This window comes from Trichocoleus sp. FACHB-40 (assembly GCF_014695915.1).
Classification (GTDB): Bacteria; Cyanobacteriota; Cyanobacteriia; order Cyanobacteriales; family FACHB-T130; genus Funiculus; species Funiculus sociatus.
In genome coordinates, this window is sequence record NZ_JACJPF010000121.1 from 1 (window position 1) to 42,369 (window position 42,369).

Below are 42,369 nucleotides of genomic sequence, written 5' to 3' on the forward strand. Positions count from 1 at the left end.
GGTTCAACACGGGCATCAGTTGCTACGAGTCTAAACTCAGCATTGTTCGTGAGGCGGTGCGATCTTACTTAGCTGCTCCTTGGTTGTCCCTCTCACCAACTGCGTAACTCCTGTCCCAATAGCTAAATAATTTTGTAACGCTGCCCTATGCCCTATTCTCACGTCGATGCCACGCAACCAAGTTGTTGACCTTGGTTTTGGCACCAAGGGATGAAGGGCAGTCCTCCCCTACTGCGTGTTATGCCGCAGGAGAGAGTGGTTCACAAATCCCAGGCGCGATCGCTACCACTCAAGACTAGGCGCGATCGCCTTCTGAAAGCCCCTAAATGAGGATAAATGTTAAAAAGTATTAAGAACAGACTTGGAATGTGAACGTAATGCCGCAGAATTATTTGCGGAAGGTAGCTGAGTCTGAGGCGGTGTGTACCGACGGTTACGCTGAAAAATGCTAGAGATACTGAATCGCACACTTTAAGCGTAAAGTACATCTAATAGCAGCGATAAACTCAGACATTCCTTGCAGAATGCCAGTTTCAGCCTATCTGAATTAAAAACTTCTTTTGATTGGAGGAATCCAGAAATGAGTATCGTCACGAAATCTATCGTGAATGCCGATGCCGAGGCTCGCTATCTCAGCCCAGGCGAATTAGACCGGATCAAGAACTTCGTCACCTCCGGCGAGAAGCGTCTGCGGATTGCCCAAATGTTGACCGATTCCCGTGAGCGCATCGTTAAGCAAGCAGGCGACCAGCTGTTCCAAAAGCGTCCTGATGTTGTTTCCCCCGGTGGCAATGCCTACGGCGAAGAAATGACCGCTACTTGCCTGCGCGACCTAGACTACTACCTGCGTCTAGTAACCTACGGAATCGTTTCCGGCGACGTTACTCCGATTGAAGAAATCGGTCTGGTTGGCGTTCGCGAAATGTACAAGTCTCTGGGTACCCCCATTGAAGCAGTCGCCGAAGGCATTCGCGCTATGAAGAATGCTGCTTCCTCAATGATGTCTGGAGAAGAAGCTGCTGAAGCAGGTTCTTACTTCGACTACGTGATTGGTGCCATGCAGTAGGGTGTTTCCCCTTCCCTGCTCTTGATTTAGATCTGACTACGTGAGATAAGGAAACAAAAAAATGCAAGACGCAATTACTGCTGTTATCAATTCCTCCGACGTTCAAGGCAAATACCTGGACACTGGTGCGTTAGAAAAGCTCAAGGGCTACTTCCAAACAGGCGAACTGCGGGTTCGTGCAGCAAGCACAATCAGCGCTAACGCCGCCACCATTGTTAAAGAAGCTGTTGCTAAGTCTCTGCTGTACTCGGACATCACCCGTCCCGGCGGCAATATGTACACCACCCGTCGCTATGCTGCTTGCATCCGCGACCTGGACTACTACCTCCGCTATTCCACCTATGCCATGTTGGCTGGCGACCCATCCATTCTGGATGAGCGCGTGTTGAATGGTCTAAAAGAAACCTACAACTCTCTAGGCGTTCCCGTTGCTGCCACTGTGCAGTCTATCCAAGCCATGAAAGAAGTTACCGCCAGCTTGGTTGGTGCTGACGCTGGTAAGGAAATGGGCGTCTATTTTGACTACATCTGCTCTGGTTTGAGCTAAGCGATTTTCGATTAATCGCTGAAGTTCAACAGGCGAGCATTTTGTCTGGCGAAGTCTGGGAAGTTTGGAGTGAGTGCTAGCCCGTCAAAGGCTTGTTTAATTCAGTTAATGAGTTTTAACGGTCTAGCATTGACTCTTGACTCCCAGCCTTCTATATGATAGGGATGCGTAAATCCCTAGAGCGTTTCAAATCAAAAATTTACTCAGCTTAATAGGAGAAATACACCCATGCGGATGTTTAAAATTACTGCCTGTGTCCCCAGCCAGACCCGTATTCGGACTCAGCGGGAGTTGCAAAACACTTATTTCACGAAACTGGTTCCCTACGAAAACTGGTTTCGCGAACAGCAGCGGATTATGAAAATGGGTGGAAAAATTGTTAAGGTTGAGTTAGCTACTGGTAAGCCTGGGGTCAATACTGGACTGCTTTAATTCCTTCTTTCGCAGGCTAATTTACAGAATTTTTAACAAAGGCGGCAGGAGTTTCCCTTTTAAACCCATAGGGTAAAAGTGAGACTCCTGCCGCACAGTGTTTAGAGGTTAAATAAATACGGTTCACTTAGACTTAAAAATCAAAGACCTGCTACAACTCTGTATCTGGGTTTAAAGGGGTTTGCTTTTGCGCCTTAAATTGCTATCATGCAGCGATTGAATGTCACTTCAAAAGCCACGTCCTTTGTGAATTTACGTCAGCTAGTTCCCTTTTTTAATCCCGCCGTCCAAGATTGGGCAATAGATGCCCGGTTGTTGAGGTGGCTGACCTTCCTCTGGCTATTTATCGGCTTAGTGGTTCTGTTCTCAGCATCTTATCCCAGTGGGGATGCTGAGTATGGGGATGGACTGTACTACTTCAAGCGACAAATTATCTCGGTGATGCTGGGGCTATTGGTATTTAACGTGGTGGTAAATTTCCCCCTGCGTCATTTACTGGGAATAGCCAATTGGTGTGTGATACTGCTGCTGGGGGTAATTTTCGTCACTCTAATTCCGGGAGTAGGAACCACAACTAATGGTGCAACGCGCTGGATTGCCTTGGGGCCGTTTCCCCTGCAACCTTCTGAGTTGATTAAGCCGTTTTTGGTGTTGCAAAGCGCTCGCATTTTTGGAAACTGGGATAGGCTGACTTGGAGGGTGCGATTGACGTGGCTGTTTATTTTTTGCTGCGTACTTTTGGGAATTATCCTACAGCCGAACTTGAGTACAACTGCGCTGTGCGGAATGACTTTGTGGCTGATTGCGCTTGCGGCTGGGTTGCCTTTTTCCTATTTAGGGGGAACGGCGCTGGGCGGGTTGCTTTTGGCAACAATTAGTATCAGCGTGAAGGAATATCAGCGGCGGCGGGTGATGTCGTTTCTCAATCCTTGGGCTGATCCGATGCAAGATGGATACCAGCTGGTTCAAAGTTTACTGGCGGTAGGGTCTGGCGGTACTTGGGGGTCTGGTTTTGGGTTGTCGCAACAGAAGCTGTTTTATTTGCCGATTCAGTACACGGATTTTATTTTTGCGGTGTATGCAGAGGAGTTCGGCTTTGCAGGCAGTTTGCTGTTGATAGTGTTGCTGATGGCTTATGCGACGCTGGCGCTGATGGTGGCAATGAGGGCTAAAACTCCCATTCATCGGTTGGTGGCAATTGGAACAATGGTTTTGATGGTGGGGCAGTCGCTGCTGAATATTGGTGTTGCTACAGGCGTTTTGCCTACAACTGGTTTGCCGTTGCCGTTGTTTAGCTATGGTGGCAATTCGATGATTGCGAGTTTGATGGCGGCGGGGCTGTTGATTCGAGTGGCGAGAGAAAGTAGTGAGGCTGAGGTTGTGCCTTTGCAGGGGCGGAGGTTTGTTCAGGGGCGATCGCGTCGGGTTATCCAAAAGCCCAATGCTTAGATGAGGTCTTGGGGTTGCCCACAAAAATCACCAGTCTAAGTGAGCTAAAATTCAAGCAGAGCAAGCATTTTACACGCCAACTGCCCCATGTTTGAAACTCTCTCTACTAGACTTTATGAATTAGAACAATTTGCTAATCACCTCGTCTCTACTCAGCTGACACATTTGGGCTTTCTCAGCATCGCAGTAATTTTTGCAGCAGGGTTATTTACCAGCCTGACACCCTGTATGCTTTCGATGTTGCCAATTACCATTGGCTACATTGGGGGATATGAAACTAAAAGTCGCCTGCAAGCCGCGGCCCAATCGACTTGGTTTTCACTCGGATTGGCAACGACGCTGGCGGGTTTGGGAATCTTGGCAGGTTTAGTAGGACGAGTTTACGGTCAGGTAGGATTCGGTTTGCCGATAATTGTCAGTCTTTTGGCAATCCTGATGGGGTTAAATTTACTCGAAGCATTGCCTTTACAGTTGCCTGCTTGGGGTGGTTTTGAATGGATTTCTAAAGACTTACCAGAGGGTGTCCGTTCTTATCTAATTGGCTTAACTTTTGGGGTGATAGCTTCCCCTTGCAGTACCCCTGTTTTGGCAACTTTGTTGGGTTGGGTTGCCACGACGCAGGATTTTGTGTTAGGTGGAGTTTTGCTGCTATCCTATACGGCGGGATACGTCGCACCTTTGATTTTGGCGGGGACTTTTACTGCTTCTATTAAAAAGTTGCTGGAGTTGCGTCAATGGTCTGGTTGGATAAACCCGGTTAGCGGCGCTTTGTTGGTGGGATTTGGTGTGTTTTCACTGCTATCTCGGCTTCCTGTAGGTTAATAGCTAATGGTAATAAAAACAATTAGCTATTAGCTATTACCTATTAGCAATTATCAAAAAATGACTGGAAAAGATTCTTTTTTATCAAATTTGGTGTCAACTCCCAAAAATTTCTTTCAGCGCGAGTTGTTACCGTTGCTCTCCGATTTGCGGTTAGCGATCGCGCTGCTACTAGCGATCGCATTCTTCAGCATCTCTGGTACGGTGATCGAACAAGGTCAATCTCCCGCTTTCTACCAAGCTAACTATCCAGAACATCCCGCCCTGTTCGGTTTCCTGACTTGGAAGGTAATTCAGGTAATCGGATTGGATCATGTATATCGTACTTGGTGGTTTTTGTCAATAATGATTTTGTTCGGCAGCAGCTTAACCGCCTGTACCTTTACTCGCCAGTTTCCAGCTTTGAAAGCTGCGCGGCGGTGGAAGTTTTACGACCAACCCCGACAGTTTGAGAAACTTGCCTTAAGTGCGGAACTAGATAGAGGTTCGCTGAGTACACTTACCCAGTTGTTGCAGCAACGACGCTACAAAGTTTTTCAAGAAGGAGATACACTTTACGCCCGTAAGGGAATTGTTGGTCGCATTGGCCCAATTGTGGTTCATGCCAGTATGTTACTGATTCTGGCGGGGGCGATTTGGGGGTCAATCACCGGATTTGTGGCACAGGAAATGGTGCCAAGCGGTGAAACTTTTCAGGTGAAAAATATTATTGAAGCTGGTTCCTGGGCGCTGCCACAAGTTCCCAAAGATTGGTCGGTGCGGGTGAATCGCTTCTGGATTGACTATACACCAGAAGGTAGAATTGACCAGTTTTACTCGGATTTGTCGGTGCTGGACAATAGAGGGCAAGAAGTTGACCATAAGACGATTCACGTCAATCAGCCGTTGCGCTACAAAGGCGTGACGTTCTATCAAACTGATTGGGGAGTCGCAGCTATCCAGGTAAAGTTGAACAATAGCCCGGTTTTACAGTTACCAATGTCTTTATTAGATACTGGTGGTAGGGGTAGAATTTGGGGAACTTGGATTCCTACTAAACCAGATTTGAGTGAGGGAGTTTCCCTGCTGGCGAAAGATTTACAGGGAACGCTGCTACTTTATGATGCTAAAGGTCAGCTGATTAACACGGTTCGCTCTGGGATGTCGGTAGACGTTAATAAGGTGAAGCTGACTATTACTGATGTTGTTGGTAGCACTGGCTTACAAATCAAAGCAGATCCAGGTATTCCGATGGTTTATGCTGGCTTTGGCTTGCTGATGTTGGGTGTGGTGATGAGTTACTTTTCCCACTCGCAAATTTGGGCTTTGCAAGAAGGCGATCGCTTCTATGTTGGTGGCAGAACCAATCGGGCGCAAGTTGCCTTTGAGCGAGAATTAATTGATATTCTCGATAAACTGGCGCACTCAAAGGCAGAAGTTCCAGTTGTTAAGGCTCAAGCGATCGCTTAATCCGGTTCACCTATTTCTAGCTGGGAAGGAAGCAGAGTCTCCTTCCCAGCTTTCCCAGACTCAGCCTGAGAACGAGGAAATGGGCTTTTATAATACTCAGGACTCAGCACTTTTCTTTGGCAGGTGCTTTTTGAGGACTTGCAGAACTTGCTTGCTTTCAAAAGGTTTGGTTAAAAAATCATTTGCACCGACAAACTTTGAGCGTACCCGGTTAATCAAACCATCGCAACTGGTGAGAATAACTACGGGAGTCTGGCGAAAAGCAGAACTGTTCCGCAGAAAACTACAAACATTATAACCATCAGTTCTTGGCATCACTAAATCCAAAAAAATCAGGTCTGGTTTGTGCTTGGCGAGGGTAGCAACCCCTTGAATGGGATCTTGAATGTACACTACTCGGTAGCCAGCCGGGATAAGAATCTCTTTTAAATATTCTCCCACCATAGGAGAGTCGTCCACACAAGCGATCGTAGACTCACTTTTCCTAATGGCATCAATTAGATAACTGGGTGCTAAGGGGGGAGGAAAATCTGGCACTGTTTGCAGTTCCACTACCCCTTGTTGGTAGAAGTGATGCAACAGACGAGCTACTCTGGTAAGCGGTTGCTTCATCTTCAAAGCCAGATCCCAAATGGTGTATCGACCATTGAATAAGGCAGTTAAATTAAGAAAAGTATCTACAGAACATTGGGTCACATCAGACGGAGACTGCTTAAGGACAGGTGCCATTTCTGGATCGAGATAGCTGACTCCGAAACCTTGCCATTGCTGATAAAGGTGTTGGCTTTGCTGGATAAGGTGCTGAATTTCCAAGAAACACAAGGTGAGGTAAAAAGGAAGTCGCGGCTCCTGATATTCGCGATCGCGCCAACACCCTGACAAACTCGGCTAGCGGATCATGGAGAACAAGACTTCTTGCGTACTCTCACACATCACTGCTTTAACTTGAGCCGCACTCAAGTGACCTTGAGCGATCCCTTGATGCAGCAGCTGGCATTCTCAAAGTTGGGTGATAGCTAGTTGGTCGTTTTCAACTTTCCAATCCGGACAGTGGTGTTTCAAAGCTCGTTGCCAACGTCGGACTCGATGAGTTTCCCCAACGGCATAAACTAATTGACCGAGGAAAAAGCAAAGTCGCCATTGAGGAGTCCTGTAACCGACAATCAACTCTCCGGTAGCTTGCTTCTGGTTAATAGCAACGATCTGCCGCTCTAGCTTTGTCAATCCTGAATATATCGGCAATGTCTGCATAAACACCAAATCGCCAAGTGCTTTTTCTGGAGACTCCTATATCAGCCTAAAGGCAGATGCAAAGTATCCTAAAGGGTATAGTTAGTGATTTTATTGGTGGCGTTTGATGAAAGCTTAGGTAAAGTCACCGTTAGTAGATGTGTAAGGGAAAGGAAAAAGGCAAAAAAAAGAATCCTTTTTTTTGCCTTTTAGTTGCCAATCCCTTTATTTCTGGTGACGGACTTCGATAACTGTGTGGACATTGCCACGGGGAGTAAAATCACCTTTGATCGTTACTTCTAGGGGATCGCAGGCAGCTACAAAGTCATCGAGAATTTGATTGACGGATTCTTCGTGGGAGATGTAGCGATCGCGGTAACTATTTATATACAGTTTGATCGCCTTCAGTTCTACCACCCGCTCATTAGGTACATAAGTAACGTGGATGGTGGCAAAGTCAGGATACCCAGAAAAAGGACACTTACACGTAAACTCTGGCAATGTGATGTGAATGTCGTAGCGGCGTCCGACTCGCGGATTGGGGAACGTAATTAATTGTCCCTCGGCAATCTCTCGTTCGCCATATTTCATTTCTGGCGGTGTCTCAGGCGATGGTTGTTGAATTGGCGATTTACTCATCAGTAGTTGTTAGCGAGCGTTGGTCATTGGTTATTGGTCATTAGCCTTTTAAAACAAGCTAATGACTAATAACTAAAAACTCAAAAAATATCTCTGGAGGTAGAAGAGTCTTTACCAAAAGATTCCCAGTCAGGACAATTTTTATCTTCCCAACCATAAGGGTGCATCCCGCAGACTAATAAGTTACCGCTGTAAACTTGACCGTGGTAATTACGGCAACCAATACAAGCCGGGTGTTTGTGTGCTGTGGGTTCAACTGTATCCACTATATAAGTGAAAGACTGATCTGTCTCGTTGACTATTTCTTCAAAGTCTAAATAAATCTCTGCCAGTGGTTCAAATATTTCCTGCAAACACTGGTCGATATCTGTTCCGATGACGCTTTGCACGTTTTCGGCAACTTCGTCTACTAATTCTGTTATGCCAATGAAGAATTGCTCTACTTCATAAGCCACTGCTTCCAGCATCTCGAAAAAATCTTTTTGCAAGTCTTCCATTTTGAATACTCAGCACAAGAGCATTAATTTTTACCAGCTACGCAGCCGGAGCCAACCGAATCAATCAGCAATCGTTGATTTTAATAGCGCGATGCCAATTATTCGCCCAGATGCGTAGCCGCGCATCCGTTGCCTCGCGCTTCTTTTTGTTGCTGGACTAATCGCGCCTCAGCCGCCGCAGTTCATCCTGTAGTGCTTGCACCTGTTGGCGCATAGTATCTACGTCCTGAGTTCCCGCCGATTTTGGCTCTTCATCCTCTGTGAGAATTTCAATCCGGCGCGGCTCTCCAGGGGTACTGCTGCTGCTGCTGTTTTGCTCAACGGTTGGCTGCTGGGCTTGTTTCATCATATCATCGACAAAACGACGGGCTTCGTCTGTTGTCATCTCGCCCTTTGCCACCATTTCGTCTGCCAGCTTTTGCGCTTGCGATCGCAAGCCCCCTAATGTCTCTCCGGCTTGCTCACCCGCTGAGGCAGCTAAACCTACTCCCAGGTAGAACGCTTTTTTAACAATATCTCCAAAACCAGGCATCGCAACCAGTCGCTCCTTGAAGAATCTGCAAGTATCTGCTGATTCCAGCATAAGCGTGAAACCAGGGAACTGCCCACCAATCTCCAGACTAAGCACTGGTGTTTCGGCACCGTTTCGGTGTGACCCGGATTCCACGCCTATCGCAAGCATCCCGTGTTGCTGCTACCTTCCGGTCCTGACAAGGTTTGGGCGTTGCGATCGCATGGGTCCGGATCGTTTACAGCATAACATCATTTGCCGACAAGTGGAAAGCAATTTTATTGAACAACCACTCGCCATTCATAGAGTTCGTACTTGACACAGCCGTTTTGCACCAGCGGATCTTGAGCTACAATGGCTTGCGCTTCTTCCATTGAGGATGCTTCAAATAGCATCATGCCACCTCGTTTCTGTATCCAGTAACCGCTACGTGCTTGGTGTCCTTTGGCAATCAAATCCTGAATATAGGCTTTGTGCCCTGGTACAGATTTATCAAAGGTTGGTTTGTCTACTATGCCTTCTTCAATCTTTACAAACCAGGGCATCCACTTTCTTCCCTTGTATATCTATATATATATGTAAAGTAACTTACACCTAAAAAATTCCTTGGACAAAACAAAAAACCGCTTTTTTGTCGCTCTCTTGCCGCCGCAGGAGATTCAGGACTACGTTACTGAAATTAAGCAGCACTTTGCTAGCGTCTATGCAAGCAGTGGCGCACTGAAGTCTCCCCCGCATATTACTCTGCAACCACCTTTTGAATGGTCGGTGGAGGCAGTGCCATCTTTAGAAGAGTCCTTGAAGACATTTGCCCTTCGTCATTCACCGATTCCCATTATCCTATCAGGGTTTGGAGCCTTTCCACCCCGCGTTATCTATATCAATGTCATCAAAACGCCAGAACTTATAGCTTTACAAGCCGATTTAAGAGCTTATTTGGAGGAAAACTTGGGAATTGCAGATTTATCCCAGAAGCGTCCTTTTGCTCCTCACATGACTATAGCCTTTAGAGACTTGACGCGGCAAAATTTTTATGGTGCGTGGACAGAATTTCAGCCCCAAACTTTGGATTTTAAGTTCACGCTTTCCCATCTTACGCTGCTGATTTATACAGGTCAGCGTTGGAATATTCACTCTTCATTACCTTTCTTGAGTGCCTGAACTGCAACTGGCAAAAGAGTTTTGACGGGGGTAGTTTTTGGAACAGATGGGAGCGCCAGCTTCTGGAAGTGTCCTAGTTCCAGCAACAAAGCGTGCTTTTACGTGAAAATACTTAGTCTTAACAAAAACTTTAAATCTACCTTAGTTCATAATGCTGAACATATTTAACCTGCCTCAGGGTAGAGGCGCTGATGGCTTGTCGGATTGTAGTCTGGGAATGTAACTGTGTCCAAGCAAGTATAATTGCTGAGTGAGAGGGGTCAATGCAAAAAGTTAATGTATTGAATGTATCCATTGACAACTTATCAAAATCAGAATTACTAGAAAAGCTGGATTCATCCGGTGGTATCGTATTTACGCCTAATGTAGATCACCTGATTAAGTTACAAAACGATAGAGATTTTTATAAGGCGTATAATATTGCCACTTACAAAGTGTGTGATAGCCAAATAGTGATGTATGCCTCCAAGTTTTTAGGCACACCTCTTAAAGAAAAGCTTTCCGGTTCGGATCTGTTTCCAGCTTTCTACACGTACAACAAAGATAACGAAAACGTTAAGATTTTCTTACTAGGGGCTGCCGAAGGCGTAGCTAGTAAAGCTCAACAACAAATTAATAATCAAGTGGGGAGAGAGATTATAATCGCTTCATATTCCCCCTCTTTTGGATTTGAAAGAAACGAAGAAGAATGTTTAAAAATTGTTGACATGATTAACAAGTCAGGCGCTACAACTTTGGCAATAGGGGTTGGTGCGCCTAAGCAAGAGAAGTGGATTTTAAAGTATAGAAATAAGTTGCCACAAATAAAAGTATTTTTGTCAATAGGTGCTTCTCTTGACTTTGAAGCAGGCAATAAACAACGCTCTCCCAAATGGATGAGTGATGTTGGCTTAGAGTGGTTGCATAGACTTTTATCCGAGCCTCAAAGGCTATGGAAGAGATATTTAATAGACGACCTTCCCTTTTTCTGGTTGATTTTAAAACAAAAGATGAATCTTTATAAGACACCATTTAGAAAAGACAAGAACTCTATGAGGTTGGAACGCATTAAGTGGGAATAAGCTTTTGTTCCCTGCATTGTGTCTCTATAAAAATTTAACGGTAATGGCAGACAGTGGGACTATCTGCCATTACCGTTAATAAAGTCAGAATTATTTTCAGTAATTCAGTTATTAAACATCGTCTAATGGCATCCCAAAGTTGGGTTTATCAGTCCTAGATTTAAGAACCCATCGATATACCTCAAGGGTTTGCCGAGCTTTAGCATCCCAAGTGAAATGGGTTAAAACGCGATCGCGGGCGCGTTCTCCCATTTCAGCGATAATACTGGGATCGGCAATTAAACGGCTGAGGATTTCACGGAAACGCGCCACAATTTCCGCTCTCGAACCCATTGGAACGGTGTAGCCTGTGGATTTAGTAACAAGTTCGCCGGGACCCCCATAGTCCACTACAATCGGCACCAGCCCCATCATCATTGCCTCAACTACCACAGCACCACCGAACTCACGAATGCTGGGAAACCCCAACAAGTCAGCATTAGCGAGTCGTTCTTGGACGCGGGCGTGTTCCACGTGTCCGGCTAGTTCTACACCACTTTCCATTTTCTCCTGCTTGAGGAGTGCCTTGAGCTTGGGCATATCCGGACCGTCACCGACAATCTCCACTGTCAACTCACCCGCCCGAATTAATGGTGCCGCTGCTTCGAGGAGGATATCAGCTCCTTTGTACGGTACAATACGACCGACAAAGATTACCTTGAGGGGGGGCGACGCTTGGCGAGTACGTTGCAGGGTGAACCGTTCCGGAGCGATCGCATTTTCCGGAATATACACGCACTTGTCCCGGTACTGGGCAGGAATCTGGTTCCAAGTGGAGCGGGAGCCAATGGCGATCGCACTAGCGTATTTTCGAGTAGAGCCGTATCCAGGTAGCAACTTGTACGCCCATCTGATATAAGAAAGCCACTCCTTCTCCTCGCGTCGCGTTGCCTCAAACTCCTTGGGCCAAGGCAAACCGCCATTCAGCGGTCCCAGCACAAAGGGCACTCCTACCCGGTGACACTTTTGCGCCAGCAGACTTGGGATGGTTGGACTCAGTGGCGTGAGGCGGTGAACAATGTCGAACTTCCCATCAGTAATCTGTTGACCAAACTCGCGCCAGATTAAATGTTCAAAGTAGTAATAGGTGAAAGTAGACAAGGCAGTTACCATAGTCCAGCCTTTATTGTGGCCACCGCGCAGCAAGGAACTAAGGCGCTTGATCGGCTCATGCACCTGTCCGGTGTCAATGGCTGTGAAGTCCTTTCCTTCAACGCATCCCTCACGGACAAATGCCTCGCGGTTGTAGCTTTGGGTGGCTATATGCGCGTCACTCAGCTTAGCAATGGCTCGGCTGTGCAACCAGCCTACAAGCGGCACACTTATCCAATCAGGGTTCGCAGATTCTGCAATCAGCAATACACGGGGACGGGTCAAAGGCTCCATTACTGGTACTCGCTATCTAAAAGTAATCGGTCTGTAAGAGGCTTGTAGAGTTTTGCTGCTTTCAGAGGCACCCAAGTGAGCGATAAATTTCCTATGACAAGTTACACCTGATTCCCTAGCTTAGATTTGCTTGAGTCGGAACCTAAGTTTTATGTATTTGAAATACATTACAGTGTTTTTACATACAATGCCGAATTCTTTACACAATCTTTATATATTATACTTAATTAAAGTTTTAGAATAATGCCAAGATGATGGAATAACATAGTCGGCAACTGCTACCGTCAACTTAAAACACGTAAGTATATAGAATTAAGCAAATAATTTAACTACCATCGATTTCATAAATAAGGGATTTCAGAACTAAAAAGCGGTGAGAAAATAAAATGAAGCTGATTTTAAAGACTTTTGCATCCCTACTCTCAGCGTTAGTTTTATGGGAAATTATTTTATCAAATTCAGTAGTAAAAAATTCTGGATTTATCAATCATCCCGTATTAGGAAGGATTAATAAGGCAGGCATCGCTGTCCAAGGTGAAGAAGGATTTAGTAGAATAAAATTAAACAACCTGGGAATGAGGGGAGGAGATATCTCACAAAAACAAAAAAATGAACATAGAGTGCTTATTTTAGGTGACTCCTATACAAAAGCAGTTCAGGTTTCCGACAATAAAACTTACAGTTATTTACTGCAAAAAGAAATCAAGAATAAATTAAAATTAAACTTTAATACTATCAATGCTGGTAGAGACGGTGCTTCTCCAGCTTATTATATTCATTTGGCAAACTTCTATGATTCTGAAATTCAGCCAGATAGTGTAGTCATACAACTCGTAGATCAAGATTTTACAGAAGATATTTTAGATAAAGCAAAGCAATTTCATGTTGTCAAAAAAGCTAATACTTTTCAAACAGTATATGTTGATGAATTTTATAGTGACAATGCTTTATCTCGATTATTTTTGCAAAAATTTCCGAAGCTTAGCTTTATGGTCGAATACTCAGTTTTACGAGTAGGTGGAAACAACTTTAAAAAAGCGATGGCGGCTAAACCAACTCATAATAATCCAGAGGAATCTAAAGTAGAAAAAAAACCATCGCCAGATTACGATGAGGTTATAGATTGGACACTAAAAACCCTTAAGGATAAATACCCAAATTTAGTAATTTTGTACTTACCGAGCATTGATAATTATGCTGATATAACAAATGAAAAACCAACTAAAATTGAAAGAAGTTTAAATAAACTTGCAGCAAAGAATAATATGAACTTTATAAATATGAGAGAGGATTTTCTTAACTATTATCATACATATTACAAACCTGCTCATGGATTTAACAATACAATCCTGGGAGGAAGAGGACACATCAATGAAATAGGCCACGAATTAAGTGCTAAGCGCCTGGCAAATATTTTTGAAGAGAGGATACTAAAATGATATTTTCAAGCGTGGAATTCTTAGTATTTTTTGTCATAGTCCTATTCTTAATGATACTTGTTAAATCAAGTCGCATTAAACGAGGAATTCTTCTGGTAGCAAGTTACTATTTTTATGCTTATTGGGACTACAGATTTGCCTTGTTAATGTTTGGTATGACTTATTTCAACTATTATGCAGGGTTGAAAATGGAATCTAGCCAAACCCCAAAAAGTAAAAAAGACTGGCTAATAATAAGTTTAGTATTCAACTTGGGGGTTTTAGGTTTTTTTAAGTATTTTAATTTTTTTATTGATTCAACTAATGTATTATTAAACCCGCTTAACGTCAAACTGCCTTTTCTGAATATCCTACTTCCAGTAGGGATATCGTTCATTACCTTCGAGGTGATGAGTTATACGATTGATATTTATCGCAATATTAACAAATCAGCTAAAAGTTTTTGGGATTTTGCATTATTGGTGGCTTTCTTTCCACATTTGATAGCAGGCCCAATTTTAAAACCAAAGCAATTTCTGCCTGAGATAGAAGAAGACGTTATTATAAAACGGGAAAATTTAATATATGGGTTTCAAATATTTTTACTTGGCTTAGTCAGAAAAGTATTTATTGCTGACAGATTAGCACTTTTTGTAGATCCGGTTTTTCAAAGTCCGCAAGCTTATAGTTCGATGACACTTTGGTTTGCTGTCATAGCTTACGCTATTCAAATTTATTGCGATTTTTGTGGTTACACAGATATGGCCATTGGAGTGGCAAAATGTTTAGGTTTTGACATTCCAAAAAACTTTGACGTTCCCTACATTTCTCGCAGCGTCACGGAATTCTGGCGCAGATGGCATATCTCTCTTTCTACGTGGTTGAGAGACTATTTGTACATTCCATTAGGTGGAAATCGGAAAGGAAAGCAAAGACAGTATTTTAACCTTTTCGTTACCATGTTACTAGGCGGATTGTGGCATGGAGCTAGTTGGAATTTTGTTGCCTGGGGTGGGTTGCACGGCATAGGCTTGGCGATTCACAAGATGTATATGGAGCGTGTACAAAAAGAACCCAAGATAAGCAAGCAAGCTGAATTAGATGTGAAACGCCCAGTTTTAGGATCGGCTGAACAGGTAACTACTCTGGGATTTTTTAGACCCAGCTACTTAACATCATATTTATACAACGTTTTAGCTTGGTTTGTAACCTTTACCTTTGTATGCGTGACCTGGGTTTTCTTTAGATCAACAGATTTCTCCATTTCATTACTCATTCTTCAAAAAATGTTTTTTCTGGCAAATCCAGCAGGAATCCCGTGGTATTCAAATTCTTTAATTATGACTATTCCTGCTTTAATTGTTTGCGATTATGTAGGAAACCAATTAAATAAAGGCGTTAAACTAAAACTAAATAGATTTAGAGAGCTGTTTGTGGTATTTTTTATCGTATTGGGCTTAATTTTCTTAGCCCCTCAAAATCCTTCTCCCTTCATTTACTTCCAATTTTAAATTCTCCGGATGGGGTAGTTTTCGCTGCCCTCCTGCTCAAAAATAACTTTGAGGGGGCGCGATATCTAAGAAAATTATTACAGCGGGAATTGGCGACTCGCGCGATCGCGTTTTTCACACTATATACACCCACTTGTCACGGTACTGGACAAGTGGGTGTGTTCAGTAAAATAGACCAACTGCTGCTCTAGCGAGTCCCATAGTAAATTCCCCTGCCTCCCGTACCAATGAAGACTAGCCCAAACTCCTGTTTGCTTGCCTCCATTACTTGGGGATTTTTGCCGATGGGCCGTGAGCGATCGCCAATTTCTGTCCAGGTTTTTCCTTGGTCTAGAGAACGGAAAATTCCCTGACCCATATTCCTAATTTCACCGTACAAATACAGAGCTGGAATCGTGCTTCCCGGCTGCGGCTTCCCGAAGGCAAACAGATAAGCTCTCTTAACTCCTGTCATTGACACAAATTTCTTGCCACCGTCCGTTGATCGGTGAAGGCCATCGCTGTTAAGGGTCATCCAAACCTCACCCTCGACTCCCGGAACTGTTTTCACCGAATACCATTTCTTCTTGGGAAGTGACGAATTTACAACTTGAAAATCTGCCCCCCCATCAGTGCTGCGATAAAATTTCCCATCGGCATAGTAATAAAACGTCTTACCATTCACTGTGTCTGCTGCTAGCGGCAAACGCCACTCCCACGGACCCTGGATACCGTCGGGTAATCCTGTAACTTTTGTCCAAGAAGCGCCGCCATCTGAGGTGCGTCGAGCCGTAGCACCGCTAACAATTACCACAAACTGATTTGGATTAGTCGCCGACATTGCTACTCGGATCGGCATCTTGTTTTTTGGAAATGAAGCAAACTGCTTCCAAGTTAAACCGCCGTCTGTTGAAGTTGCACCCGTATAATTATTGTTCCAGCGAGTCCCACCGACACGCACCATTTTTAAGGGATCGCTTTCACTGTAAGCAATGCTGTAAGTGTCCTGAAATGAAACACTCTTATCTCCTCCACCCAACGTTTGGGATGGGTAAGCGTCCAATCCATTGTTATGGTAGAAACCGTCCACATCTGCTACACCGCTCAACAGCACAGCTCCCTTGGGAGGCGCAACCAGAGTAAAGATGACTAATTCTTCATGTCCTTTCTGATAATTAGTCCAGACAGAAGGCTGTTTGCTAATGTTATCTGTCCGCCATATTCCGTACCAATCAGTTAACCAAACTCTTCCTGCAACTTTTGGGTCAAACTCTATGGAGGATAAAGCTGGAGTTGAGAGCATATAATCTGACCACCAAGGGACAGTATTATTCATGGAGCGTTTCGCCTCCCTCCAGGTGGCACCCCCATCTAATGAGTGGTATATTTTAGTATTTTTGTCTTGCTGCTTTGTCGCAACGATGATTTCCTGAGGATTGGCCGGATTGACGCTCACACCATTAAAGTCATCCTTCTCATCTTTAGGGGTGATGTTTTGCCAAACCCCCTTTGCATACTTTTTAACTCCGGGATTTCCATTGATTGTCACATATAGGGTGCGATCGCTACTCAAAGCCAACCGCATCGGCTTCTCTGGACTTCCCTCTATTTTGTTCCAGGTAACTCCTGTGTCGGTAGACTTGTATATTCCATCTTCATAAGCATTGGCATAGACTAAGCCGGACTGGTTTTTGTCAAATAAAATGGCAACGATGCCAATATCTTTTTTCAGATTTCCGCCAAAAGAAGTAACTTTAGCCCATGTCTCGCCAGCATCCAGCGACTTCCAGAGTCCATCCCGCCGCGAACCGAAAAAAATTACCTTGGAATTAAAGGGATTGACAGCCAGTCTCTCGCCTACGTCTCGTCTACTTTCATTGCCAGCCATTGGCAAATCCAGCTTTAGCTTTTTCCAGGTTGCACCTCGATCGGTAGACTTAAAGATTGTTCCTGGACCATTCACAAAATGGTCGCCTGCTGCAATGTAAACAATATTAGGGTTATTCGGATCGAGTGCTAGCGCTTCTCCTCCGTAATAGCGGCTTTGTTCGCGCGTAAAGTGATCAGTTAGAGGAATCCAACTTTGATTGACCCGATTCCAACGATAGAAACCACCTACATCGGTTTTGATGTAAACGAGGTCTTTTTGCAACGGATGTAAATAGATACCCGTAACATAGCCGCCTCCCCCCAAGGCTACATTAGTCTTCCCCAGAGATACATTTTTCTGGTAATTTCGAGAAGTAACTACCTCTGCCTGTCCCGATGCACTGTTGCCAATACTTTTTGCATTCCACAGCTGCTGAAGTGATACTGTAGCAAATAGGGCAATGACGGCAATCCGGGCTGCTTGACCGATAATACGGCTTTGATGAGTACCTGGCTTGGTAATAATTTTGAACGCTATATTGGCTAATAAAATTCCTATTGAGAAAATCAATAAGCTTACAAAAATTGGCTGCGCGAACCCCTGAAAGGATTTGTCCCAAAGGAACATTGCCATCCCAACATTAACATTAGCTAAAGACGGGGTTGACCAACGAGCGGCACCCAAAAAAATCATCATTCCTCTTACCCCAATGTAAACTATAATTCTAATTACGGAATTATAGTTTACATACCTATTTCCAGGGATAAGCCTTAATTAATTTGTAAGCTTAATTGTTTCTCCTGTTGTAATATTCTGGCATCTAGCATATCCAGAATTTCGCTGTCTTGGGTTATATCAAACTTCCTAGCAAAATGAGCATTGCTTTTAATTATTGCTGGGTAATCCTGACTTGTGAGTAGCCGAGGATGACCGTGCCGAGTGCCAGTCCAATCGATATAACGTTTATGGTCATTACACAAATTGAATAACCCACTATTTACTAAAACAGTTTGGATAAAAGACTCATCAGGAATACAAGTTCTTTCGTAGTAACTGATTAAGTCCGGGTTTTTATGACAAAAATCATGTAAATATTCAACACATTTTCTTGAAAGAGTCTTGAAGTAAGATCCTGCATAACAGGCAAATTTTTCATCAAATGGCGATGAATTAGTACGAACTCCAACCATCATTCCATAAGAAGAGTTAAGGCGAACCAGAGGCTGAGCATTATTGATAACCATGCGGGGAATCTTGACTAAAGCCCGTTGCCAAAGCGATAAGTATCCACCTGAACGCCAATACTGGTAAAGATAGCGATCGCTACCTTCCCGACTACCCCAAGGATTTTGCTCGGACTCTGAAAGTACGTCAAAATACTCTAAAAAACCATCATATTTAGTGTCGGCAAGGAATTTCTCAATTTGGGGAAGTGGTTGAATAGGATAGTCTTGACCAGTGATGTTGAAGAGCCAATCAAATTTAATGTTATTGCTTAAAATCCACTCAACGGCATTCAGGTAGCCTTGAATTATAGAAAAATCTCCTCTCCCCCCGAAACCTCTAATTATATGAATATCTTGGAAGTTTCCTAGGGTTTGTGTATCTAAACTACAGCCTTTGAAATCATGGCTAATCAATATTTGAGAGCTAGGACTTGATTTTTTAATGGTTTGGATGAGTCGGTAAATCTGATCTGGATTCTTATGAGTCTGGATAAGATACAGAACTTTCATGATTTTAGTCTCCAGTAAATGAATTGGTCTAACGTGAAAACATCGCTTATACGAACCGAAAACCCTCTGATGTATATCCCTTTGGTTGGACAAAAATAAAAGTGGATAAGCACAAAAAGGTAAACACCTTTTGCAAAAGCGATGAAACGCCGTCTAGTCTATACGATTACACCCAAACTTCCGACAATCACTGTAAAACTCGCCTCCTGTGCCTGACAAATTTAAGTTAAAATATTAACAGGCTGGAATGAGCTTCAATAAGGTTGGCGTGTTAGTTCTGTGCGGTTTTTAGTAAGCACAGTCCTATTTTGACTTGTAAAATGGTCATTTAAACTTCAAGCTAACACCTGATCTGCACGAGAATTCGCACCCAAAATAGAGTTATAACAGGTGCTTTTTCTACAAATTAAGCAATCAGCGTTAGCAATGGCAGCGCAATGAATGTCAGCCTGCGAAAAACAATGGTTGGCAGTAAGCGTTTTTGCCTTGAGCGGCTAGTCAAACACAAGTTCCCTGTTTGTCCCACCTTGATGGAAACCCAATTAACTAGGGGTAGTATCTCCAACTTCAAACATTACGTTGAAGTCCTCCATTGACCCAAACAAATAGGCTGTTCCCCGGTTTCTATGACGGCTTTGATCAACCCAGCTTTTTTATTTACAGCTACGGTCATAATACAGCTCCCAATCTAAAACACCGATGACCAGACTGAAACGACTATTGCAACCTTTTATTGCAAGATTTATTGCAAGACTTTAACAATACTCAACATCCATACATCTTGTTACATGAAAATCTAGCAGGCTTCCTCCTTAAGAGGGACATTCGATGTCAAGGTTATTTTTACTAAAGTTAAAATCAACTCATACCCCAAGAGCAAAATAATCGCAACAAGCAGCAATAATGCACAAATTCGGATGGATGGTAAAACCTATCCCACCAAGATGTGCAATTTTCCGAAAGGCTCCTACCCCTTAGTTGCCCGGTTTCCGGGGGAAGTTCAGGAAAATTTTTGATTTATAGGGGTTGGGTAAGCAAGAGTAAGTTCAACGAGGTAATATACCCCTTTCCTCAAGACGGAGTTCAATCGATAAAGTTCCACATTGCGTTATCCAAATTTTTTTTCAAGGCGCTAGCCTTGAAAAATGCGGCTAGCCAGAAAGCCGCAGTCATTTTGGAAGCAACAGCCTCAATTTCGTAGTAAAAAGGGTAGGGTAGCAGCCAGAGCATAGCTGTCACTATGGCGATGCTATAAAATTCCAGGCCGAAGACTTCAGAAATTCATCCCGGCTGAGTGGGGCTAAACCCTCTAAGCAACTTCTAAGCTTAAAAATTTGCAGGCCGCACTCATTTACAAGCAAATCATAAATTCTGCCATCATGCCATTTGCCATCTTGCAACTTGCCATCCTGCCATTCTTGAGCATCGATTAAACCACTCTCGAAAACTATGTAAGGTTTATGAGTTTTTAATGTTTGGATAGCGCCTCTGAAAACCTGCAACTCTACGCCTTCCGCATCTACCTTTATAAAATGAATCTTTAAGTCGGGTTTCAATATATTATCAAGTCTTTGAGTTTTAACTGTAATAGTCTCTGTGAGCGTATTAGGCATATGGTGGCTTTCCCAGCATGATTTATCTAAGTTACTTAGGGCAGGGGAATTGACTACATACCAAAAAGTTGTTTCTGCCTCTGAATCACTCAAAGCTATTTGCCTGGCATCAATATTCGGAAACATTTTTTAAAGTCTATTAGCTAACCTTGGTATTGGCTCGAAAGCATAGTGATACCCTAAAGGTGAAAGTTGTAAAATTTTAATTAAAAAATCTCCCGTGTTACAACCCACATCGATAGAGTTTGAGTGGTTCGTCAAAACACGAGACATAAATTGAGTAGTGAAAGCAGTGTCTTGTCTATTAATAACCTCGCCGCGATGTGGAAGCTTTGCAATATTCAAAACTGACCTGGCAAAAGCATCAATAAATGTACCCTTAATCAACTCTTTGTAGAAATTTGTTACTCCTAGAACATTTTTCATTTCTTGCTCCAGTTACTTAAACAGCAAAAATTTTCTTCTATTCGTTTGGATGATGTTTAATGCAAGGGAAAACAATAGCTCATTATTGATTATATGGATTGCCCTGACTGCTCTTGAAGAATACGACGTTTCTGGGTAGCCGCTGTCATTTTAGCAGCAACAGCCTCAATTTGGGCGTACAAAGGCTGGGGTAGCAGCCAAAGCATATAAGCAGCAGCTAAAGTCATTAACGTACGACGCGGCTGCTCAAGCACGAGCCGCCAGTGAGCAGCTAAAGCTTGGTGCATCAGTTGCACAGCCATTAATCCGGCTTTTAGACGTACCGCACTCCTAGCTAAATATCGCAGCTGGTAAGCTTTAGTTGGGTTTTCCCACTGGGCGATTAATTCTGGAGCATAGGAACGGGTTTTTTCAATCACCTTTTGCAAAGCCTCGAATTGGTTAAGCAGGCTTGCTGAAAGTCCTCCAGAATTTACCCGGTATAACGTCAACGCTTCCGAGATTCCCTCAATTTTCCAGTTAGTTTGTAAAACAATGCGAAGCCAACATTCTATGTCTTCTGCCTGACGAAAGTGGTCATCAAAATAAAAATCTTCAACAGTGCCGTAAAGATTATCTTGAAATTTAATTGCTTCCAACACTTCTTTACGAATCACTGCCGCTGAACCATTTCCTACTGGATTGTCGCGTAGTAAATCAGGTGAAGTAATTTCCTTAAGTTTTGGCATTAAATAGGTACCCAAGGAGTTTCCCGCTTCGTCGATAAAAGCAGAACGGCTAAAGCTAATTCCCACGGATGAGGAACTTTCCAGATGTTTAACATGTTTTTCTAACTTTTCTGGTAGCCACAAGTCGTCTCCATCTAAAAGAGCTATATAGTCTCCTTGAGCGTGGCGAATCCCGGTGTTTCTAGCTCCTGCTAGTCCCCGGTTTTTCTGGCTGACAATTTTAATTCTAGAGTCTGTAAATTGCTGACAAATTTCTACGCTTCTATCTGGTGAATCGTCATTAACAACAATAATCTCAAAGTTTTGGTAAGTTTGAGCAAGAACTGATTCAATGGCAGCAGCTATGTATTTCTCAACTTTGTATGTTGGAATAATTACAGAAAACTTTTTCATTTTGAGCACGTACCTTGTACAGTAGTTTGCATGATTCTTTCATCGAGCCTATCTAAAATCCTACTGTCTCGATCTATCTCAAACTTTCTTGCAAAGTAAATATCGTCTCTAATTAACTTTGGATAATAGTCAATGGTAAGAATAGCGGGATGTCCGTGGCGGCTGTTTGTCCAATCAATGTAGCGCATATTGCGTGGGTAGAAGTTGAATAAGCCACTATTGATTAAGATAGTTTGGATGAAGGATTCATCAGGAAGGCGGGTTTTTTTGTAGTAGTCGATCAATTCAGGATGTTGCTGACAAAATTCATGAATATATTGAACGCAATTTCTAGAAATAGTTTTGAAGTAAGAGCCACCGTAACATAAAAAATTTTCATTAAATGGAGTGGAAAGGGAGCGCATTCCCACAATCAATCCATAAGAAAAATCAATCCGGAACCAAGGCTGAATATTATTGATAAACAGCCGAAGAGGCTTGAGTAAACCTCGTTGCCATTTGGCTATTTCTATGCCTGACCACCAGTATTGATAGAAGTAGCGATCGCGTCCATCCTTCGCCCCCCACGTACATTTTTCTGAAAGAACGTTAAAATAATCAAAAAAGCCGTCATACGTGGTTTCTGCCAGGAAGTTCTCAATTTCAGGAAGCGGTTGAGTAGGATAATCTTGACCTGTGATATTAATTAGCCAGTCAAATTCAATTTTGTTGTTCAACAGCCAATCAATTGCTTCTAAATAAGCTTGAACTAAGGCAAAGTTACCTCTTCCCCCTATAGCACTCACAACTTTAACGTCAGGCAAATTTTCTAAAAGTTCTACATTTAAATTACTAGCAGCAAAATTATGGCTCACTAGTACGAAAGAGTTAGGGCTCGACTTTTTAATAATGTGAACTAGCCTATAGATTTGCTCTGGATTTTTGTAGGTTTGGATAAGGTAGGCAATCTTCATAATGGTCAACACATCCTGATATTGATAAAGCGTTTGTAGAAAAGTTGATTTGTGTTTGTTTAGGCTACTTGTCGGGATTTATCTTGAAGAATGCGCCGTTTTTGGGAAGCTCCTGTCATCTTTAAAGCAACGTTTTCCATCTGGCGGTAGAGTGGTTGTGGCAGCAACCAGAGGGAATAAACAGCCCCCAACGTTAAAAGTGTCCGGCGTGGCTCCTCAAGAATAATGCGCCAGTGGATAGATAAAGCTCGATGAGCCATTTCCACAGCAGTTGGAGCGGCTTTTAAACGTACTCCCCATCGGGCTAGCTTCCGCAACTCATAAGCTTTGGCACGGTTTCCATGCTGAGCAATCAAATCTGGAGCATAGGAGCTAGTTTTTTCTAGCACCTTTTCTAAGTCTTCTAATTGCTTCAGAAAGTTTGTTGAAGCCCCTCCAGAATTGACTCGGTACATCGTTAAAGCTTCCGGAATTCCTTCTGCTTGCAAATTGGTTTTCAAGGCAATACGAAGCCAGCATTCGACATCTTCAAAATGTCGTAATTGCTCATCAAAATAACAATCTTTTTTATTACAATCTTGAAATTTAATTCTTTCAAAAACTTCTCGCCGAATCACTGGAACCGAACCATTTCCGATTGGGTTGCGACAGAGTATTAGGGGTGGCGTAATTTCTTTAAGCTTAGGCATTTGATAGATACCCAAGGGTTGTCCCGCTTCATCAATAAAAGCAGATCGACTAAAACTTAGTCCAACATTAGGAGAGTTTTCTAGATGTTTAATATGTTTCTCTAGCTTTTCTGGCAACCACAGATCGTCCCCATCTAAAAAAGCCAGATATTCTCCCTGCGCGTGGCGAATTCCTGTATTACGAGCCGCACATACTCCCTGATTTAGTTGGCGAACAATTTTAATTCTGGAGTCTGTAAATTTCTGACAAATTTCTACACTCCGGTCAGGAGAACCATCATCAATAATCAGTAGTTCAAAATCTTTATACGTTTGAGCAAGAACAGATTGCACTGTAGCAGCTATATATTTTTCGACTCCGTAAACCGGAATAATGACAGAAACTTTTTTCGTTTTCATCTTGAGAACCGATTTGACTTAATGTTTGGTACTATAGTCAGCGCTTGCTCAGGTTGCTAAATATTTAATTTGTAGGGAGTGCTTTGTTTTTGGTTGCAAGCAAGTTTTGCGGGATTTTAGATGATGCGGTTAACCTCTATATTTTTATAGCAGAGGGGCAAAGAAAATACCCTTGAACTCACCTCTGCTACAAACACTACCTCTGCTCCGGGCTATCGAGTTTGCTGGTTGTTGAGTTTCGATAAGTGAGCTTTGCGCTATCAACGCCGTTAGGATGCTCCCACTGGAGTTTTTTCTGGCTCTTTTAGGGTTTGAGCTTCTTTTTTAACCTGAGATAGACGGCGAGCCTGACTAGTGGTGAGATAACGGTTTAGCGCCTTATCCATAGGCACCAAGATTTTCTCAAGTCGGGTTTTTTTCTGGCCAAAAATGACCAGGCGGTTGCCAAGCTCGCCAATACGGGCAGCTAGAGGTCTGGTAATGGTCATGTGTCGCCGCCATCCTACCCGCCGATAGCGATTTGTGAAATATTGATCCTCTTCTACGTTCCACTTGTCGCGCAAGCGGTGCAAGCTAGCAAGTTCCCAAGCATCACTCCAACGAAGCATATAAAAGGTCATATCTGACAACTCTAGTGGCGGACCGGGAACATAAGTCACCAGGGAGTCTGGCTCAAAGTACACAGTACCCCCAGCCTGAATTACCGTCATACAAAAATCCAGGTGTTCCTTGGTATTCATCATGCCTTCATCAAGCTGACCACCAATTCGCTCAAATATTTCGGTGCGAACGAACATACAGTGAAATTCTGCAAGCTCAGTTTGTTCCCGCTTGAGCTGGTCGCGTACCTGCTCGACTTTTTTACCTTGTTTGTACATTTTCTCGCGCATCCGCCGTCGAACCGCACCGTCTTTGATTTCCTCTCGGACGTGGACTTGTCCGCCTGCACAGTGAATGTGTTCGTGTGCGGGAGTACCTTCACAAGTAAGAGGCGTGACTACCGAGGCTTCCGTTTCTTCAGCACACTCAAACATACGCTCTAGCCAGCCCGGGGTAACTAGCACGTCGTTATCAATGAAGACAAGATACTTGGTTTTGACCTGACGCAGACCGATATTTCTGCCTTGATTTGGAGACAGGTAGTAATCAGTCCGAATGATTTCAAAGTTTCTCTTACGCGCCTCTTCTTCTAAATACCGCTTGATATGAGACGGTGAATTTCCATCTACGTAGACTAACTTGAAGGGCATTTGTGTATGTTCGTAGATGCTCTGCAACGACTCGCGGGTGAAGCTGAAACGCTCGCGGGGTACAACAACAATCGTAATTTGTGGTTCTATCATCAGAAACTCCTTGTTAACTAATCAACTGTTATTTGGATATTTTATCTTCATCAAGTTCGCCGTTCACTGGAAAAAACCTTTATCGGGATTGGTTGTCGGTAGTTGGTTTGTCTCAAGTTTGAATTTTTGCCCAATCCCAGTCGCTTTTCTTTGCCAGTCGCCAGTAAGCAGTGATCTTTACGCAGGTAAAGACTGAAGATTGTGATAAGACCAGTAGTGTCCACGCTTGGCAATTAATTCGTCATGATCCCCCTGCTCAACAATCCGACCTTTCTCCATCACCACAATTTTGTCAGCGTTACGAACTGTAGCTAAACGGTGGGCAATTACGATTGCAGTTCGGTTTGCTCTTAAGCGTTCGAGTGCCTCTTGTACTAAGTGTTCTGACTGGGAATCTAAGGCACTAGTTGCTTCATCAAGAATCATAATTTCTGGGTCGCGGAGCATTGCTCTTGCAATTGAAATTCTCTGCCGTTGCCCTCCAGAAAGCCTGACACCTCTATCTCCAACGACTGTGTCATATTGGTTGGGCAATTGAGAAATAAATTCGTGGGCGTTTGCGAGGTGAGCTGCTTCTATAACCCTTTCTCTGCTGACTTCTTCTAAACCGTAAGCAATGTTATCGAGAAGTGAAGCGTTAAATATGTAGGTATCTTGGCTAACAACTCCAATGTGCTGACGTAGGGAAACAGGATCGTAGTTACGGATATCTTGCCCGTCGATTTCAATTACGCCTTCGGTAACTTCGTAGAAACGTGTAATTAAAGCTGCCACGGTCGATTTTCCGGCTCCGGAACCTCCAACCAACGCCACTGTTTTACCTCTTGGAATTTGTATATCCAAGCCGTTGAGGACATAAGACCGTCCGGTGTAGGCAAATTTAACATCATGGAAAACAATGCGATCGCGCAATCCTGTAAATTGGTGACTTCCAGTGGGAACCGGATATTTTTCTGGCAAAGACAGAGCCTCTGTGACTTTCGTCAAAGCTGGTACTGCTTCTTGAATAGAACCCCTGGAAGTGTTTACCTTTTTAAGTACCGGAACAATCTTAATCAGAACTAGCATGAATACCAGCAGCTCTGAAGTAGTAAGAAGACCCTTGGAGATGAATAAAGTGTAGCTACCTACAAGCACCACCATAGCCGCCGCCAAAGTCGCCAACTCAGTGATCGGATCTATCAAGCTAAGCTTCTTAGCTAATCCGGTACTCGCTTCCATGTAATTTGTAGATATCTTATTAAACCGACTGAGTTCAAAATCCTCTGCACCATAGGATTTAACTACACGAACACCTCCTAAAGTATCTAGAGCCAAAGCGTTCAAACCACGTTTTGCAGATACAACTAGCCCTCCAGATTTTTCAATTTTTTTTAATAAATAATTAAGCCCTAAACCAACCCCCGTTATTAAAAAGGTAGTCATAATAGTCATTTTCCAAGACACTATCACCAGTGTTCCTAGGTACGCTATTAATATCAGTAGGTTCGTTAAGCCAAAAAATATAGCCGTTAGCAGCCTATTTGTCTCCATTACCTCTGTATGGAGGGTGCTTGTTACTTTTCCCAACTGCACATTATCAAAAAATTCTATAGGAGAATATAGATAAGTTTTATATAGACCCTTTCTCAACCGTTTGATGACACCTTCTCTATAAATTGAAGTCAAAACTTGAGACAAATAGTAAAAATAAGCCTTAAGTATCAATGACCCCATGAGTACCAAGGCAAATAATGTGACGATAACTCCTTTACTCTGCTGGACTAACCAACTGTTTATCCCCTCTGTCAAAGCCATTCGAGGAAGAACAAAAGCACCCCCTTCATCTAAAAGCACCTTAAGAAATGGAATCATCAACCCAATGCCTACCGCATCCAGCACAGAAGACAACACCATCGCCCCCAAACCTAGATAGAGAAAGTTTTTAGGAACTCTCAAAATCAGGGAAACCAATTGGTCAAATTTCCCGAATCGCTTCATTAAGCTAAATTTTACTCTTGCTTTAGCCCCCAGCAACCTGTTTTCCCGACCGAGTGTTTGACTTCGACTCATAGTTACTACCCAAGAATTGAACTTTCTAACAATCAATCGCGATCGCTTATTTCTAGCTAAACTCGCTATACATAAAATTTGTATAATAGTTTTTACTGTGTTTTTAGCCGGTGAAGAAATGTTTATTTCTTCAGGCAGCACAGTGCTAGCATTCTATTTTCATTCACCCAACTAAATTTTAGCTAAGTTTTTTAAATAATAACTCAATAGATATCAAGTATTACTTGTGTTTGTGTGAAGTTATTGTGAATTTATAATGGTTAAAAAGCCTTGAACTTTAAGTTCTTTTTATTTTTATCTCTTAATTGTAAACAAAATATATCTATCTCATGAATTGGTTAAAAACAATATACTTCCAAAGAGCTATGTTAGACTGCCAATAATTAAAGTCTTCTATCTTATCTCTGCCTAATGGTAGATTAGTCACAGGATAATATTCACCTTTTTAATCCCGTAAACTCCTTTTTGCATAGGCAATACCAGCTCTACCCATTTTATACTCTACATAAAGACGTACTTCTAATGGTATATTCCCAACGGTTGATAATTAAAGCAGTCTATCAATATTTATCTATTGATAGCTTGCCACCAGCAGATCGTTGAGCTTGTTAAGGTCATAGTGTTCTTCCACGTAGGTACGACCAGCTCGACCCATTTCCGGCCAAACCTCTGGATGCTCGATTAAATAGCCCAATTTTTCAGCCAAAGTATCAGCATCCCGCTCAGGAACCAGAAAACCTGCAATACCATCTTCAATGAGTTCTGGGATGCCACCGTGTTGAGTACCGATTACTGGCAAACCCATAGCCATTGCTTCTTTTAAGACGTTTACAGGTGCGTCTTGGTCGCCGTTCTTAGCGGTCACGCATGGAGCTATAAAGATATGGGAGTTGTCGAGAATTTTAATCAGTTCCTGTTGCTGCATACGACCGAGCAGTTTTACAGTTTCACCAACATTCAGTTCCTGAATGAGTTGCTGTAAGTCTTCTTTTAAAGGGCCATCACCAATGATGTTGTACTCGAGGTTTGAGTGAAGTTTTGTTAACTTAGCAACGGCACGAATACCATATTCTAAACCTTTTTTTTCTACGAGGCGACCTGTGGTGACAATCCGGATGCGACCATCAGGGGGCAGATGACGTGCAGTAAAAATAAATTTGGAACAATCGATTCCGGATCGCATGATGACAATTTTATTCTCGTCGGCACCTAATTTGATTAATCGCTGTTTGAAATAATCGCAGTTGGGGAGGCAAACGTCTACTACCTTAAACAGTCGGTCGTAAACATCATCACCTGCCCACTGAAGATACCAGCTGATATCGTAGCCGCGAAATGACACGACGAGCTTACCTTTGGGAGCAGCCATCATCCGAAAGGCAATACCTAAAAAGCCGAAGGTTCCAAATTGGCAATGTATGATATCGTATGTGCCTTGATCCAAAAATGGGAGTACGGATACTGCGGCGTACAATAACCTGAGTGAAGCAGCATCTTTACCATATTTAAAAACGTTGAGACTTCGCACCAACAGTGCTGGATTTTTTTGGTAATTGATGCTAAACAGCCAAATACCCTTCAGAAACCGTAAGAGGCGATTTTGTGGCATTCCCATACACTGGGTGCGCTCCAGAAGTTGATATTTTTCTACGTTCGGGTGCATTTTGGCAGTCTCACCCGGTGCCTCCGTGTAGATATCAACTTCGTGTCCGCGATCAATCAGACCTGTAACCTGATTTAAGACAAAGGTTTCCGACAAAACGGGGAAGCGTCCGACAATCATCGCTACTCTCATACAAATCTCCTAAACTAAAGCTAGTATTTTTTCGCCTATCGTCACTTGAATTGTTGAAGAACAGACGAGTAAAGCTCTTTGGCACCAAATATGTAGAACATGATCAGTAAGTATATTAAACGCATTGCGATCGCGCTAATAATTGCCGTCGCCCACATAGGCAAGCTAGACCCGATAGCAAACTGAACGCTAAAAGCGATGGCACAAGAGAAGCAATCAAAGGTTGGTTTACGGCATCAATTATGATCCAACATGGTGATGGAGGGGTCGCGGGTTGCGTAATACATACATGGTAAGGTCTGCAAAAGCTTGGCGATCAAGTAGCTTAAGGCAATGCCGCGTGCGCCATAAGGCAGACCAAGCAAGTAAAGACATCACCAAAAACACAGAACTAACGATTCCCCACTTGAAGAGCCGGTCGGCTCTGCCTGTAGAAATGTAGAGCCAGCCAGAGGTATTAGTAATTGGCTGGAAAAATGCAGATATGCCCAAAAGCTGGAAGATGATGCCCACCTCGTGCCATTGAGAGCCAAGGAGCAGTTCGACAATCTGGTCAGATAGGATGAGCATTAGCAGAACTCTAGGCATCGTCGTCGCTGTGATCAGCGACAGCGCTTTGAGATAGTGGTTTCGCAATTGCCCTGGTTCAGAATGCAAACCACTAAGGCCGGGGACAGGGACGGCGGTAATAGGGCCATTGATTTGTTGTAAAGGCAGCATCATTAGACTGTAGGCTTTTGAGTAGATACCTAAAGCCCCAGCCCCCCACACGCGCCCAATCAGGATATTGTCAAGGTTTCGGGCAAAGTAGTTAAAGACACTAAAATCTGTGAGGTTGCCGCCGAAAGCCAGCATGGAACGGACACCGGAGCCTCGAACTGGGATGCCAAGACGCCAACTGCACATAGTCCAAACTCCCACGGTATAAGCGATCGCCATTGCCACTTGCATGAACACCAGCGCCCAGTAGCCAGCGCCGTACCTAGCATTAACAATGGTGGTGGTAACGCCAACAAACATAGATGTGAGGTCTACAACGGCTAAGTCCTTAAAGCGCATCTGCCTGGTAAGTAAAGCTTGGTGTTCGACAGATAGTCCCGAGAAGAGGAATGCGATCGCCACAATGAGGGTAATTCCGGTCAAGCGAGGCTCCTCAACGTGAGCCAATTTGCGAATTTTGCATGGGAACACCAGACCCCCCTAGCCTTGGAAATGTGAGTCAATAATAGATGGCTGTCCGAGTTCAGTTTTAGAGAAAGCTTTTCTACGTACGTTTCAGTGTCCATGAGTTGTATCAGGATGCAGCTACCGACATTGAAATGCTTGCCAGGGATGTAAGTGTCCCAAATCCCTCAACAAAGATTAGTAGATTTTCAATGGTTTTCCATCACTAAATCCGAGTTGTCGCTCTCAGAAGGCAGCTTTGATGGGGTCAATTTAGCTACAAAATAGCAAAATTGAAAGTAATCAGTGGACTGATTATAAAGAAGTACACTTACATTTTTCATGTTGAAGATTAGGCTTGAATGAGTAGTTTTTGGTAAATTTCAACTAAGTGATCGTTAAGCTTGTTAATATCATACTCAGCTTCTACATGGGCACGACCTGCTCGACCCATCTCAGTCCAGACTTCAGGGTGTTCAATTAAATACCCTAACTTTTCAGCCAAAGCATTAACATCGCGTTCGGGTACCAGGAAGCCCGAAACCCCATTTTCAACCAGTTCGGGAATAGCGCTATGTTGAGTGCTGATGATAGGCAATCCCACAGCCATCGCCTCCATCACTGCAACAGGGATACCCTCCTGATCGCCATCTTTACTGGTTACACTGGGAGCTACAAAGATATCGGCATCGTTGAGGATATCGACAATTTCCTGCTGCTGCTTCCAGCCCAGAAGGCTGACTATGTCACCAACATCTAGATGTTGAATTAGTTCCTGCAAGTCTTTCCTTAAAGGTCCATCGCCAATAATGTTATACTTAATGTTTCGGTTGGTCTTTGCCAGAAGTGCAACAGCGCGGATACCGTATTCTACACCTTTTTTTTCGACGAGGCGGCTAATCGTCACAAGCTGTACTCTGCCATCAGCGTGTAATTTGCGTGGAATAAAGGAAAACTTTCCGCAATCGATCCCCATACGATGCACCATAATCTTTGTTTTATCGCACCCTAGATCTACCAAACGGCGTTTCCAACGTTCGCTGATTGGAAGGAAAAGGTCTCCTGTATTAAACAGCTGGTCGTAAATTTGTTTACTGTCTCCTTGAATAGCTACAGTTATATCAAGACCGTGAAACGTCACAATCAATTTCCCCTTAATTGCTCCCATTTCTCGAAACAGAGCACCTTTTAGACCGTTTCCACCAAAGTGACAATGGATGATGTCATACGGTGAGCGCTTACGTAGAAAGGGTATCAATTCGTGTATCAACATTAGCGCTCCATATTGCTGCCGATACTTGAAAATATTCAAGACTCGTAGCATAACCAGGGGTGCTTTATGAAAATTTGTGAACAGCAAAACCAAGCTGTCTAGGATACGCTTATAACGATTTATTGGCATCCAGAAGGCATAGTAGGTGCGCTCTATAAGCTTATATTTATTTACATCAGGATGTATTTTGGAATCATTTCTTGGAACATAGGCATAAATGTCTACTTCGTGCCCACGATCTAGTAATCCTGTAATTTGATTTAAAATAAAAGTTTCGGATAATACTGGAAATTCTCCAACAATAAAGGCTATTTTCATGTTGTTTTTTTACTCTTTAACTTTGTCGCAATCATCATTAATTTATAGATGATTTATATTAGTTGTTATTGAACTATGGTTTGGATTTCACAACCATGTTTTTGATATCCTGAAGCGCTAACCTTCCGGCTGGCATGGTAGTTAGAATAAGCAAAAAAGTTATGATTGTAATTCCAAAAGCAATAGCACAACCTATCAAGGGATTTGACACTTCAACATATTTACGAAAACCCAGTAATACAAGCAGCGTACCTAAAGTGGTACACACAAAAGGTGCTAAAACGCGGTAGAAATCGATCGTTCTAACTGGGCCGGTACGACCAACAAACCAAAATAGCAGCGGCATACACACGCAGATCCAAACGAGCGAATACGATGCCGCTACACCAGCTGCTCCCCACGGCAAGCCAGCAACAAAAGAGACAATAGCGGTTGTTCCACCAATGAATCCCCATTTGAACATATCATGAGCGCGATCCTGTGACATAAAGAGCCAGCCAGTAGAATTTGCCAGTGGCTGAATTAAGCCGGCGATGCCGAGCAACGCAAATATGCGGCTAGTTTCACCCCATTGAGAACCTAGAAGCAGCTGCACAAGCCAGTCAGATGTGGCTATCATAAACACCATTATCGGCATTGTGAGCATTAATAACTTCTCTACAATCCGCAAATAAGCTTGCCTATAACGATCCGGTGAATCTACTAATCTGCTCAAGGTAGGTAAAGCCACAGAAGCGATGGGAGCATTTATCTGGTTGATTGGTAGGAGCAGCAAGGCGTAGGCCTTAGAATACAAGCCTAACTGTTGAGCGCCCCAGTACCGTCCAATGAGCAAATTGTCGAGGTTTCTAGCGAAGTAGTTGATGATGCCGAAACCAGTGAGGTTTGCACCGAAAGCCAGCATGGAACTCACACCTGAGTGACGAACTGGCAGCCCTGGACGCCAACCGCACATCACCCACACCCCTAGAGCCGAGCTCATCCCCATAGCTAGGGGCATAAGCACAAGTGCCCAGTAACCAGCTCCATTCAAGGCTAGAACTATGGCAGTGGCAACGCCGATGAGCATGGAAACGATATCAATTATGGCTAGGGCACCAAAGCGCATCTGCCTATTGAGTAAAGCTTGGTGTTGGACAGTCAAGCCACCGAAGATGAATCCAATCGCCGAGACGAGTGTAATCCATATCAAGCGAGGTTCGCCGTAGAACCAGGCGATTAATGGCGCGATCGCCGCGGTTATCAACATAGTGGCGATACTGAACACCACGTTTAGCCAAAACAATGTACTGATCTGAGCGTGGTTAATCTCAGCCTTTTGGACTGTAGCCGTGGACAGCCCCATGTCTTTGAATAAACCTACTAAGCCAGTGACCGTGGCTACCATGCCAACCAGACCGTAGTCCTGAGGGGTAAGCAGGCGGGCGAGCAGCACGGTAGAACCCATGTTCAGGACGAACTTGCAACCTTGAGTAATCATTGTAACCGCGCCGCCACGAACAGATCGACTCTTGAGATCGGTCTTCAAGTGGTCGGTGCGAAAGTGCTGATTAGGATCCGGAGGAGGACTATTTTTTATAGATTCTGACAAATTGGCACCTCTAGGGGATACTATGGACAGATTAATTACGGCTAGATAGTTCTTTTAAGAAGTTTTATCTCGTTATTCATCCTTAGCTTAAGAAGATATAAGAGCTTTTTCTTCATTAGTGTTTGCAATACGAGTAGCGCGAACTTTACTAATCGATTGGAGAATATAGCTAGCAATTCTAGGGGAGAGGAGTCGGATCAAGAGCAGTTTTGTGATTAAAATCCAGGCGGTTTTGTCTAGCAGAATTTTCGGATACAAATGAATTGCACTCTGCAAATGTTCCGCAGCCTGTTTAGCCCCAGTAGCACCAGGAACCCGCGTTAAACCCAAATGCGCTAAAAACTGGTAGGTATTAGCTAAGCTTTTGTTTTTTAGATTTTGTACTTCACCAGGAGCTGCTTTAAATGCTCTTTCAATGACAATTAGATGATATTTTTTCATTACCTCAATTTTTGAGGACATTGCCCCAGAAGATTGGCGATAAAATATCTGTGGTTTGGTAACTACTACAAAATGCCACTTAGCAGCCAACCGTAGCCAGTATTCCCAGTCCTCACAGGAGGCTAGGGTAGGATCGAAGTCTCCCACTGAGGCGATCGCTTCCCGTCTAATCATCACATTAGAACCGCTGTCAATGAAATTACCCAACAACAAATCTGCAAAAACATTCCCCTGATAAAATACCGGCTTACATCCATGAAAATATTGTCCTTTGTCATCCATAAATTGTGTCCAGCTATAAGCAACTCCGGATTCTGGATGCTGTTGCAAAGCTAAAAGTTGTAGTTCTAATTTATCTGGAGTCCACAAGTCATCTGCATCAAGAAATGTAATAAAATCTCCCGCAGCATGAGATATACCGCGATTGCGTGCAACTGGCAAGCCCCCGTTACTGTAAGAAAAAACTTTCAGACGAGGGTCTTTCACTTCATCAAGCAATTCGAGAGTGCGATCTCTTGAGCCATCATTAATTACAATTAGCTCAAAGTCCGAAAAAGTTTGTTGCTGAACCGATTCAATCGTTTTCAAGATTGTGCGTTCAGCATTGTAGGCAGGAACAATAACAGAAATAATTGGCATACTTACCTTCCCAAGCGCTTCCACAGAGTTTTTATCAGTTTTTAATAACTTTCATAAACACTTTCTCGATACTATTAATCATATTTTCTCTGTCAAAATTGCACAAAACATGAGTGCGGCACCTTTGTTGAAGGTGAGGATAGCTATCTCTCCAGTGCATAATTTTAAGCAACTTATCTGCCAGATCTCGTTCATTACCAGTTTCAAAAAGTCCCCTTTCAAATTCTCCGGTTAAAATTTCTGGGATACCCCCAGTCCGACTAGCTACCACAGGAGTTCCGCAAGCCATTGACTCAATAATTGTTCTCCCAAACGGTTCTGGCCATAAACTCGGTAAAACTGTAACATCGCTAACTTGATAGAGAGAAGTGGTATCGTTGACATGACCAAGAAAGCTTGTATGCTCTTTGATTCCCAAATTAGTTACTAGTTCTTCTAAAGAATTTTGGTATTCCTGTTCAGTGCTTAACGGCTTTCCAGCAATGAATAGTCTAAGTTTATAACCGCTTTTTAGAAGTAAACTAAATGCTTTTAGCAGCGTTTCTATTCCCTTTTCTTTATCCAGCCTACCTACATAAGAAATAACTTTCACATCTTCAGCAATATCCCATTTTATTCTCAAATCATAAAAATTTTCTGGAACTTTAAATAATTCTGTATTTATTGCGTTATAAACAACATCAATTTTGTCCGCACTCACTCCACTGTTTATCCAATCAAGCTTTGTTTGCTGAGAAATCGTAATAAACTGTTTTGTTCCTTTGAGCCCGATCGTATGCGGACGACCAAATCCAGGAGGAGGAGGTAGCCGCAGATGACAAACCGAGGGAATTTTTTTGAATACGGATAAAACGTAGCCAAAAAAAACATCATGGTATCGGTTACTGTAAACAACGCTGTTCTGATTTGCAGAAATTTTTAAAATATCAGCAAAAAAATCAAAAAAGTAATTAATTGTACTGCGATCTAGTATATAACTTTTAATATTTACTAAATCGACACTAAACTCACGGTACTGCTCTATCAAATTTCCTTCTTTCAAATACAAAAGAGTAATAGTGTGTCCCCGCTTAGATAGACCGTGACACACATCAAGCAGGCTCAACTCCTGCCCACCACGCACAGAAGAAGGCTCATTTTCTAACACAATAAGATGCATATAGATCCAATGGTTTTAATTAGGATAAAACATATTCTTCTTGGTTAGCGTTTATTCTATTAGGTAACTTTTCTTTCAAGGCAATGCCCATCATTAACAAGCCAGGCCAGTAGGTATAGGCAAGTATTTCTATGCCTTCTGAAAACCCAAAAATAAATAAAACTAAGACTATACATAAGCCCGCCCTAGCAGTAGTACTATTTTGTGCCTTTATCAGTAAAATTATAAAGCTCCATAACATAGGAAGTGCCAAGGCAGTACAACCTACAGCCCCCCTTACATAGAGCAGAGCAATCCAAGTGTCGTGAGAGCCAATAGGCATATGTTCCGTTACTTTGGGTCCTGGAAATTCAGATATACCATGACCCCAAATGGGCGCTTCTTTCCAACGATATAGTTCTATCTCTTTTAATATTTTTCTAATTTTTGAAGATCCGGCGCGAGCATTGGTAAAACTATCACGTGCAGTCTTAACCAGATCGATAACTAGAGGCGCAACAATACCTGCAAAGAAACTTCCTATACCAAAAGCTATTTGTAATTTTGGTTTAGTAAATATTACTGTCAATATCCAAGTGATTAATGCAACGGCCGGAAGACATACAAGGCCTGCTCGTGAAACCGAAACCCAAACCATAGCTACGGCACCAATCATACCAATCCACCGCCATTTTCTGTTAGATTCTTCACGCGCCAGGAAAAAATAAACATTGCCTGCCAGCCCCAAAGCCGGGGGCCACGGTGTAAACAATTGCATACGAACTTCATTACCCGCAGCCATAGGGTCGTAACCACTGGCCCCAATTAATACCCGATAATAAGTTCTTCCACCTTTTCCTATGGCTTGCAATGGAGAAAGGTATGAAATTGCGAAATTTAACTTAATTGCCACAAAGGTAATTGCAATGACAATGAGACTGTGAAGGCAAATAATGCAGACGGCTCGATAAATTAATTGAGGGCGGATATTCAAGCAACCAATAAGAGGAATTAAGGCAAGTAAAGCCCAGCTCCTTGTAAAATCAACTAATGAGGTAATGAGTTGAAAATTTCCTAGTTTAAAATCTAAGTGACCAACAACTAGAGACAAACCCATAACCAACATGGAAATAATCCATACCCATATTCCCGAAGGAATAAAAATTTTTTCCTCATTTGGAGTGTTGTCCGGTTGATTCCAAAGCTTCTTGCACAAATATATAGTTAGAAACCAGGACATCCCGGATATCCACGGAAACTGTGCGCCTAAGAAGTAAAGCCCATAGGTTCCTATCAGGGTATACCAAACTATTTTTTCCTCAAAATTTTGAGGTTTCATAGGTTAAATCTCATTACAATTAGCTGCATTTACTAAATGCCTTTTTCTCCTCGACAGATTTTGACTCACCTATGGTTTTAACTAAATAGGTTTCGATTGTAGAGGACTCTTTTGGTCTTTAGGCATTTGATTTTTGTGTTTATACAGCCCCAGAGTTACCAGTCCGGTAGTTAAAAATATGGAACCTAACCCTCCACCTAGTAAAGCAAATTTCTTTTTGGGTGAGACGGGAGACTCTGGTAAGCTAGGCTCTGCGAGCATTTGAATTAAAGGATAAGAGCCTAAGGCATTTGAAGAGCCAATATCTAATCTAGTCACAGTAGAGGTAAACACGGCTTCAGCAACCTGTACATCCCGTCTAAGAGCTTCTAATGTAATTTCTTGTTGGGCTAATGTCTTAAGTCTAGTTTCGAGCTGCTTAATCTGGCGGTCTATTTCCTGAGCTTGGGCTTGGAAACCTTGTTGGTCTGTCTGAACGACAACCAAATCTTGGAAAAGCTTTTCCCTAGCGCCGCCAGATGTAGTGCTACTAAGATTGAGTTGTGCGAGAGTATCTTCAGCTATGGGTCGCCCCAAAATAGCCTGACTTCGTTGTGTTAAGGCAACTTTTGCTGCGTCTCGTCTGGCTCGTTCTCTAACTACTGTAGGATTGGCTGGCAAGAACTTTGATTCTAAAACAACGAGGGCAGAATTGGCTTCATTATAGGTTTGCAGATATTGCTGAAATAGCTGATCCGATTGGAGGGCAAAAGCATCAGCGGCTTGCCGAGATGATAGATTTAAATTGTTTGATAGCTGTTGCAGACGAGCATTAGCTTGCTGCTGTTGAGAGATGATTTCAGCTCGTTGCTTACGAAGCTGTTCAATGTTATTTGCAAGGCTTGTAACTTGATCGTTACCGCTCAAGCCTGAACGAGCTTTGTAGGCGGAAAGTTGCGTCTGAGCAGCATCCAGTTTTTTCCGGGATGCTGTTAGGGAGTCTTGAAAGCCTACATCTCGTTGAGAAATTTCTTGATCTCTCAACTGTTGGAGTCTTCCTTGAAGGGCTTGATAAATAGCTAAGTTTTTCTTTTGAGCTTCTTCGGCAGTGTCACCATTAAATTCAAACATCATCAGGGTGGTGTTTTGCACTAGCTTAATTCGAGGGCTGCCAAATTCTTCTAATGGTACACCGATTTTTTTAGCCGCAGATTTTACTACAATATCGCTGGAAGCAATAACTTTGTAAACTTCTCTTGGATCTGCAATAGAACTATTTGCGTAGGGTGACTGATTTTCATATGAAGCTGATCCCAGAGTTGGTAAGGAAACTCTGGCATCTGACCCCGCTCCTGGTAAAGTAAGAGTCATCTCACTAGCATACTTGGGCTGGGCAACTTTTAAGTAAAATAAAACGGCTGCCCAAAGAGCTACATTGGATGCTAAACCGACGATACCTAAGACTAAGTAATATCTCCAAGCTCCTTTGCGTACTGCTGATTGAGGTACTTTTGCCTTGGAAGGGGCTGGGGATTTGGAAATGGTTAAAGAACCGTTTTTGTCAAAATCCTCATTTGTCGGGAAAAGGGAGCGTTTCATATGTCTTGGGCTTAGAAGTTACGCTATTGTCATCCAGATTATTTTGCCTTGTAATTACTGATTTTAGAATCAAGAAGGCAAGGCAAATTGCAGCTTATAGAACACTTTATTGGTTTGATATGTAAATGTTGGTGCCACAGATTGTTGTAGTTAGGCATACCGACAAAGTTGAGCTTCAGGGTGAAATTTAACGGACAAGGCTTTTAAGTACGACAGTAGCAGATATCGATCACCAATAAGTTGCCCGTGGTCAAGGGAAATATTCTTAGAAAGATTATACCAGGTAGAAAGTTTTTTGCCATTATGGGATCGCAAACTTTCCTGCATCTTATCTTTTGAACCTTAAGTTCGCCTACTTGTTCCACTTACCGCCTTTTTCAAAAAAAAACTACTTGGGAAAAGCTTACCTTTTTGTTGGAGCTAGAAACTTTTTTGTTTCGGTGAATTGACTATTTACATCCTTTTTGTAATTACCGTACTTTTGTTCACCCAGTTTAATATATCAAACTGAGCTGTATATCAGCCTTGAGGATGATTAAATTAATTGTCAATTCTGAGAGAGGTCAGCAGCTTATTTAAATAGAGATTTTAGTAATCTGGTATACATCAATTGGGACAAGGCTTTCAGCTCTAGAGTGTTCTGTTTTAGAGGTTGATATTTTGATGTAGTGTGTGCTAATAAATGCCCAGATATATAAGTAGAGTATTGGCGTAGAAGCGATCGCAACCCAGAAAATTTCACGAAAAATTTGTACAATTAGTGTGCAACTTTACCGAAAGTTCACAATAGATAAGTGTTTTTGTGAGTAGTATAAACACTTGCTTTTTAATAGCGATCGCTTTAGCGTAAATTCGCGATAGCCAAGAAAGCAATAATAACAAAAAGCGATCGCCTTTTTGAAGCGATCGCATACCAGCCAATATTCCACTATAGCCTTTAACTATTCGGTCGTTGTAGGATTGTCTCCACAACGCGCCGCTTGGCTTTGGGGTCGATGCCAATCAGACGCACGTACTCCCCGCTATGTTCAGCTAAGCATTCTTCTAAAGCAGCGATCGCATCCGTCGCCTCAGTAGCCTGAATTGGGGCGCAACTTTGCCAAGATTGGGTAGAAAAGCGCCGCTTATCCGCATATTCTGCACCAATGCGATACCCTTGTGCGAGTATCTGGCGTACCTGCTGCTGAGTATCTGAACTTAGTTTGCTACTTTGTAGAGCGTTGCTGGTGTGACCATTACCCAAATTAGACCCATGAGAGTGCGTTGGTTCGTTCGCTAACTCATTACGGACGACTGCCTTCCAGTTTTCTTTGGGTAGAGTTGTCACCTTATTAGCATCTGCAACCTCTTGATTAACCGGATTAGGCGATCGCCGCCCTGTATTGTACTCTTCTACCAAGCGCGTATTCTGCACTCGCTGCTGTTCGTTAACCATCACGTTGCCAAATTCGATTAAGCGAGACAGGCGGAAATCAGGTTTTATAAACGTTGGTGGCCCCTCAACGCTGTTCACCACCCTAGAGGAAACGCGGCTAATGCCTGTTTGGTGAATGAACTGGCGAATTTGTTCGTCGTAAATGCGCGATCGCACTGCGCTAAAAAAGTCAATCGATTGATGGGGAAAGCTATCTACTAACTGTTCTATCTCACTACGAGACAATCCATCTTTCTCAAAAATGCCGCCGATGATACCAATCTTGTCGTCTCGGTCGGGTTCCCAGTAGAATTTGTCCATCCTACCATCCCGAATCAACGGCGCGTATAGCGTAGATAAGTCATTGCCTGTGACAATTATGGGTACGCGGTGCAGGGGTGTTGAGTCATAACTCCCTGGAAGTTGCACATCTGTAGGGTTATCAGCAATATTCATCAAGGTGCCATTCACCAACTGCGTATTCACAGTATATTGGGTGCCTTGGTCGAAGCGTCCCGCCCCTGCATCAAGATCGTTGATCATCAGTACGCACATTTTACCGCGCACTTTAATGAATTCTGCTGCTTCCCGATAGCGCAAGCGAATTAAACGTCCGGGATCTCCAGCATCAGGACTTTCCAATTCTCCAGCTGACATATGGACAGCATCGATGCCCATCTGCTCGAATACTAACTCGCATTGAAAAGATTTGCCTTCTCCCTTGCGTCCATGAATTCCCAGAATTAGAGGAACTCGTACTCCAGGGAGGTCAAGATAATTTTTGGTGATGTGAACCGCAAGTTTATCTAAAAAGCGGGGAGAAATGTAGTATGTCATCGGTCTGTTGTTGGCGATCGCGCAAGATGCTTATTGTTAAGATTTTATTACAAAAGCTCGTTTATAAACGGGCGATCGCTTTTAAATTTGAACAATTCGAGTTAATGGAACTAAGGCATTGAAATGGCGGGAAGGTGAGGTACAAGAAGAACGGCGAGAGATGGCGGAGAACCTGCTCATCGTTCGATGTGGTTCGCTGGATGAGGAACTAGCTAGCGCGATCGCGCTGATGTTACAGTTACCGACAGAAGAATTGACTCGTCTGTTGCTGACTCTTTCTCGCGAGGAGTTATTGGAACGGTTTGGCGGAAGTTCTAATTAGTGCGTAAATGCGATCGCGTTTATTGATCCGCAGAGGCGCAGAGGAAGAAGGAAAAAAGGGCGCGATCGCTCACGTCATCAGCCGGTATCAAGACATTAGTCTATCACTTTACCTAACTGTCTTTACTGGCTTCCAACTATCTAGGGATTGTCGAGTTGAGGTCAAATTTTGCAGATATTCTGTTAGTTGTACTTTTTGAGGCTCAAGCATTCCCCGAATTTCAGAAGCCTCTGCTTCCCTAGTTTCCCTCTGTCTCAGCAATTGCTCAAATTCATCTTGGAACCTTTTAATGTAGTCATTGATTTGTTTTTCTGCGCTTCGGAAATCTTCTGATATTTGTTTGTCAATGACTCGCTGTAGAAGTTCTCGATTTCTAGCCGCCTGTTCATCTATCTTAAGATAGATTAGCTCTGCTGTTTGACGTAAATCCACTTCATAATATTCAAGGTTATCCTTATATTCGACATCAACGTGATAAACCTTATCCGACTTACAGCAACGACTCTCTCTTTTTTCTTCTCTTTTCGTGCGCGTAAATACTTCTTGCTGATATTGAATTTGTGCATCGATTCCTGTAAATTCAAAATTGGGAAACTGAATCGGGTTGATATTCAGTTCCACTTGCAAGGCGTTTCCTAAATACTGAGACAGTTCATCTGATATTTCTTGAATATCATTTTGGATAACTTTTGCTAATTTTTCACGAATTTGTGTACCCTCTCTAACAAGTTCATCTTGAGTATCCAGCCACCAATTTTGAATATGTGGACTACAAAAATCGTTGATAGTAGTTTCAAGTTTTTTAGCCTCTTCCTTTGTCTTCAACAGAATCTTATAAGGATCTAAAGTTTGATTCTCCTTTCTTGAATCGAAATCCGAGCTGTTCAAAGAATCAGGCATAGATTTCGTAATATTATTCAGTAGGGATTCTCCCGCTTTTACAACTCCTCTAAATATCTTTCCTAAATCTTTGCCAATGACAGGAATAAACTCTAGTAGTTTCCCTCCTAAGCTGTTGTGCATTTAAATTGTGATAAAAGCATTACCTTTGTTTTTGAGCTTTCGTCCCCACTTAATAACCAGCTCTCCTTCATTTAAAAGCCGATGTAATAAATACTCTA

The 42,369-nt window shown here is 42.9% G+C and carries 38 protein-coding genes, 1 other RNA gene and 1 pseudogene; 12 read left to right on the forward strand and 28 right to left on the reverse strand.

Annotation, left to right across the window (positions count from 1 at the left end; translation table 11 throughout):
- Window positions 1–107, forward strand: a pseudogene (locus tag H6F63_RS31245) (IS701 family transposase); the annotation flags it as partial.
- Window positions 108–260: 153 nt separating this feature from the next.
- Here H6F63_RS31245 and H6F63_RS28610 read toward each other — a convergent pair.
- On the reverse strand, window positions 261–488 hold the full coding sequence (locus H6F63_RS28610; RefSeq protein WP_190457203.1) for a hypothetical protein: 228 nt from the start codon (window positions 486–488) through the stop codon (window positions 261–263).
- Between the two features lie 92 nt (window positions 489–580).
- Here H6F63_RS28610 and apcA point away from each other — a divergent pair, with 92 nt between their 5' ends.
- The 6 genes from apcA (at window position 581) to H6F63_RS28640 (ending at window position 5,765) form a co-directional block, all read left to right on the forward strand.
- Entirely contained in the window at window positions 581–1,066 is a 486-nt protein-coding gene (apcA, locus tag H6F63_RS28615; protein ID WP_190420375.1) for an allophycocyanin subunit alpha, read from the forward strand.
- A gap of 61 nt (window positions 1,067–1,127) precedes the next feature.
- Window positions 1,128–1,613 (forward strand): allophycocyanin subunit beta, encoded by a 486-nt coding sequence (apcB, locus tag H6F63_RS28620; protein ID WP_190420373.1) that lies wholly within the window; start codon window positions 1,128–1,130, stop codon window positions 1,611–1,613.
- 228 nt (window positions 1,614–1,841) lie between these two features.
- A complete protein-coding gene (locus tag H6F63_RS28625) occupies window positions 1,842–2,045 on the forward strand; it encodes a phycobilisome linker polypeptide (RefSeq protein WP_190411193.1) in 204 nt (67 codons plus the stop codon).
- Window positions 2,046–2,252: 207 nt separating this feature from the next.
- Window positions 2,253–3,494, forward strand: a complete 1,242-nt coding sequence (locus tag H6F63_RS28630; RefSeq protein ID WP_199298345.1) for an FtsW/RodA/SpoVE family cell cycle protein — start codon at window positions 2,253–2,255, stop codon at window positions 3,492–3,494.
- Window positions 3,495–3,581: 87 nt separating this feature from the next.
- Window positions 3,582–4,316 (forward strand): cytochrome c biogenesis protein CcdA, encoded by a 735-nt coding sequence (locus H6F63_RS28635; RefSeq protein WP_190434557.1) that lies wholly within the window; start codon window positions 3,582–3,584, stop codon window positions 4,314–4,316.
- A 60-nt stretch (window positions 4,317–4,376) separates the two neighbouring features.
- On the forward strand, window positions 4,377–5,765 hold the full coding sequence (locus H6F63_RS28640) for a cytochrome c biogenesis protein (protein ID WP_190640648.1): 1,389 nt from the start codon (window positions 4,377–4,379) through the stop codon (window positions 5,763–5,765).
- Window positions 5,766–5,861: 96 nt separating this feature from the next.
- Here H6F63_RS28640 and H6F63_RS28645 read toward each other — a convergent pair whose 3' ends face one another.
- The 7 genes from H6F63_RS28645 to H6F63_RS28675 form a co-directional block, all read right to left on the reverse strand.
- The gene (locus H6F63_RS28645; RefSeq protein WP_190640649.1) at window positions 5,862–6,647 is read right to left on the reverse strand and encodes a response regulator; all 786 of its coding nucleotides are present in this window, start codon (window positions 6,645–6,647) and stop codon (window positions 5,862–5,864) included.
- 117 nt (window positions 6,648–6,764) lie between these two features.
- Complete coding sequence (locus tag H6F63_RS28650; RefSeq protein ID WP_190640650.1) at window positions 6,765–7,016, reverse strand: hypothetical protein; 252 nt, start codon at window positions 7,014–7,016, stop codon at window positions 6,765–6,767.
- 204 nt (window positions 7,017–7,220) lie between these two features.
- Window positions 7,221–7,634: a preQ(1) synthase gene (gene queF, locus H6F63_RS28655; RefSeq protein ID WP_190640651.1), complete on the reverse strand. Its 414-nt coding sequence runs from the start codon at window positions 7,632–7,634 to the stop codon at window positions 7,221–7,223.
- Window positions 7,635–7,714: 80 nt separating this feature from the next.
- A complete protein-coding gene (locus H6F63_RS28660; RefSeq protein ID WP_190420358.1) occupies window positions 7,715–8,131 on the reverse strand; it encodes a hypothetical protein in 417 nt (138 codons plus the stop codon).
- A gap of 157 nt (window positions 8,132–8,288) precedes the next feature.
- On the reverse strand, window positions 8,289–8,663 hold the full coding sequence (locus H6F63_RS28665; RefSeq protein WP_190420378.1) for a phasin family protein: 375 nt from the start codon (window positions 8,661–8,663) through the stop codon (window positions 8,289–8,291).
- A gap of 118 nt (window positions 8,664–8,781) precedes the next feature.
- Window positions 8,782–8,878: signal recognition particle sRNA small type (ffs, locus tag H6F63_RS28670), an RNA gene on the reverse strand.
- A 42-nt stretch (window positions 8,879–8,920) separates the two neighbouring features.
- Window positions 8,921–9,187: a YciI family protein gene (locus H6F63_RS28675; protein WP_190640652.1), complete on the reverse strand. Its 267-nt coding sequence runs from the start codon at window positions 9,185–9,187 to the stop codon at window positions 8,921–8,923.
- Between the two features lie 61 nt (window positions 9,188–9,248).
- On the opposite strand from H6F63_RS28675, the gene H6F63_RS28680 reads away from it, so the two are divergent.
- Both H6F63_RS28680 and H6F63_RS28685 read left to right on the forward strand, forming a co-directional pair.
- Entirely contained in the window at window positions 9,249–9,803 is a 555-nt protein-coding gene (locus H6F63_RS28680) for a 2'-5' RNA ligase family protein (RefSeq protein ID WP_190640653.1), read from the forward strand.
- Between the two features lie 263 nt (window positions 9,804–10,066).
- Window positions 10,067–10,864 (forward strand): WecB/TagA/CpsF family glycosyltransferase, encoded by a 798-nt coding sequence (locus H6F63_RS28685; RefSeq protein WP_190640654.1) that lies wholly within the window; start codon window positions 10,067–10,069, stop codon window positions 10,862–10,864.
- A 111-nt stretch (window positions 10,865–10,975) separates the two neighbouring features.
- Here the strand turns inward: H6F63_RS28685 and H6F63_RS28690 are convergent, their stop codons facing one another.
- Window positions 10,976–12,289: a glycosyltransferase family 4 protein gene (locus H6F63_RS28690; RefSeq protein WP_190640655.1), complete on the reverse strand. Its 1,314-nt coding sequence runs from the start codon at window positions 12,287–12,289 to the stop codon at window positions 10,976–10,978.
- Window positions 12,290–12,675: 386 nt separating this feature from the next.
- On the opposite strand from H6F63_RS28690, the gene H6F63_RS28695 reads away from it, so the two are divergent.
- Window positions 12,676–13,728, forward strand: coding sequence for an SGNH/GDSL hydrolase family protein (locus tag H6F63_RS28695; RefSeq protein ID WP_190640656.1), 1,053 nt, complete (start codon window positions 12,676–12,678; stop codon window positions 13,726–13,728).
- Window positions 13,725–15,218, forward strand: a complete 1,494-nt coding sequence (locus H6F63_RS28700) for an MBOAT family protein (protein ID WP_190640657.1) — start codon at window positions 13,725–13,727, stop codon at window positions 15,216–15,218. Before H6F63_RS28695 ends, H6F63_RS28700 begins: the two co-directional genes overlap by 4 nt.
- 187 nt (window positions 15,219–15,405) lie before the next feature.
- On the opposite strand, the gene H6F63_RS28705 is transcribed toward H6F63_RS28700, so the two are convergent.
- The 18 genes from H6F63_RS28705 to H6F63_RS28790 form a co-directional block, all read right to left on the reverse strand.
- The gene (locus H6F63_RS28705; protein WP_199298346.1) at window positions 15,406–17,763 is read right to left on the reverse strand and encodes a hypothetical protein; all 2,358 of its coding nucleotides are present in this window, start codon (window positions 17,761–17,763) and stop codon (window positions 15,406–15,408) included.
- A gap of 74 nt (window positions 17,764–17,837) precedes the next feature.
- Entirely contained in the window at window positions 17,838–18,803 is a 966-nt protein-coding gene (locus H6F63_RS28710; RefSeq protein ID WP_190640658.1) for a beta-1,6-N-acetylglucosaminyltransferase, read from the reverse strand.
- Window positions 18,804–20,041: 1,238 nt separating this feature from the next.
- The gene (locus H6F63_RS28715) at window positions 20,042–20,542 is read right to left on the reverse strand and encodes an FkbM family methyltransferase (RefSeq protein WP_190640659.1); all 501 of its coding nucleotides are present in this window, start codon (window positions 20,540–20,542) and stop codon (window positions 20,042–20,044) included.
- A 3-nt stretch (window positions 20,543–20,545) separates the two neighbouring features.
- Window positions 20,546–20,842, reverse strand: a complete 297-nt coding sequence (locus H6F63_RS28720) for a hypothetical protein (RefSeq protein WP_190640660.1) — start codon at window positions 20,840–20,842, stop codon at window positions 20,546–20,548.
- Between the two features lie 89 nt (window positions 20,843–20,931).
- Window positions 20,932–21,963, reverse strand: coding sequence for a glycosyltransferase family 2 protein (locus tag H6F63_RS28725; RefSeq protein ID WP_190640661.1), 1,032 nt, complete (start codon window positions 21,961–21,963; stop codon window positions 20,932–20,934).
- Window positions 21,960–22,916 carry a beta-1,6-N-acetylglucosaminyltransferase gene (locus H6F63_RS28730; RefSeq protein ID WP_190640662.1) on the reverse strand — a complete coding sequence of 319 codons (957 nt, stop codon included), beginning with the start codon at window positions 22,914–22,916 and terminating at the stop codon, window positions 21,960–21,962. Before H6F63_RS28730 ends, H6F63_RS28725 begins: the two co-directional genes overlap by 4 nt.
- 59 nt (window positions 22,917–22,975) lie before the next feature.
- Entirely contained in the window at window positions 22,976–24,004 is a 1,029-nt protein-coding gene (locus H6F63_RS28735) for a glycosyltransferase family 2 protein (protein ID WP_190640663.1), read from the reverse strand.
- Window positions 24,005–24,273: 269 nt separating this feature from the next.
- Window positions 24,274–25,347: a glycosyltransferase gene (locus H6F63_RS28740; RefSeq protein ID WP_190640664.1), complete on the reverse strand. Its 1,074-nt coding sequence runs from the start codon at window positions 25,345–25,347 to the stop codon at window positions 24,274–24,276.
- Between the two features lie 177 nt (window positions 25,348–25,524).
- Window positions 25,525–27,399, reverse strand: coding sequence for an ABC transporter ATP-binding protein (locus H6F63_RS28745; protein ID WP_190640665.1), 1,875 nt, complete (start codon window positions 27,397–27,399; stop codon window positions 25,525–25,527).
- A 571-nt stretch (window positions 27,400–27,970) separates the two neighbouring features.
- The gene (locus H6F63_RS28750; protein WP_190417481.1) at window positions 27,971–29,194 is read right to left on the reverse strand and encodes a glycosyltransferase; all 1,224 of its coding nucleotides are present in this window, start codon (window positions 29,192–29,194) and stop codon (window positions 27,971–27,973) included.
- 240 nt (window positions 29,195–29,434) lie between these two features.
- Window positions 29,435–30,385 carry a lipopolysaccharide biosynthesis protein gene (locus tag H6F63_RS28755; RefSeq protein ID WP_190640666.1) on the reverse strand — a complete coding sequence of 317 codons (951 nt, stop codon included), beginning with the start codon at window positions 30,383–30,385 and terminating at the stop codon, window positions 29,435–29,437.
- Between the two features lie 325 nt (window positions 30,386–30,710).
- Complete coding sequence (locus tag H6F63_RS28760; RefSeq protein ID WP_190640667.1) at window positions 30,711–31,949, reverse strand: glycosyltransferase; 1,239 nt, start codon at window positions 31,947–31,949, stop codon at window positions 30,711–30,713.
- A gap of 73 nt (window positions 31,950–32,022) precedes the next feature.
- Entirely contained in the window at window positions 32,023–33,540 is a 1,518-nt protein-coding gene (locus H6F63_RS28765) for a lipopolysaccharide biosynthesis protein (protein WP_277876512.1), read from the reverse strand.
- Between the two features lie 87 nt (window positions 33,541–33,627).
- Window positions 33,628–34,620, reverse strand: a complete 993-nt coding sequence (locus H6F63_RS28770; protein ID WP_190640669.1) for a glycosyltransferase — start codon at window positions 34,618–34,620, stop codon at window positions 33,628–33,630.
- A 34-nt stretch (window positions 34,621–34,654) separates the two neighbouring features.
- On the reverse strand, window positions 34,655–35,779 hold the full coding sequence (locus tag H6F63_RS28775) for a glycosyltransferase family 4 protein (protein ID WP_190640670.1): 1,125 nt from the start codon (window positions 35,777–35,779) through the stop codon (window positions 34,655–34,657).
- Between the two features lie 19 nt (window positions 35,780–35,798).
- The gene (locus H6F63_RS28780; protein WP_190640671.1) at window positions 35,799–37,097 is read right to left on the reverse strand and encodes an O-antigen ligase domain-containing protein; all 1,299 of its coding nucleotides are present in this window, start codon (window positions 37,095–37,097) and stop codon (window positions 35,799–35,801) included.
- An 81-nt stretch (window positions 37,098–37,178) separates the two neighbouring features.
- Window positions 37,179–38,675 carry a hypothetical protein gene (locus H6F63_RS28785; protein WP_199298348.1) on the reverse strand — a complete coding sequence of 499 codons (1,497 nt, stop codon included), beginning with the start codon at window positions 38,673–38,675 and terminating at the stop codon, window positions 37,179–37,181.
- Window positions 38,676–39,612: 937 nt separating this feature from the next.
- The gene (locus H6F63_RS28790; protein ID WP_190640672.1) at window positions 39,613–40,926 is read right to left on the reverse strand and encodes a ribulose bisphosphate carboxylase small subunit; all 1,314 of its coding nucleotides are present in this window, start codon (window positions 40,924–40,926) and stop codon (window positions 39,613–39,615) included.
- 118 nt (window positions 40,927–41,044) lie between these two features.
- Between H6F63_RS28790 and H6F63_RS28795 the strand changes: the two genes are divergently transcribed.
- A complete protein-coding gene (locus H6F63_RS28795) occupies window positions 41,045–41,248 on the forward strand; it encodes a hypothetical protein (protein WP_190640673.1) in 204 nt (67 codons plus the stop codon).
- Window positions 41,249–41,356: 108 nt separating this feature from the next.
- Here H6F63_RS28795 and H6F63_RS28800 read toward each other — a convergent pair whose 3' ends face one another.
- Entirely contained in the window at window positions 41,357–42,271 is a 915-nt protein-coding gene (locus tag H6F63_RS28800) for a hypothetical protein (protein WP_190640674.1), read from the reverse strand.
- Between the last annotated feature and the right edge of the window lie 98 nt (window positions 42,272–42,369).

Coding starts and splice junctions, on each gene's coding strand:
- H6F63_RS28695 (WP_190640656.1), top strand. CDS start 12,676: ATGAAGCTGATTTTAAAGACTTTTGCATCCCTACTCTCAGCGTTAGTT.
- H6F63_RS28750 (WP_190417481.1), bottom strand. CDS start 29,194: ATGAGAGTAGCGATGATTGTCGGACGCTTCCCCGTTTTGTCGGAAACC.
- H6F63_RS28660 (WP_190420358.1), bottom strand. CDS start 8,131: ATGGAAGACTTGCAAAAAGATTTTTTCGAGATGCTGGAAGCAGTGGCT.
- H6F63_RS28715 (WP_190640659.1), bottom strand. CDS start 20,542: ATGTTTCCGAATATTGATGCCAGGCAAATAGCTTTGAGTGATTCAGAG.
- H6F63_RS28730 (WP_190640662.1), bottom strand. CDS start 22,916: ATGAAGATTGCCTACCTTATCCAAACCTACAAAAATCCAGAGCAAATC.
- H6F63_RS28640 (WP_190640648.1), top strand. CDS start 4,377: ATGACTGGAAAAGATTCTTTTTTATCAAATTTGGTGTCAACTCCCAAA.
- H6F63_RS28760 (WP_190640667.1), bottom strand. CDS start 31,949: ATGAAAATAGCCTTTATTGTTGGAGAATTTCCAGTATTATCCGAAACT.
- H6F63_RS28725 (WP_190640661.1), bottom strand. CDS start 21,963: ATGAAAAAGTTTTCTGTAATTATTCCAACATACAAAGTTGAGAAATAC.
- H6F63_RS28610 (WP_190457203.1), bottom strand. CDS start 488: ATGTACTTTACGCTTAAAGTGTGCGATTCAGTATCTCTAGCATTTTTC.
- H6F63_RS28785 (WP_199298348.1), bottom strand. CDS start 38,675: ATGAAACGCTCCCTTTTCCCGACAAATGAGGATTTTGACAAAAACGGT.
- H6F63_RS28720 (WP_190640660.1), bottom strand. CDS start 20,842: ATGAAAAATGTTCTAGGAGTAACAAATTTCTACAAAGAGTTGATTAAG.
- H6F63_RS28675 (WP_190640652.1), bottom strand. CDS start 9,187: ATGCCCTGGTTTGTAAAGATTGAAGAAGGCATAGTAGACAAACCAACC.
- apcB (WP_190420373.1), top strand. CDS start 1,128: ATGCAAGACGCAATTACTGCTGTTATCAATTCCTCCGACGTTCAAGGC.
- H6F63_RS28700 (WP_190640657.1), top strand. CDS start 13,725: ATGATATTTTCAAGCGTGGAATTCTTAGTATTTTTTGTCATAGTCCTA.
- H6F63_RS28745 (WP_190640665.1), bottom strand. CDS start 27,399: ATGAGTCGAAGTCAAACACTCGGTCGGGAAAACAGGTTGCTGGGGGCT.
- H6F63_RS28685 (WP_190640654.1), top strand. CDS start 10,067: ATGCAAAAAGTTAATGTATTGAATGTATCCATTGACAACTTATCAAAA.
- H6F63_RS28710 (WP_190640658.1), bottom strand. CDS start 18,803: ATGAAAGTTCTGTATCTTATCCAGACTCATAAGAATCCAGATCAGATT.
- H6F63_RS28690 (WP_190640655.1), bottom strand. CDS start 12,289: ATGGAGCCTTTGACCCGTCCCCGTGTATTGCTGATTGCAGAATCTGCG.
- H6F63_RS28775 (WP_190640670.1), bottom strand. CDS start 35,779: ATGCATCTTATTGTGTTAGAAAATGAGCCTTCTTCTGTGCGTGGTGGG.
- H6F63_RS28705 (WP_199298346.1), bottom strand. CDS start 17,763: ATGATGATTTTTTTGGGTGCCGCTCGTTGGTCAACCCCGTCTTTAGCT.
- apcA (WP_190420375.1), top strand. CDS start 581: ATGAGTATCGTCACGAAATCTATCGTGAATGCCGATGCCGAGGCTCGC.
- H6F63_RS28625 (WP_190411193.1), top strand. CDS start 1,842: ATGCGGATGTTTAAAATTACTGCCTGTGTCCCCAGCCAGACCCGTATT.
- H6F63_RS28630 (WP_199298345.1), top strand. CDS start 2,253: ATGCAGCGATTGAATGTCACTTCAAAAGCCACGTCCTTTGTGAATTTA.
- H6F63_RS28770 (WP_190640669.1), bottom strand. CDS start 34,620: ATGCCAATTATTTCTGTTATTGTTCCTGCCTACAATGCTGAACGCACA.
- H6F63_RS28800 (WP_190640674.1), bottom strand. CDS start 42,271: ATGCACAACAGCTTAGGAGGGAAACTACTAGAGTTTATTCCTGTCATT.
- H6F63_RS28650 (WP_190640650.1), bottom strand. CDS start 7,016: ATGCAGACATTGCCGATATATTCAGGATTGACAAAGCTAGAGCGGCAG.
- H6F63_RS28735 (WP_190640663.1), bottom strand. CDS start 24,004: ATGAAAACGAAAAAAGTTTCTGTCATTATTCCGGTTTACGGAGTCGAA.
- queF (WP_190640651.1), bottom strand. CDS start 7,634: ATGAGTAAATCGCCAATTCAACAACCATCGCCTGAGACACCGCCAGAA.
- H6F63_RS28665 (WP_190420378.1), bottom strand. CDS start 8,663: ATGCCTGGTTTTGGAGATATTGTTAAAAAAGCGTTCTACCTGGGAGTA.
- H6F63_RS28635 (WP_190434557.1), top strand. CDS start 3,582: ATGTTTGAAACTCTCTCTACTAGACTTTATGAATTAGAACAATTTGCT.
- H6F63_RS28790 (WP_190640672.1), bottom strand. CDS start 40,926: ATGACATACTACATTTCTCCCCGCTTTTTAGATAAACTTGCGGTTCAC.
- H6F63_RS28780 (WP_190640671.1), bottom strand. CDS start 37,097: ATGAAACCTCAAAATTTTGAGGAAAAAATAGTTTGGTATACCCTGATA.
- H6F63_RS28740 (WP_190640664.1), bottom strand. CDS start 25,347: ATGATAGAACCACAAATTACGATTGTTGTTGTACCCCGCGAGCGTTTC.